The organism is Aeromicrobium sp. 9AM (assembly GCF_902506105.1).
In the GTDB taxonomy this organism is placed as follows: domain Bacteria; phylum Actinomycetota; class Actinomycetes; order Propionibacteriales; family Nocardioidaceae; genus Aeromicrobium.
In genome coordinates this window covers 842584-898673 of sequence record NZ_LR733303.1, presented here as the reverse complement: position 1 = coordinate 898673, position 56090 = coordinate 842584, and the positions used below count along the sequence as shown (strand labels likewise).

The 56090-nt window shown below is 68.4% G+C and carries 54 protein-coding genes and 1 pseudogene (2 of these 55 only partly in view); 14 read left to right on the top strand and 41 right to left on the bottom strand.

The window, feature by feature from the left end; all coding sequences use genetic code 11:
• The 3 genes from kynU to rpsO form a co-directional block, all read right to left on the bottom strand.
• Positions 1–266: the beginning of a kynureninase gene (kynU, locus tag BOSE46_RS04485; protein ID WP_159538634.1), read on the bottom strand. The gene continues 931 nt to the left of window position 1, outside the view; only the first 266 of its 1197 coding nucleotides appear in the window; it begins with the start codon at positions 264–266; its stop codon lies beyond the left edge, outside the window.
• A gap of 72 nt (positions 267–338) precedes the next feature.
• Positions 339–2567: a polyribonucleotide nucleotidyltransferase gene (locus BOSE46_RS04480; protein WP_159538632.1), complete on the bottom strand. Its 2229-nt coding sequence runs from the start codon at positions 2565–2567 to the stop codon at positions 339–341.
• A gap of 226 nt (positions 2568–2793) precedes the next feature.
• Complete coding sequence (gene rpsO / locus BOSE46_RS21410) at positions 2794–3048, bottom strand: 30S ribosomal protein S15 (RefSeq protein ID WP_056215938.1); 255 nt, start codon at positions 3046–3048, stop codon at positions 2794–2796.
• A 221-nt stretch (positions 3049–3269) separates the two neighbouring features.
• Between rpsO and BOSE46_RS04470 the strand changes: the two genes are divergently transcribed.
• Positions 3270–4172: an SGNH/GDSL hydrolase family protein gene (locus BOSE46_RS04470; protein ID WP_159538628.1), complete on the top strand. Its 903-nt coding sequence runs from the start codon at positions 3270–3272 to the stop codon at positions 4170–4172.
• 13 nt (positions 4173–4185) lie between these two features.
• Here BOSE46_RS04470 and BOSE46_RS04465 read toward each other — a convergent pair whose 3' ends face one another.
• Positions 4186–5112 carry a bifunctional riboflavin kinase/FAD synthetase gene (locus tag BOSE46_RS04465; protein ID WP_159539371.1) on the bottom strand — a complete coding sequence of 309 codons (927 nt, stop codon included), beginning with the start codon at positions 5110–5112 and terminating at the stop codon, positions 4186–4188.
• 111 nt (positions 5113–5223) lie between these two features.
• Between BOSE46_RS04465 and BOSE46_RS04460 the strand changes: the two genes are divergently transcribed.
• Genes BOSE46_RS04460 through BOSE46_RS04450 form a run of 3 tightly spaced genes read left to right on the top strand, consistent with a single transcriptional unit; the run spans position 5224 to position 7604 of the window.
• A complete protein-coding gene (locus BOSE46_RS04460) occupies positions 5224–5538 on the top strand; it encodes a hypothetical protein (protein ID WP_159538626.1) in 315 nt (104 codons plus the stop codon).
• 6 nt (positions 5539–5544) lie between these two features.
• Positions 5545–6948, top strand: a complete 1404-nt coding sequence (locus BOSE46_RS04455) for an ATP-binding protein (protein WP_159538624.1) — start codon at positions 5545–5547, stop codon at positions 6946–6948.
• Positions 6945–7604: a response regulator transcription factor gene (locus BOSE46_RS04450; RefSeq protein ID WP_159538622.1), complete on the top strand. Its 660-nt coding sequence runs from the start codon at positions 6945–6947 to the stop codon at positions 7602–7604. Before BOSE46_RS04455 ends, BOSE46_RS04450 begins: the two co-directional genes overlap by 4 nt.
• Positions 7605–7660: 56 nt before the next feature.
• On the opposite strand, the gene BOSE46_RS04445 is transcribed toward BOSE46_RS04450, so the two are convergent.
• Positions 7661–8155 (bottom strand): hypothetical protein, encoded by a 495-nt coding sequence (locus BOSE46_RS04445; protein WP_159538620.1) that lies wholly within the window; start codon positions 8153–8155, stop codon positions 7661–7663.
• A gap of 126 nt (positions 8156–8281) precedes the next feature.
• On the opposite strand from BOSE46_RS04445, the gene BOSE46_RS04440 reads away from it, so the two are divergent.
• The gene (locus BOSE46_RS04440) at positions 8282–9034 is read left to right on the top strand and encodes an SDR family NAD(P)-dependent oxidoreductase (RefSeq protein ID WP_159538618.1); all 753 of its coding nucleotides are present in this window, start codon (positions 8282–8284) and stop codon (positions 9032–9034) included.
• Here the strand turns inward: BOSE46_RS04440 and BOSE46_RS04435 are convergent.
• The 7 genes from BOSE46_RS04435 to rimP all read right to left on the bottom strand — a co-directional run bounded on the left by BOSE46_RS04435 (position 9031) and on the right by rimP (position 16515).
• A complete protein-coding gene (locus tag BOSE46_RS04435; RefSeq protein WP_159538616.1) occupies positions 9031–10281 on the bottom strand; it encodes a phosphatidylserine/phosphatidylglycerophosphate/cardiolipin synthase family protein in 1251 nt (416 codons plus the stop codon). The two genes, BOSE46_RS04440 and BOSE46_RS04435, sit on opposite strands and share 4 nt — an antisense overlap.
• A 105-nt stretch (positions 10282–10386) precedes the next feature.
• A complete protein-coding gene (gene truB / locus BOSE46_RS04430) occupies positions 10387–11268 on the bottom strand; it encodes a tRNA pseudouridine(55) synthase TruB (RefSeq protein ID WP_159538614.1) in 882 nt (293 codons plus the stop codon).
• Positions 11261–11701 carry a 30S ribosome-binding factor RbfA gene (rbfA, locus tag BOSE46_RS04425; RefSeq protein ID WP_159538612.1) on the bottom strand — a complete coding sequence of 147 codons (441 nt, stop codon included), beginning with the start codon at positions 11699–11701 and terminating at the stop codon, positions 11261–11263. Before rbfA ends, truB begins: the two co-directional genes overlap by 8 nt.
• 86 nt (positions 11702–11787) lie before the next feature.
• Positions 11788–14550, bottom strand: a complete 2763-nt coding sequence (gene infB / locus BOSE46_RS04420) for a translation initiation factor IF-2 (protein WP_159538610.1) — start codon at positions 14548–14550, stop codon at positions 11788–11790.
• A gap of 159 nt (positions 14551–14709) precedes the next feature.
• The gene (locus BOSE46_RS04415; protein ID WP_159538608.1) at positions 14710–15003 is read right to left on the bottom strand and encodes a YlxR family protein; all 294 of its coding nucleotides are present in this window, start codon (positions 15001–15003) and stop codon (positions 14710–14712) included.
• 4 nt (positions 15004–15007) lie between these two features.
• Complete coding sequence (gene nusA, locus BOSE46_RS04410; RefSeq protein WP_159538606.1) at positions 15008–16063, bottom strand: transcription termination factor NusA; 1056 nt, start codon at positions 16061–16063, stop codon at positions 15008–15010.
• Positions 16063–16515, bottom strand: coding sequence for a ribosome maturation factor RimP (gene rimP / locus BOSE46_RS04405; protein WP_159538604.1), 453 nt, complete (start codon positions 16513–16515; stop codon positions 16063–16065). Before rimP ends, nusA begins: the two co-directional genes overlap by 1 nt.
• Before the next feature lie 121 nt (positions 16516–16636).
• On the opposite strand from rimP, the gene BOSE46_RS04400 reads away from it, so the two are divergent.
• Positions 16637–17122 carry a hypothetical protein gene (locus BOSE46_RS04400; protein WP_159538602.1) on the top strand — a complete coding sequence of 162 codons (486 nt, stop codon included), beginning with the start codon at positions 16637–16639 and terminating at the stop codon, positions 17120–17122.
• Positions 17119–17520, top strand: a complete 402-nt coding sequence (locus tag BOSE46_RS04395; RefSeq protein ID WP_159538600.1) for a DUF4439 domain-containing protein — start codon at positions 17119–17121, stop codon at positions 17518–17520. The genes BOSE46_RS04400 and BOSE46_RS04395 overlap by 4 nt, the downstream gene beginning before the upstream one ends.
• 6 nt (positions 17521–17526) lie before the next feature.
• On the opposite strand, the gene BOSE46_RS04390 is transcribed toward BOSE46_RS04395, so the two are convergent.
• The 8 genes from BOSE46_RS04390 to BOSE46_RS04355 all read right to left on the bottom strand — a co-directional run bounded on the left by BOSE46_RS04390 (position 17527) and on the right by BOSE46_RS04355 (position 26103).
• Positions 17527–19266 carry a proline--tRNA ligase gene (locus BOSE46_RS04390; RefSeq protein ID WP_201299519.1) on the bottom strand — a complete coding sequence of 580 codons (1740 nt, stop codon included), beginning with the start codon at positions 19264–19266 and terminating at the stop codon, positions 17527–17529.
• Between the two features lie 38 nt (positions 19267–19304).
• Positions 19305–19667 carry a hypothetical protein gene (locus tag BOSE46_RS04385; protein WP_159538596.1) on the bottom strand — a complete coding sequence of 121 codons (363 nt, stop codon included), beginning with the start codon at positions 19665–19667 and terminating at the stop codon, positions 19305–19307.
• A gap of 12 nt (positions 19668–19679) precedes the next feature.
• Complete coding sequence (locus BOSE46_RS04380) at positions 19680–20522, bottom strand: GNAT family N-acetyltransferase (RefSeq protein WP_159538594.1); 843 nt, start codon at positions 20520–20522, stop codon at positions 19680–19682.
• A 73-nt stretch (positions 20523–20595) separates the two neighbouring features.
• The gene (gene ispG, locus BOSE46_RS04375; protein ID WP_159538592.1) at positions 20596–21741 is read right to left on the bottom strand and encodes a flavodoxin-dependent (E)-4-hydroxy-3-methylbut-2-enyl-diphosphate synthase; all 1146 of its coding nucleotides are present in this window, start codon (positions 21739–21741) and stop codon (positions 20596–20598) included.
• Between the two features lie 5 nt (positions 21742–21746).
• Positions 21747–23045 carry an RIP metalloprotease gene (locus tag BOSE46_RS04370; RefSeq protein ID WP_159538590.1) on the bottom strand — a complete coding sequence of 433 codons (1299 nt, stop codon included), beginning with the start codon at positions 23043–23045 and terminating at the stop codon, positions 21747–21749.
• Complete coding sequence (gene dxr / locus BOSE46_RS04365) at positions 23042–24244, bottom strand: 1-deoxy-D-xylulose-5-phosphate reductoisomerase (RefSeq protein WP_159538588.1); 1203 nt, start codon at positions 24242–24244, stop codon at positions 23042–23044. Before dxr ends, BOSE46_RS04370 begins: the two co-directional genes overlap by 4 nt.
• Positions 24245–24397: 153 nt before the next feature.
• Positions 24398–25192, bottom strand: a complete 795-nt coding sequence (locus BOSE46_RS04360) for an ABC transporter permease subunit (RefSeq protein ID WP_159538586.1) — start codon at positions 25190–25192, stop codon at positions 24398–24400.
• Positions 25189–26103, bottom strand: a complete 915-nt coding sequence (locus BOSE46_RS04355) for an ABC transporter ATP-binding protein (RefSeq protein WP_159538584.1) — start codon at positions 26101–26103, stop codon at positions 25189–25191. Before BOSE46_RS04355 ends, BOSE46_RS04360 begins: the two co-directional genes overlap by 4 nt.
• Positions 26104–26232: 129 nt before the next feature.
• On the opposite strand from BOSE46_RS04355, the gene BOSE46_RS04350 reads away from it, so the two are divergent.
• The 3 genes from BOSE46_RS04350 (at position 26233) to BOSE46_RS04340 (ending at position 29228) form a co-directional block, all read left to right on the top strand.
• Positions 26233–27390 (top strand): sensor histidine kinase, encoded by a 1158-nt coding sequence (locus tag BOSE46_RS04350; protein WP_159538582.1) that lies wholly within the window; start codon positions 26233–26235, stop codon positions 27388–27390.
• 78 nt (positions 27391–27468) lie between these two features.
• Complete coding sequence (locus BOSE46_RS04345) at positions 27469–28125, top strand: response regulator transcription factor (RefSeq protein WP_159538580.1); 657 nt, start codon at positions 27469–27471, stop codon at positions 28123–28125.
• 113 nt (positions 28126–28238) lie between these two features.
• Positions 28239–29228, top strand: a complete 990-nt coding sequence (locus BOSE46_RS04340) for an IS481 family transposase (protein WP_159538578.1) — start codon at positions 28239–28241, stop codon at positions 29226–29228.
• An 8-nt stretch (positions 29229–29236) separates the two neighbouring features.
• Here BOSE46_RS04340 and BOSE46_RS04335 read toward each other — a convergent pair whose 3' ends face one another.
• The 3 genes from BOSE46_RS04335 to BOSE46_RS04325 are packed head-to-tail and all read right to left on the bottom strand — an operon-like array spanning position 29237 to position 32455.
• Positions 29237–29608: a histone-like nucleoid-structuring protein Lsr2 gene (locus BOSE46_RS04335; RefSeq protein WP_159538576.1), complete on the bottom strand. Its 372-nt coding sequence runs from the start codon at positions 29606–29608 to the stop codon at positions 29237–29239.
• 59 nt (positions 29609–29667) lie between these two features.
• Entirely contained in the window at positions 29668–30999 is a 1332-nt protein-coding gene (locus BOSE46_RS04330) for an NAD(P)/FAD-dependent oxidoreductase (RefSeq protein WP_159538574.1), read from the bottom strand.
• Positions 31000–31018: 19 nt separating this feature from the next.
• Positions 31019–32455: a gamma-aminobutyraldehyde dehydrogenase gene (locus tag BOSE46_RS04325; RefSeq protein ID WP_159538572.1), complete on the bottom strand. Its 1437-nt coding sequence runs from the start codon at positions 32453–32455 to the stop codon at positions 31019–31021.
• Positions 32456–32566: 111 nt separating this feature from the next.
• Between BOSE46_RS04325 and BOSE46_RS04320 the strand changes: the two genes are divergently transcribed.
• Entirely contained in the window at positions 32567–33949 is a 1383-nt protein-coding gene (locus BOSE46_RS04320) for an aspartate aminotransferase family protein (RefSeq protein ID WP_159538570.1), read from the top strand.
• 283 nt (positions 33950–34232) lie between these two features.
• On the opposite strand, the gene BOSE46_RS04315 is transcribed toward BOSE46_RS04320, so the two are convergent.
• Genes BOSE46_RS04315 through BOSE46_RS04300 form a run of 4 tightly spaced genes read right to left on the bottom strand, consistent with a single transcriptional unit; the run spans position 34233 to position 38291 of the window.
• On the bottom strand, positions 34233–35051 hold the full coding sequence (locus BOSE46_RS04315) for an ABC transporter permease (protein WP_159538568.1): 819 nt from the start codon (positions 35049–35051) through the stop codon (positions 34233–34235).
• Entirely contained in the window at positions 35048–35980 is a 933-nt protein-coding gene (locus tag BOSE46_RS04310; protein WP_159538566.1) for an ABC transporter permease, read from the bottom strand. Before BOSE46_RS04310 ends, BOSE46_RS04315 begins: the two co-directional genes overlap by 4 nt.
• A 3-nt stretch (positions 35981–35983) precedes the next feature.
• Positions 35984–37144 (bottom strand): ABC transporter ATP-binding protein, encoded by a 1161-nt coding sequence (locus tag BOSE46_RS04305; RefSeq protein ID WP_159538564.1) that lies wholly within the window; start codon positions 37142–37144, stop codon positions 35984–35986.
• Positions 37128–38291, bottom strand: a complete 1164-nt coding sequence (locus BOSE46_RS04300; RefSeq protein ID WP_159538562.1) for a spermidine/putrescine ABC transporter substrate-binding protein — start codon at positions 38289–38291, stop codon at positions 37128–37130. Before BOSE46_RS04300 ends, BOSE46_RS04305 begins: the two co-directional genes overlap by 17 nt.
• Positions 38292–38449: 158 nt before the next feature.
• On the opposite strand from BOSE46_RS04300, the gene BOSE46_RS04295 reads away from it, so the two are divergent.
• Positions 38450–38929, top strand: coding sequence for an Lrp/AsnC family transcriptional regulator (locus tag BOSE46_RS04295; RefSeq protein ID WP_159538560.1), 480 nt, complete (start codon positions 38450–38452; stop codon positions 38927–38929).
• A 19-nt stretch (positions 38930–38948) separates the two neighbouring features.
• Here the strand turns inward: BOSE46_RS04295 and BOSE46_RS04290 are convergent, their stop codons facing one another.
• Both BOSE46_RS04290 and BOSE46_RS04285 read right to left on the bottom strand, forming a co-directional pair.
• Positions 38949–39407, bottom strand: coding sequence for an AMP-binding protein (locus tag BOSE46_RS04290; protein ID WP_159538558.1), 459 nt, complete (start codon positions 39405–39407; stop codon positions 38949–38951).
• Positions 39407–40126, bottom strand: a complete 720-nt coding sequence (locus BOSE46_RS04285; RefSeq protein WP_159538556.1) for an enoyl-CoA hydratase — start codon at positions 40124–40126, stop codon at positions 39407–39409. Before BOSE46_RS04285 ends, BOSE46_RS04290 begins: the two co-directional genes overlap by 1 nt.
• 117 nt (positions 40127–40243) lie before the next feature.
• Between BOSE46_RS04285 and BOSE46_RS04280 the strand changes: the two genes are divergently transcribed.
• Complete coding sequence (locus tag BOSE46_RS04280) at positions 40244–41968, top strand: TIGR03767 family metallophosphoesterase (RefSeq protein WP_159538554.1); 1725 nt, start codon at positions 40244–40246, stop codon at positions 41966–41968.
• Between the two features lie 126 nt (positions 41969–42094).
• Here BOSE46_RS04280 and rlmN read toward each other — a convergent pair whose 3' ends face one another.
• From rlmN to rpsB, 9 genes and pseudogenes are all read right to left on the bottom strand, one after another.
• Positions 42095–43234: a 23S rRNA (adenine(2503)-C(2))-methyltransferase RlmN gene (gene rlmN / locus BOSE46_RS04275; RefSeq protein WP_159538552.1), complete on the bottom strand. Its 1140-nt coding sequence runs from the start codon at positions 43232–43234 to the stop codon at positions 42095–42097.
• 37 nt (positions 43235–43271) lie between these two features.
• Positions 43272–44255: a putative zinc-binding metallopeptidase gene (locus BOSE46_RS04270; RefSeq protein ID WP_159538550.1), complete on the bottom strand. Its 984-nt coding sequence runs from the start codon at positions 44253–44255 to the stop codon at positions 43272–43274.
• A gap of 131 nt (positions 44256–44386) precedes the next feature.
• Positions 44387–45274 carry a transglutaminase family protein gene (locus tag BOSE46_RS04265; RefSeq protein ID WP_159538548.1) on the bottom strand — a complete coding sequence of 296 codons (888 nt, stop codon included), beginning with the start codon at positions 45272–45274 and terminating at the stop codon, positions 44387–44389.
• Positions 45271–47727 (bottom strand): circularly permuted type 2 ATP-grasp protein, encoded by a 2457-nt coding sequence (locus BOSE46_RS04260; protein ID WP_159538546.1) that lies wholly within the window; start codon positions 47725–47727, stop codon positions 45271–45273. The genes BOSE46_RS04265 and BOSE46_RS04260 overlap by 4 nt, the downstream gene beginning before the upstream one ends.
• Positions 47728–47746: 19 nt before the next feature.
• Positions 47747–48625 (bottom strand): phosphatidate cytidylyltransferase, encoded by an 879-nt coding sequence (locus BOSE46_RS04255; protein ID WP_236551611.1) that lies wholly within the window; start codon positions 48623–48625, stop codon positions 47747–47749.
• Positions 48615–49169 carry a ribosome recycling factor gene (frr, locus tag BOSE46_RS04250; protein ID WP_201299550.1) on the bottom strand — a complete coding sequence of 185 codons (555 nt, stop codon included), beginning with the start codon at positions 49167–49169 and terminating at the stop codon, positions 48615–48617. The genes BOSE46_RS04255 and frr overlap by 11 nt, the downstream gene beginning before the upstream one ends.
• 37 nt (positions 49170–49206) lie before the next feature.
• A complete protein-coding gene (gene pyrH / locus BOSE46_RS04245) occupies positions 49207–49962 on the bottom strand; it encodes a UMP kinase (protein ID WP_159538540.1) in 756 nt (251 codons plus the stop codon).
• 52 nt (positions 49963–50014) lie between these two features.
• Positions 50015–50836, bottom strand: coding sequence for a translation elongation factor Ts (gene tsf, locus BOSE46_RS04240; RefSeq protein WP_159538538.1), 822 nt, complete (start codon positions 50834–50836; stop codon positions 50015–50017).
• Positions 50837–51241: 405 nt separating this feature from the next.
• Positions 51242–52022: pseudogene (gene rpsB, locus BOSE46_RS04235) on the bottom strand (30S ribosomal protein S2); the annotation flags it as partial.
• 302 nt (positions 52023–52324) lie between these two features.
• Between rpsB and BOSE46_RS04230 the strand changes: the two are divergent.
• Positions 52325–53212: a M23 family metallopeptidase gene (locus BOSE46_RS04230; protein ID WP_159538534.1), complete on the top strand. Its 888-nt coding sequence runs from the start codon at positions 52325–52327 to the stop codon at positions 53210–53212.
• Positions 53213–53285: 73 nt separating this feature from the next.
• Here the strand turns inward: BOSE46_RS04230 and BOSE46_RS04225 are convergent, their stop codons facing one another.
• The 3 genes from BOSE46_RS04225 to BOSE46_RS04215 form a co-directional block, all read right to left on the bottom strand.
• A complete protein-coding gene (locus BOSE46_RS04225) occupies positions 53286–54218 on the bottom strand; it encodes a tyrosine recombinase XerC (protein ID WP_159538532.1) in 933 nt (310 codons plus the stop codon).
• A gap of 67 nt (positions 54219–54285) precedes the next feature.
• The gene (locus tag BOSE46_RS04220; RefSeq protein ID WP_159538530.1) at positions 54286–55452 is read right to left on the bottom strand and encodes an epoxide hydrolase family protein; all 1167 of its coding nucleotides are present in this window, start codon (positions 55450–55452) and stop codon (positions 54286–54288) included.
• Positions 55449–56090, bottom strand: partial view of a LacI family DNA-binding transcriptional regulator gene (locus tag BOSE46_RS04215; RefSeq protein WP_159538528.1) — the 3' portion only. 411 nt of this gene lie beyond the right edge of the window; 642 of the gene's 1053 nt are visible here — the last part of the coding sequence; its start codon lies off the right edge, out of view; the stop codon is at positions 55449–55451. Before BOSE46_RS04215 ends, BOSE46_RS04220 begins: the two co-directional genes overlap by 4 nt.

The following is a 56090-nucleotide window of genomic DNA, read 5'->3' as shown; positions in this document are numbered from 1 at the left end:
TGGCCCGGCGCCGCACCCAGGAGGGCTGCGCCCAGCTCGTCACCGACCGTGACCGGCAGGTCGACCCACGAGTCGTCCCAGCCGCGGATCAGCCGGTTGCCCCAATCCTGGCGGACGAACGTCGTGAGGCGCTCGACCGTCGCCTTCGGCACCCGGCCGAGGGAGTTGCCGTCGAGGTAGGCGACGAGGTCGTCGTCGATCACGAAGCGGTCGCGGAACGCGGCCAACGGGTCGGCGGCATCCAGGACGTCATGGGGTGTCGTCACCGGCTGATGCTCTCACGAACATTGCAGAAGGGCCCCGCCGCACTGCGACGGGGCCCTCCTCAAACGTACGGATCAGGCGTCGGAGCTGACCGGCTCCTCGGCCGGAGCAGCCTCGTCACCCTTGTCCTCGAGGACCGGGACCAGCGAGAGCTTGCCACGGTCGCCGAGCTCGGCGATCTCGACCTGGATCTTCTGGCCGACCTTGACGACGTCCTCGACGTTGTTGACGCGCTGGCCACCGTTGAGGTCGCGCAGCTTGCTGATGTGCAGCAGGCCGTCGCGACCGGGAGCCAGCGACACGAACGCGCCGAAGTCGACCGTCTTGACGACGGTGCCGAGGTAGCGCTCGCCGACCTCGGGCATCGTCGGGTTGGCGATGGCGTTGATCGCGTCACGTGCGGCTTCGGCAGCGTCGCCGCTCTCCGCACCGACGTAGACCGTGCCGTCGTCCTCGAGCGAGATGTTGGCGCCCGTCTCGTCCTGGATCTGGTTGATGATCTTGCCCTTGGGGCCGATGACCTCACCGATCTTGTCCACGGGGATCTTGATCGTGATGATCCGCGGAGCGTAGGGGCTCATCTCGTCCGGCTCGTCGATGGCCTCGGCCATGACGTCGAGGATCGCGACGCGAGCACCGTACGCCTGGGTCAGCGCGCCGGCCAGCACGTCGGCGGGGATGCCGTCGAGCTTGGTGTCGAGCTGCAGGGCCGTGACGAACTCGCGCGTTCCGGCGACCTTGAAGTCCATGTCGCCGAAGGCGTCCTCGGCTCCCAGGATGTCGGTCAGCGTGACGAACGTCTGCTTGCCGTCGATCTCACCGGAGATCAGGCCCATCGCGATGCCGGCGACCGGCGCGCGTAGCGGCACACCGGCGTTGAGCAGGCCGAGCGTCGAGGCGCAGACCGAACCCATCGAGGTGGAGCCGTTGGAGCTGAGCGCCTCGGACACCTGACGGATCGCGTAGGGGAACTCCTCGCGCGTCGGCAGGACCGGGAGGAGCGCACGGCCCGCAAGGGCACCGTGACCGATCTCGCGGCGCTTCGGCGAACCGACCCGGCCGGTCTCACCGGTCGAGTAGGGCGGGAAGTTGTAGTTGTGCATGTAGCGGCGCGACGTCTCGGGCGAGAGCGTGTCGAGCTTCTGCTCGAGGCCCAGCATGTTGAGCGTCGTGATGCCCATGATCTGGGTCTCGCCACGCTGGAACAGCGCGGAGCCGTGCACGCGGGGGACGATGCCGACCTCGGCGCTGAGGGCACGGATGTCCTCGAGGCCACGGCCGTCGATGCGGACCTTGTCGCGCAGGACGCGCTCGCGGACGACAGCCTTGGTCACGGCGCGAACGGCAGCGCCGATCTCCTTCTCGCGACCCTCGAACTGCTCACCGAGCTTGTCGATGACGTCGGCCTTGATCTCGGACTCGCGCTCCTCGCGGTCAGCCTTGCTGACGATCGTGAGGGCCTGGGCCAGGTCGGCCTTGGCGGCGGACTCGACGGCTGCGTAGACGTCGTCCTCGTAGTCGAGGAAGATCGGGAAGTCGCGAACCGGCTTGGCGGCCGTCTCGGCGAGGGCGATCTGCGCCTCACACAGCTGCTTGATGAAGACCTTGGCGGCGTCGAGGCCACCGGCGACGATCTCCTCGGTCGGCGCCTGGACACCGCTCTGGACGAGGTCCCAGGTCGACTCGGTCGACTCGGCCTCGACCATCATGATGGCGACGTCGTCACCAGCGATGCGGCCGGCGACGACCATGTCGAACACGGCGTTCTCGAGCTGGCTGTGCGTCGGGAAGCCGACCCACTGGCCGTCGATCAGGGCGACGCGCGTGGCGCCGACCGGACCGGTGAACGGCAGGCCCGAGATCTGGGTCGACGCGGAGGCCGCGTTGATCGCCAGGACGTCGTACGGGGTGTCGGGGTTGAGCGCCAGGACCGTGATGACGACCTGGACCTCGTTGCGCAGACCCTTCTTGAAGGTCGGGCGCAGCGGGCGGTCGATCAGGCGGCACGTGAGGATCGCGTCCTCGCTGGGGCGTCCCTCACGGCGGAAGAACGAGCCCGGGATGCGACCGGCGGCGTACATCCGCTCCTCGACGTCGATCGTCAAGGGGAAGAAGTCGAAGTGGTCCTTGGGGTGCTTGCCGGCCGTGGTGGCCGACAGGAGCATCGTGTCGTCGTCGAGGAAGGCCGCGACGGAGCCGGCGGCCTGCTGGGCGAGGACGCCCGTCTCGAAACGGATCGTGCGGGTGCCGAAGCTGCCATTGTCGATGACTGTCTCAGCGGTGTGAAGTGTGGATTCCGACATGGAAGTCCCTTCCGCAGGCGTATGCCTGCCTGTTGGGACGAGAGGCTGTGCGGCGGTGAAACCGTGTCGGTCTTCGATCGAGGCCTGCGGGCATTCCGTGCGGAACATCCCGAGGGCCACTACCGAGGACCGAGCTCGTCGTGCCTGAGCACTCTCGTCATGGGTGGTGCGATGTGCAGTTGTGAGAAAAGGCGGTCACTCCACGGGGAGTGACCGCCTCAGGGGTCTAGCGGCGCAGACCGAGACGCTCGATGAGCGAGCGGTAGCGCTCGATGTCGTTGTTCTGCAGGTAGTTGAGCAGACGACGACGCTGTCCGACGAGGAGCAGCAGACCACGACGGCTGTGGTGGTCGTGCTTGTGCTCCTGCAGGTGCGCGGTCAGGTGCGAGATGCGACCCGTCAGAAGAGCGATCTGGACCTCAGGGGATCCGGTGTCGCCGTCGCTGAGCGCGTACTGCTTGATGATGTCTTCCTTGGCGATTCCTGCGACCGTGGGCGCAGCAGTCTTCTTTGACACTGTTCTCCTCTGGGGGTTCCGTTGCACGGCGCGCCCGGGCTTGTCCACCGGGGCACTCTGGATCCGTGGCCGATCAGACGGCAACGTCCAGAGTATCAGCGCCACTGCTCCCGGGGCGAATCGCCGGTGGGCCATGCAGCCGTCCACCACCGAGCGGTGACCACCGTACGGCTAGCGTCGTCGGCATGTCGTCGTCGGGTCGCATCGCAGCGGTTGCCGCCGCGATCGTCGTGCTGCTCGCCGGCTGCTCGTCGTCGCCTGATGAGCCGGCGCCGACGCCGACGCGCACAGCCACGACCATGACCCCGGCGCCCAGCAGGACCCCGGACCTTCCGGCCGTACGTTCGTACGTGGCGATCGGCGACTCGTTCACCGCGGGGCCCGGACTCGCCGACATCCGCCCCGACGGCGCGTTCTGCTTCAGGTCGGACCACAACTGGCCGTCGCTGCTCGCCCGCGCGCTCCGTGCGAAGGCGTTCTCCGACGTCAGCTGTGCCGGGGCGACCACGGGCGACGTCCTGCGCGACGGCACCGGACCCGGCGCGGCGCCGCCACAGCTCGATGCCGTGCGGCCCGCCACCGACCTCGTCACGGTCGGCATCGGCGGCAATGACGGCAACCTGTTCGCCTCGCTCATCTCCGCCTGCACGGGCGGTCACGGCGCATGCGGCCAGTTCTCCCGCGACTCGGCGCCGGCGATCCTGCGGCAGACCGTGTCGAGCATCGTGGCGGTGCTCGACGACGTACGCGCCAAGGCACCGAAAGCGACCGTGCTGCTGGTGGGCTACCTGCGGATCATGCCCGAGTCGGGCAGCTGCGCGACGATCGGCATCCCTGCCGCCGATGCGGCCGCCGTGGCCGGCGCCGAGCGGGCACTCGACCAGGCTCTCGCCGATGCCGCGCGAGAGGTCGACGTCCCGTACGTGTCGATGCGCGACGCCTCACGCGGCCACGACGCGTGCGCCGGCGCGAAGGCATGGACCAACGGCGGCACCGTCGAGGACGACGACGGCATCGCGTTCCACCCGCGGCTGGCCGGCATGCAGGCGGTCGCCCGTGCCGTCGAGGCGCAGCTCGCGAAGAACTAGCAGGCGCCGGGCTTCAGTCGGCCAGGATCGCGCGGGCCTCCTCGACGTCCTGGTGCATCTGCGCGATGAGCGGATCGACGCCCTCGTACTTCACCATCCCGCGCAGCCGGTCGACCAGCTCGACACGGATCGCCTCGCCATAGAGCTCGAGGTCGGTGCGGTCCAGCACGTACGACTCGACGCGTCGCTCGACGCCGTCGAACGTGGGGTTGGTCCCAACCGAGATCGCCGCAGGAAGGCGCTCGCCGTCGGCGCGCACGAGCCGGCCGGCGTAGACCCCGTCGGGCGGCACGGCGTACGCCTCGTCGACCGGGACGTTGGCCGTCGGGAAGCCCAGTTCACGGCCTCGCTGGTCACCCTTGGTGACGACGCCGGACACCTCGTGCGGCCGGCCCAGCACCTCGGCGGCGTCGACGAGTCGGCCCTCGGCGACCAACGCGCGTACGAGGGTCGAGGAGTAGGGCACGGCGCCACCGTCGAGCGCGAGCCCGTCGACCGCGAAGCCGCCCCGCTCCCCCGCCTCACGGAGGAACGTCGTGTCGCCGCTGGCCTTGGACCCGAATCGGAAGTTCTCGCCCACCGCGACGAGCCCGGCGTCGAGCTGTTCGACGAGCACCCGGTCGACGAACTCCTGCGGTGACCAGGCCGCCATCTCGGCGGTGAAGTTGAGGATGCGCACCTCGTCGGCACCGGCTGCGCGCAGCAGCTCGACACGGCGCTCGATCGTCGTGAGCCTCGCGGGCGCCTGCTCGGGGCGTACGACCGCGAGTGGGTGCGGAACGAACGTGACGGCGATGACCGGCAGCCCGTCGGCCAGGTCGCGGGTGCGCGCCAGCACGTGCTGGTGACCGCGGTGGACGCCGTCGAAGTTGCCGACCGTGACGGCTGACGGTTCGGACCGCGGATCCGTCGCAGCACCTCGGAAGTCGCGCCAGATCATCACGGGAAAACTGTGCCACACCGCAGTTCACGGCGGCGCGGGAGCCAAACCTAAGAACTCTCTCATCGGCACCTCATCGACCGGCGCACACGCATGCGGCAGGCTGGGCGCATGGACCTGCGCAGACGACTCCCCGCTGCGGCGCTCGCCGTCATCGCGCTGGCGCTCGTCGTCGTCATTGCGATGCGGGTCTCCGCCGGCGCTGACCCCGAGCCGCGGGACATCACGCCGATCGTCATCACCCCGTCTGCCACGCCCACACCCACTCCGACCACCACGACCAAGTCGGACGACGACGATGACGATGACGACGACTACGAGCGCGAAGTGACGCCACCCAAGGACATCGATGATGATGACCACAGCGGCAAGGGCCGTGGCGGGGACGACGACAGTCGTGGTCGCGACCATCCAGAAGATGACTGAGGCCTGATGGCGGTCCTTCCCTCCATGTCGCGCCTCTCGGTGCGACAGCGGCTCACGGTCACGATCGCCCTGCTCACCTCGCTGGCGCTCGTCGCCGTCGGGCTCACGCTGTACGTCCTGGAGTCCCGTCGCATCGATCGCGCCATCGAGACGAGCCTGAGCCAGGAGACGGGTGAGTTCAGGGCACTCCAGAAGGAGCCGGACCCGCAGACCCAGCGCCGCTTCGCGTCCGCCGACCGGCTGCTCGAGGTGTTCCTCGAACGGAACCTGCCGGACGACAACGAGGAGCTCTTCGCGTTCCCGACGAGCGGGACGCCGAAGTACCAGGGCGAGTACGACGCGACGCTCCAGAAGTCAGCGGCATTCCCAGCGCTGGTGGAACAGCTGAAGGAGAAGGGCGGCACGCGCACGCTGGAGATCGACAGCCGTACGTACCGGGTCGCGGTCCAGCCCGTCCGCGCAGGCACCCAGTCGGCCGCGTTCGTGGTGGTGCACGACGTCGGCTCGAGTCGCGACGACCTGCACGAGCTGATGCTGACGTACGCGCTTCTCGCGGCCCTCTCGGTCATCCTGATAGCCGGCCTGGCCTCATGGAGTGCCGGACGCCTGCTGCGGCCCGTACGCCGCCTGCGCGACACCGCCCGCGGCATCAGCGACGGGGATCTCAGCGCCCGCCTCGAGGTCACAGGTCACGACGACCTGTCCGACCTGCAGCAGACGTTCAATGACATGCTCGACCGTCTCGAGTCCGCCTTCGTGACGCAGCGCCAGCTGCTCGACGACGCCGGCCACGAGCTGCGGACTCCCCTGACGGTCCTGCGCGGTCACCTCGAGGTGCTCGACGTCTCGGATCCCGAGGACGTCGCGGCCACGCGAGCGCTGCTCCTCGACGAGACCGACCGCATGTCGCGGCTGGTCAACGATCTCCTGATGCTCGCCAAGGCGAAGCGCCCGGACTTCGTCTCCGCACGTCCGACCGACGTCGAAGCGCTGACCCACGGCGCGATCGACCGGGCCCGCGCTCTGGCAGATCGCCGATGGCTGCTCGACGGCGTCGCCCGGCAGACTGCCCTGCTGGACGGCCAGCGCATCACCCAGGCGCTGCTGCAGCTCTCTGACAACGCGGCGCGCCACACGCAGCCGGGTGACGAGATCGGCATCGGTTCACGGATCCAAGAGGGCAGCCTGGAGCTGTGGGTTCGCGACACCGGTCCCGGGGTGGACCCCGCCCAGAGGACCCACATCTTCGAACGTTTCACGCGAGGCGATCGCGACGACGAGGGCTTCGGCCTCGGGCTGTCGATCGTCGCCGCGATCGCCGAGGCACACGATGGCGAGGTCGTGATCGATGACACCGAGGTCGGTGCCACGTTCAGGCTCCGCCTCCCGACTGGAGGTCAGATCGAGTGAATCGCATCCTCATCGTCGAGGACGAGGAGCGCATCTCCTCGTTCGTGGCCAAGGGCCTGAAGGCCGAAGGCTTCACCCCCACCGTCGTCGCCGACGGCATCACCGGCCTCGACTACGCCCTCACCGGCGAGTTCGACCTCATGGTGCTCGACATCGGGCTGCCCGGCATGGACGGGTTCCGCATCCTCGAACGTGTCACGGCGGAGCGGACGGCCCTGCCGGTCATCGTCCTGACGGCGCGCGACTCGGTCACCGACACGGTGGCGGCGCTCGAAGGCGGTGCCGCCGACTACATGTCCAAGCCGTTCAAGTTCGGCGAGCTGCTCGCCCGCGTACGACTGAGGCTGCGTACGCCTGGCGACCCCGCTCCAGACGACGATCTCTCGGTCGGCGAGGTGCGGCTGGACCTGCGGCGCCGTCGAGCGTACGTCGGTGACCGCGAGGTCGAGCTGTCAGCTCGTGAGCTGACCCTCGCCGAGGTCCTGATGCGCAACCGCGGCCTCGTCCTGTCCCGAGAGCAGCTGCTCTCGCAGGTCTGGGGCTACGACTTCGACCCGGGCTCCAACGTCGTCGATGTCTATGTCGGCTACCTCCGCAAGAAGCTCGGTGCCGACCTCGTCACGACGGTTCGCGGCATCGGCTATCGCGTCGAGTGAGCACGGCACGACGACCGGGAGGGACGTCCTTCCCGGTCGTCGTGCGGCTGGTGCTGTCAGTCGTCGTCAGACCCGTGACCGCTGTGATCGTCCGAGTCGTCGCCACCGTGGTGGCCGCTGTCGTCGTCCGAGTCGTCGTCCGACCCGTGACCGCTGCGGTCGTCCGAGTCGTCGTCATCGTGGTGACCGCGGCGATCGTCATCGTCACGACCGTCGCGATCATCGCGATCGTCGCCCGGCTCGTCGCGGTCGTCCCGATCGCGCAGGCCGCCCTTGTCGTCGTGATCGGCGGGATCGTCCGCTCCGTGGCGACCGTCGCGGTCGTCGCGGTCGTCGCGGTCGTCGCCCGGCTCGTCGCGGTCGTCCCGATCGCGGAGACCGCCCTTGTCGTCATCGACATCGTGGGTGGAGCTGGGCGGCGGCGTGGTGGCCGTCGTGTTGACCGGATCCGGGGTGTCGTCGCCGCCGTTGCGGGCCACGGCGATGCCAGCGGTTCCGACGATGACCGTGGCAACGAGGGCCACGGCTCCTGCACGGATGAACTTGTCCATGATGATCTCCTCATTCGGGGGTTGCTGATGACACCAAGCTGACGGCGGGACGTGAGCCGTGCGTGAGCCGCTCATGAGAGGTCTCTCATGTGGCGGCTGTCCGTGGTCGCACCTAGCGTCGGAGAGGTGATCTCTGACGCTGGCGACCTGCGCGACACCGTGAGCCTCGTGACGGGCGGCGCCTCCGGACTCGGTGAGGCGGTGTCGTCCGAGCTCGCAGCCCGAGGCGCCCACGTCGTGCTGCTCGACCCTGATGCGGCAACTGCTGAGGAGCTCGTCGGCCGCATCGCGGCGACAGGCGGCAGCGCTCAGGCGGTGGTGGCCGACGTACGCGACCCGGACCAACTGGCGTCGGCGGTCGACCTGGCGGCCGCGCGCGGACCGTTATTTGCCGTGATCAGCAACGCAGGCGGGTGGGACGGTCTCGAGTCCCACTACCCCGACGTCGAGCCCGCCGACTGGATGGCCGTCCTCGACCTCAACCTGATGGCGCCGATGCGCCTGCTGCAAGTCGCCCGCCCGGCGATCGCCGAGGGTGGCGCGTTCGTCCACGTCTCCTCGGTCGCCGGGGTCGAGACCACGCCCTACGCGTCGCCGGAGTATGCCGTCGCCAAGGCCGGCATCGTTCGTCTCACCACCGCGCTGGGCGACCTCGATCAGCGCTCCGGCCCGCGGGTCAGCTGCGTCGTGCCGGGGTGGATCGCCCTCCCCCGCGCGCGGCAGCAGCTCGCCGAGCTCGATCCCGAGGACCGCATCTCGGCGCCGCCGCTCGTCCCGGTCGGGCAGGTCGTGGACGAGATCGTGCGTCTCGTCGTCGATCCGTCCTCAGGCGGCGAGGTCGTGGTCCTCGACGGCGACGAACGCCGTCCGATCTCCTAGAGCAGAGGCCGCAGCGGGGCGAGGATCCACTCGCACGCCTTGGCGACCAGCGGCCGCGACGACCACTCGGCCCGGGTCAGCACGCGCGCGTTCGACGCATCCGTCTCGAACACCTTCTCCAGGTGTGCCGCGAGCGCGTCGTCGAGGATCTCGAGGTTGATCTCGTAGTTGCCGGTCAGGCTGAGCCGGTCGATGTTGGCGGTGCCGATCGTCGTCCAGCGACCGTCGATCGTCGCGGTCTTGGCGTGCACCATCCAATCCTGGTAGAGCAGGATCTCGACGCCACCGTCTAGGAGCTGGGAGTAGAACCCGCGGGAGAGCCAGTCGGCGACGACGTGGTTGGAGATCTCCGGCACGAGGATCTTCACGCGTACGCCCCGGGCCGCCGCGTCGAGCAGCCCTTGGAGGATGTCACGGTCGGGGATGAAGTAGGCCGCCGTGATGTAGATGTGGTCGCGGGCGCGGTCGATCGCCTCGATGTACATCCCGCGGATCGGGAACAGCAGCTGGCGCGGCACGTTGCGGTGCGCCCGGATCTGCGGCTCCCAGCTCGCGTCGCCGCGTTCCTTGAGGATCCGCGCGTTCCGGCCCCGACGCAGGTTCCAGAAGTCGACGAACGCGTTGTCGAGGTCCCACACCGACGGTCCCTCGATCTTGAGGTGCGTGTCGCGCCACTCCGAGGCGTACAGCGCGCCCACGTTGTAGCCGCCGACGTAGCCGACCTCGTCGTCGACGACCAGCACCTTGCGGTGGTCACGGCCCATCTGGCGCGGGCTGAAGAACCGCCAGCCCGTGGCGAAGACGGGGTAACGGAGGACGTGGATCGGTGCCGGGAACCGCAGGAAGCTCGGGGTCACGACGAGGTTGGCGAAGCCGTCGTAGATGACGTAGACGTCGACGCCCCGGTTGGCGGCGTCGATCAACGCCTGCTTGAACCGGCGGCCCATCGCGTCGTCCTTGATGATGTAGGTCTCGAACAGGACGCGTTCGCGGGCGTTGCCGATCGCCTCGAGCATGTCCTCGAACAGGTCGGAGCCGTACGTGTAGACGGTCGCGGTGTTGCCGTCACCGACCCCGAGCGGCGACGGCGCGGTCACCGGGAACGTGTCGCTGCCCTTGCCGCCGCGCATCATCTTGCGGACCTTGGTAGTCACCATCAGGGCGACGACGATTAGGAACTGCGCCGACAGCAGCGTGGTCAGGGCCCGCTTGAGGATGCCGCGGGTCGACGGTCGGCGCATGCGCATGATGTCTCTCACCCTAGCGATCAGCCGATCCCCGCTGGGAGTGACGTTGCGGTCGGGGTCGCACGGCGAGTCGCGACCCAAACGTCACTCCCAGCGGGGATCTACTCAGACGAAGACGGCGACGGGCTTGGCGACGCCGCCGCGCTGCTCGTAGAGCGCCAGGAACTCGCCGCTCGGGGCGAACACCGCGACGGCACCGGGAGCGCCGAGGTCGATGCCGGTGAGTGAGCGACCGAAGCGTACGTCGGAGGCCTCGCGCTCCTGCAGGTCGTACGACTGGAAGCTCGCGCGCGCCACGTCGTCGAGCCCGGCCACGACGAGGTCCTGCTCGAGCTCCTCGAGAGTGTGCGCCTGGTCGAGCGCGAACGCACCCACGCGCGTACGCCGCAGCATCGTCAGGTGGCCGCCGACACCGAGGTCGGCGCCGACATCGCGAGCCAGCGCCCGGATGTAGGTGCCGCTGGAGCACACGACGCGTACGTCGAGGTCGACCACGTCGCCGTCGACGCGCAGCTCACCGAGCTCGAACACCGAGACCGTGACCGGCCGCGCTGCGAGCTTGACCTCGTCGCCCCCGCGGACCCGCGCGTACGAGCGCACGCCGTCGACCTTGATCGCTGAGACCGATGACGGGACCTGCTGGATGTCACCGGTGTAGGCCGGCAGCACCGCGCGCACGGCGGCCTCGTCGATGTGCGACGCCGGTGCTGACGAGGTGATCTCGCCCTCGGCATCGTCGGTGACGGTGGCCTGGCCGAGCCGGATCGTCGCGACGTACTCCTTGTCGACGAGCGTCAGGTGGCCGAGCAACCGCGTCGCGCGGTTGATGCCGAGCACGAGGACGCCGGTCGCCATCGGGTCGAGCGTGCCCGAGTGGCCGACCTTCTTGGTGCCGGCGATGCGGCGCATGCGGCCCACGACGTCGTGCGAGGTCCAGCCGGCCGGCTTGTCGACCACGACGAGCCCGGAGACGGGAGCGTCAGTCATCGAGCTCCGCGTCGTCCTCGTCCTTCTTCTTGTACGGATCGGGGTCGCCGGCATACTGCGCACCCGCCGAGCGCGAGGCGACCTCCTCGTCGGACTCCTTGACCTTGGCGAGCAGGTCCTCGATCTCCTTGGCCGTCTCGGGGACGGCGTCGAGGAAGAACTCGATCGACGGGGTGATGCGGGTGCCGAGCTGCTTGCCGACCTCGGAGCGGATCAGGCCGGTGGCGCTGCGCAGTGCAGCGGCGGTCTCGGCTCGCGCAGTCTCGTCGCCCATGACGGTGTAGAACACCGAGGCCTGCTGGCCGTCACCGGTCATGCGTACGTCGGTGATCGTCACGAAGCCGAGGCGCGGATCCTTGACCCGGCGCTCCAGCATCTGCGCGACGATGACCTTGATCCGGTCGGCGACCTTGTGGATCCGAGGTCCAGCCATGATTTCCTCCTGAAAGTCGTGTTGCGTCATAACTTCCGTGGCCCTGAGGCCTCAGAAGCTATGACGCAACACAGGTGACCTGTCGCTTACGCGCGAACCTTCTCGCGCAGCTCGAACGTCTCGACGATGTCGCCGACCTTGATGTCGTTGAAGCCCTTGAGCACGAGACCGCACTCGAAGCCTTCGCGGACCTCGGACACATCGTCCTTCTCGCGGCGCAGGCTGGAGAAGTCGAGGTTGTCCGCGACCACGGAGCCGTCGCGAAGCAGGCGTGCCTTCGCGTTGCGCCGGATCACGCCGCTCGTGACCATGCAACCGGCGATGTTGCCGATCTTGCTGGAGCGGAAGATGTCGCGGATCTCGGCGGTACCGAGCTGAGCCTCCTCGAACTCCGGCTTGAGCAGGCCCTTGAGCGATGCCTCGATCTCCTCGATCGCGTTGTAGATGACCGAGTAGTACTTGATCTCGACACCTTCGCGGTCGGCCAGCTCCGTCGCCTTGCCCTGCGGGCGGACGTTGAAGCCGATGATGACGGCGTTGGACGCGGCGGCCAGCATGACGTTGGTCTCGGTGATCGCACCGACACCGCGGTCGATGACCCGGAGTGCGACCTCCTCGCCGACGTCGATCTGGGCCAGTGCGTCCTCGAGCGCCTCGACCGAACCGGAACCATCACCCTTGAGGATGAGGAGCAGCTCGTCGGTCTCGCCCTTCTCCATCGAGGACATGAAGTCCTCGAGCGTACGACGGCCGGTGCGCTGCGCCAGGAGGGCGTTGCGCTCGCGCGCCTCGCGCTTCTCGGCGATCTGGCGGGCCAACCGGTCGTCGGCGACCACCATGAAGTTGTCACCGGCGCCGGGCACCGCCGTCAGACCCAGCACGAGTGCCGGACGGGACGGGGTGGCCTCCTCGATGTTCTCGCCGTGCTCGTCGAGCATGGCTCGAACGCGACCAAAGGCCGGACCGGCGACGATCGAGTCGCCGACCTTGAGCGTTCCGCGGTGGACCAGCACCGTTGCGACAGGTCCCCGACCACGGTCGAGGTGCGCCTCGATGACGAGACCCTCGGCGTTCTGGTTGGGGTTGGCGCGCAGGTCGAGCGAGGCGTCAGCCGTGAGGATGACGGCCTCGAGCAGGTCGTCCAGACCCGTGCCGGCCTTGGCCGAGACGTCGACGAACATCGTGTCGCCGCCGTACTCCTCGGGCACAAGGCCGTACTCGGTGAGCTGACCACGAGCCTTGGTGGGGTCGGCGTCAGGCTTGTCGACCTTGTTGACCGCGACGACGATCGGGACGCCGGCGGCCTTGGCGTGGTTGAGCGCCTCGACCGTCTGCGGCATGACACCGTCGTCGGCCGCGACCACGAGGATCGCGATGTCGGTCGCCTGGGCACCACGGGCACGCATGGCGGTGAACGCCTCGTGGCCCGGTGTGTCGATCAGGGTGATGCGACGCTCGGTGCCGTCGACCTCGGTCGCGACCTGGTAGGCGCCGATGGTCTGCGTGATGCCACCGGCCTCCTTGTCGACGACGTTGCTGCTGCGCAGCGCGTCGAGGAGCTTGGTCTTTCCGTGGTCGACGTGACCCATGACCGTGACGACGGGGGGACGCGCGGCCAGGTCGGCCTCGTCGCCCTCGTCCTCGCCGAACTCGATGTCGAACGACTCGAGCAGCTCGCGGTCCTCGTCCTCGGGCGAGATGACCTCGACGTTGTAGTTGAGCTCTTCGCCCAGCAACATCAGGGTCTCGTCGTTGGCCGACTGGGTCGCCGTGACGACCTCACCGAGGTGGAACAGCACCTCGACAAGCGATGCGGAGTCGCCGCCGATCTTGTCGGCGAAGTCAGCGAGCGAGGAGCCGCGCGTCAGGCGTACGGTCTCGCCGTTGCCCTTGCGGACGCGGACGCCGCCGATGGCGGGCGCCTGCATCTGGTCGAATTCCTGACGCTTCGCGCGCTTGCTCTTGCGTCCACGACGTACGGGACCGCCGGCGCGACCGAACGCACCCTGCGTGCCGCCACGCGTGTTGCGGCCACCGGGGCCACCCGTGCGCGGAGGACCGCTGAAGCCGCCTCCACCACCGGGAGCACCGCGACCGGGAGCACCGCCGCCGCCGGGACGACCGGCGTAACCGCCGCCGCCTCCGCCGCCGGGAGCGCCGCGACCCGGTGCACCACCGGGACCGCCGCGACCGGGAGCTCCACCAGGTCCACCACGGCCGGGCGCACCGCGACCGGTCGAGGGACCGGCGAGGCCGGACTGGCGCGGCATCATGGCCGGGTTGGGCCGTGGCATGCCAGGTGCACCAGTGGGCGCCGGGCCACCGGCACGTGCGGCCGGCGGACGCGGGGCGCTCTGCATGCCCTGCGTCGACGAGAACGGGTTGTTGCCGGGCCGGGCCTTGGGTCCGGGACGCGGTCCCGGGGTGGCCGAGGCAGGTGCCGAGGCGGCTGCCGCGGGAGCCTCGGGCTCGGCGGCCGGGGCGGGTGCCTCGGCGACGGGCTCGGGCTCAGGCTCGGGCGTCGGGGCCACGCGGGGACCAGGCGTCGGGCCGGGCGTACGCGTGGGGGCAGGGGCGGCCGGCGCAGCAGCCTCGACCGGAGCCGGTGCGGCTTCGGGCTCGGCGGCGGGTGCCGGTGCTGCCTTCTTGGCGGCGGGCTTGCCGCCGGACTTCTTGGCGCCCTGCGCGCGCAGGGCTTCGCCGTGCTCCTCGTTGAGGCGCCGGACGACGGGGGCTTCTACGGTCGAGGAGGCCGACTTCACGTACTCACCCATGTCTTTCAGGGTGGACAGGACGACTTTGCTCTCGACACCGAACTCGCGTGCGAGCTCGTGGACTCTTACAGCCACTCTTCTCCTTCAGGGGGGTCCGACCCCGAAGGAGGATCAGACCACTAGTTGACGAACGTGCTCATTGCGCAGTACTCATCGCGCAGTACTCACAGCTTCTTCATGAGCGGATGCTCCGATTTCGTGTCATGAACGCCGCAGGTGCGGCGTTCCTGGTGGTCATGCTGTTTCGACGATCCCCGCCAGCTCGCTCAGGTCGAGCGGCCCCTCGACTCGAAGGGCCCGACCGAACGCCTTGCGGCGAATTGCCAGCTCCAGGCACCGGGTCGTGGGGTGCAGATGCGCCCCCCGCCCCGGCAGCGTGCCGCGCGAATCAGGTCTCACGACCGTGGTCGTGGGCTCCCGAACTGCGACGACTCGCACCAGAGTGGTCTTGTCCGCACGTTGCCTGCAACCGATGCACGTCCGAACGACCTCGTCCAGTCTACCCGTTTCGCGAAGCCCACGCGCCATTGACTCAGGCGCCCTCGGTCCTGGGCGCCTCGGTGTCCGAGCGGATGTCGATGCGCCAGCCGGTGAGCTTGGCGGCGAGGCGGGCGTTCTGGCCCTCCTTGCCGATCGCGAGGGAGAGCTGGAAGTCCGGCACGACGACTCGCGCCGAGCGCGTCGTGGGGTCGACGAGGGTCACGCCCTTCACCTGCGACGGCGACAGCGCGTGCGCGATGAACTCCGCAGGGTCGTCGCTGTAGTCGACGATGTCGATCTTCTCGCCGTGCAGCTCGTGCATGACGTTGCGGACCCGCTGACCCATCGGCCCGATGCAGGCACCCTTGGCGTTGACGCCGGGCACGTTGGCGCGCACCGCGATCTTGCTGCGGTGGCCGGCCTCGCGGGCGATCGCGATGATCTCGACGGAGCCGTCGGCGATCTCCGGCGCCTCGAGGGCGAACAGCAGCTTGACCAGGTTGGGGTGGGTGCGAGAGACCTTGACGCGCGGCCCGCGCAGGCCCTTCTCGACCTCGTAGACGTACGCCTTGAGGCGCTCGCCGTGCGCGTACTTCTCCTCCGGCACCCGCTCGGACGCCACGAGGATCGCCTCGATGCGGCCGAGGTCGAGCGCGACGTCGCCGGGGCGGCTCTGCTGGATCACGCCGGAGACGATGTCGCCGACCTTGCCGGCGAACTCGCCGTACTTGGACTCGTCCTCGGCGTCGCGGATCCGCTGCATGATGAGCTGGCGGGCGATCGTCGCGGCGAACCGGCCGAAGTCGTCAGGCGTGTCGTCGAACTCCTCCGTGAATGTGAAAGTCGGTCGCTGCTCGGGTTCCTCCGAGACTTCCGAGGAGTCGCTTGCGTCCCGTGGCTCGGGCGGCGGCTCGACCTCGAGGCGCTCCTTGGCCCACACCGTCACGTGACCGCTCTTGCGGTCGAGCTCGACGCGCGCGTGCGGGTGGGATCCTCCGGTCTTGTGGTACGCGGACAGCAGCGCTGTCTCGATCGCTTCGACGACGACGTCGAAGGAGATGTCCTTCTCGTGCTCGAGGGCGCGCAATGCGGCCATGTCGATGTCCATCAGGCGTCCTTCCTGTTCAGCTCGGTTTGCACGAGCGCGGTGTTGATCTGGTCATATGACAGCCGTTGCGTGGTGGTGCGCCCCTCGATCACGACGCCCTCGTCGTCGCTCTCGCCGATGCGGCCGTCGATCGACGAGTCGTCGGCCAGCCTCAGGCGTACGAGGCGGCCCGCGTTGCGCCGCCAGTGACGGGGCGCGGTCAGGGGACGGTCGACGCCACGTGAGGTGACCTCGAGCGTGTAGGGCTGGGAGCCCATCACGTCGGAGGCGTCGAGCTCCTCGGACAGCGCGCGCGTGGCGTCGGTGATGTGGTCGATGCCGACACCGCCGTCACGGTCGAGAGCGATGCGGAGGACGCGCTTGTTGCCGGCCGGTGTCAGCTCGATCGCCTCGACGTCGAAGCCGAGAGCCGACACACAATCACCCACGAGGGCTGCCAGTTGTTCGTCCATGGCTCGTCCTCCGGTGTTCTTTTGTGATCAGCTCGTTGTGGGCACCGGCTTCGGTGTCGGGAACCACCCTACCGAACCGGCAGGCCTCCGGTGAACGCCGTGAGTCGGCTAGCCTGCCGTGGTGATCAGCCGACGTGCGCTCCTGGGGACGGGCGCTGCCACCGCAGTCGCCGCGGCCGGGCTCGGCGGCGCCGCCCTCATGCATCGGCTCGACGACGTGGCCCGCGGCGTCGGCATCGAGCCCCACTCCGAGCCAGATCCTGCCGACGACCGGCTCATCGCCCGCGTCGCTGCCGACCAGAACGCCCTGCTCGCGCGCGTCGAGGCCACGGCGAGCAAGCACAAAGGTCTGCGCCTCGACCCCTTCGTCGCGATCAGCACCGCGCACGCCAAGGCGGTCGGCGTCGCCGCGACGGTGCCGGACATCGCCGCGCCTCCCGCCGGCCGCGACGTAGCGGTTCGTGCGCTGGCCACCGCGTACGCAGCCGCCTCGAGGGCGCGGGCAGCGGACTCCGGCAAGGCGACCTCCCCCGCACTCGCCCGAGTACTCGCGTCGATGTCGGCCGGGCTCGCCCAGTGCGCTCACGCGGTGGGTGACCTGCGATGACGTCGACCGAGGCGATGCAGGACTGGCTCGCGCTGGAGCACGAAGCGGTGTGGCTCTACCCCGTCATCGGCGCGCGGTTCGACGCCCTCACCGAACGCGCGCGGACGTCCTACGGCCAGCATCGCGCCGTACGCGACCGGCTGCTGTTCCGGCTGCACCGCATGGACATCGAGCCCGTGCCGACCGCGCTGACGTACGACGTGGGGCGGCTGGTCACCAAGGCTCAGGCCTTGGCTGCCGTACGACAGGTCGAGCGCGACATCGCCGCAGCGTGCCTGACCCTCGCCGGCGAGAGCGTCGGCGAGCTCCGGACGTATGCAACGGCAGGGCTGCGCCGTGCCGCCCTTGCGGAGCTCACCTGGGCCGGGCGTCCCACGGCGTTCCCCGGCCTCCCCTGATCCCGATCAGTCGCGGAGGTGGGCCAGCAGGTCGCCGAGCGGTACGTCGGTGCGCTCGCCGGTGGCCCGTTCCTGGACCTCGACCACGCCGTCGATGAAGCCCTTGCCGACCGTGACCCTCGTCGGTACGCCGATCAGCTCTGCGTCCTTGAACTTCACGCCCGGCGAGACCTTCCCGAGACGGTCGTCGTAGAGCACCTCGAGGCCCTCGCCGATGAGGTCCTGGTAGACCTGCTCGGCTCCCTCGACCACGGCCTCGTCCTTGCCCGCGACGATCAGGTGCACGTCGAACGGTGAGAGCTCCTTGGGCCACACGAGCCCGAGGTCGTCGTGCGCGTACTCGGCGACCGCGGCCACCGCGCGGGAGACCCCGACGCCGTACGAGCCCATCGTGACCGTGACGAGCTTGCCGTTCTCGTCGAGCACCTTGAGGTCGAGCGCCTCGGCGTACTTGCGGCCGAGCTGGAAGATGTGGCCCATCTCGATGCCCCGTGCGAGCTCGAGCGGACCCGAACCGTCAGGCGCCGGGTCGCCGGCGCGGATCTCGGCTGCCTCGATCGTTCCGTCGGCCGTGAAGTCGCGCCCGGCGACGAGGTCGATGACGTGCGAGCCGTCGACGTTGGCGCCGGTGACCCAGCGGGTCCCGTCGACGACACGGGGATCGACGAGGTAGCGGATGCCGGACTCGCTGTCGGCTCCCAGCACTCCAGGACCGATGTAGCCCTTGACGAGCGCGGGGTGCTGGGCGAAGTTCTTGGCCTCGAACGGCTCGACCTCGGCCGGCGAGACGACCGCCTCGAGCCGCTTGGCGTCGACCTCGCGGTCACCGGGCAGGCCGATCGCCAGCGGTTCACGCGTGCCGTCGGGGTGGCGCAGGATCACGAGCACGTTCTTGAGCGTGTCGGAGCCCGCCCAAGGACGGTCGTCACGGGGGAACCGCTCGTTGAGATGCGCCACGAGCGTGTCGATCGTGGGCGTGTCCGGAGTCTGCTCGGCATGGGCGGCCGGGGCGTCGTCGTACGGGATCGCGTCGGGCACGACAGTCGTGACGGCCTCGACGTTGGCGGCATAGCCACCGGGCGAGCGTACGAACGTGTCCTCCCCCGTCTCGGACACCGCAAGGAACTCCTCGCTGGCCGAGCCGCCCATCGCACCGGACTGCGCGTGCACGATGACGTACTCGAAGCCGAGCCGGTCGAAGATCCGGACGTACGCCTCGCGGTGCGCCTGGTAGGACTTCTCGAGCCCTGCGTCGTCGACGTCGAACGAGTAGGAGTCCTTCATGATGAACTCGCGGCCGCGCAGGATGCCGGCACGCGGGCGCGCCTCATCGCGATACTTCGTCTGGATCTGGTAGATGCACAGCGGCAGGTCCTTGTAGGACGAGTAGAGGTCCTTGACCAGCAGCGTGAAGAACTCCTCGTGCGTCGGGCCCAGCATCATGTCGTTGCCCTTGCGATCCTTGAGCCGGAACACGTTGGGGCCGTAGTCGGTCCAGCGCCCGGACGCCTCATAGGGCTCGCGCGGCAGCAGGGCGGGGAACCGCACCTCCTGCGAGCCGATCGACTCCATCTCCTCGCGGATGATCTTCTCGACCTTGGCGAGCACCTTGAGGCCGAGCGGCAGCCACGAGTAGATGCCGGGGGCGACGCGACGGATGTAGCCGGCGCGCACCAGGAGCGTGTGGCTCGGCACCTCGGCGTCGGCCGGATCGTCGCGGAGAGTTCGCAGGAAGAGCCGGGACATACGCATACCGACGACCTTATTCGGTCGGTGTCGCCGGATCAGCCTCGGGCGGCCTTGAGGGCGATGCGAATCATGGGCAGCTGCAGCGGGAGGCGCAGCACGGTGCCGAGCGTGAACCACCAGGGCTTGCGCGAGTCACGAGCGCTGTCGACCGACATCTGCACATTCGCCGGGAACACCGCGACGAGCAACGCGGCCGAACCCAGCCCACCCAGGCGTCGCCCGCTGGGATGCAGCAACATCCCGGCCAACGCGATCTCGGCAACACCCGAGACCTGCACGAGCTCGCGCTTGCGGGGCAGCGCCTTGGGCACGATCGCCTCGTACGTCCGCGGCGTCACGAAGTGCAGCACACCGGACACCGCGAAGATGCCGGCCAGGACCTTGATGTCACGACTCATGCAGCGAGCATGTCAGAGCAGGATCGATGCGAACGTCGCGGTCTGCTCGAAGCCGACCCGCTCGTACGCCCTGCGAGCCGCGATGTTGTGGTCGTTGACGTAGAGCGTGACGATCGGCGCGACGCTCGCGCGCGCCTGTTGCACGACTGCTGCGAGGGCCGGCGCGGCGATGCCCCGGCCCCTCTGGTCCGGGCGGACGTAGACGCCCTGGATCTGGCAGGCGTAGGGCGTCGCGGCGCCGACCTCGGCCTTGAACAGCACGTCGCCGTCCTCGATGATCGCAAAGGCCCAGCCCTGCGAGATGAGCTGGGCGACGCGTGCGCGGTAGCCGCTGCGGTTGCCGGCCTCGGGGTCGACTCCGACCTCCTCGGTGAACATCGCGACGCACGCCGGATAGACCGTGTCGAACTCGTCGAGCACCACGGGGCGAACGCGCGGGTCGGGCCGCAGGCGGCTGTCACGCTCCAGCACCATGAACGGCTGGTCGAGCCGGGGCGAGCGGGCCGGGCCCCAGTGCGGCTCGAGCCGCTTCCACATGGGCAGCACGGCGTCGCGCGGCCCGACGATCGACGACGGTCGTACGTTGTCGGCGATGGCCTGGTCGGCGAACGCCTCGACGGCTGCGGGCGTGGCCTGGACGGGTACGACGTTGGCGCCGGCGTGACAGGCCGAGACGAGGGCACCGTCCTCGAAGTAGCCCCACACCTGCCCACCGAGCCAGCGCGTCTGCAGCTTGGTCGCGTCGACGCGGTTGCGCACGAACAGGTTGACCAGCGGATCGCGATCGAGAAGCGCGAACAGCTCAGGGAGGTCAGGCGTCGTCAACGCACGGACGTGCGTCGTCGTCTTGAGCACAGCGCCTCCCTGGATGGTGCCCCCAGCCTACGACGCGCGCGGGCCGCTCGCCCATGGCAGGCCCGCAACAGGATCAGCTGACGGTGACGGCGGGCGAGCCGCCTTCGACCGGCTCCATGCCCTCGGCGATGCGCATGGCCTCCTCGATCAGCGTCTCGACGATCTTGGACTCCGGCACGGTCTTGATGACCTCGCCCTTGACGAAGATCTGGCCCTTGCCGTTGCCGGACGCCACGCCGAGATCGGCCTCGCGGGCCTCTCCCGGGCCGTTGACGACGCAGCCCATGACGGCGACGCGGAGCGGCACCTCCATGCCCTCGAGGCCGGCGGTGACCTCCTCGGCGAGCGTGTAGACGTCGACCTGGGCGCGACCGCACGACGGGCACGAGACGATCTCGAGCTTGCGCTCACGGAGGTTGAGCGACTGCAGGATCTGCAGGCCGACCTTGACCTCCTCGACGGGCGGTGCCGACAGGGATACCCGGATCGTGTCGCCGATGCCCTGGCTCAGCAGCGCGCCGAACGCCGTGGCGCTCTTGATCGTGCCCTGGAACGCCGGGCCGGCCTCGGTGACGCCGAGGTGCAACGGCCAGTCGCCGCGCCGGGACAGCTGCTCGTATGCCTGCACCATCACGACGGGGTCGTTGTGCTTGACCGAGATCTTGAAGTCGTGGAAGTCGTGCTCCTCGAACAGGGACGCCTCCCACACGGCGGACTCGACGAGCGCCTCGGCAGTCGCCTTGCCGTACTTGTCGTAGATGCGCTTGTCGAGCGAGCCGGCGTTGACGCCGATGCGGATCGAGACGCCGGCGTCCTTGGCCGCGCGGGCGATCGCACCGACCTGGTCGTCGAACTTGCGGATGTTGCCGGGGTTGACGCGGACGGCCGCGCAACCGGCGTCGATCGCCGCGAAGACGTACTTGGGCTGGAAGTGGATGTCGGCGATGACCGGGATGTTGGAGTGCTGGGCGATCTCCGGCAGCGCGTCGGCATCGTCCTGGCTCGGGCAGGCGACGCGGACGATGTCGCAGCCGGCTGCGGTGAGCTCGGCGATCTGCTGCAGCGTCGTGTTGACGTCGGAGGTCAGCGTCGTGGTCATCGACTGCACCGAGATGGGTGCGTCGCCGCCGACGTCGACCGTACCGACCTTGATCTTGCGGGTCTTGCGGCGCGGCGCGAGCACCGGCGGGGGCATCGCGGGAAGTCCGAGATCAGTCATGGTTTTCAGCTCAATTTCACGGGGTTGACGATGTCGGCGTAGATCAGGATCACACTCATCAGCATAAGGAGGGCACCCACGGCGTACGCGACGGGCAACATCTTGGCGACGTCGACGTATCCGGGGTCGGGCAGACCGCACAGCTTGGCGAATCCGCGGCGAACGGCTTCGTAGAGCGCACCGGCGATGTGGCCGCCGTCGAGGGGCAGCAGGGGAATGAAGTTGAACAGCGCGAGGAACAGGTTGAGCCCGGCGAGCAGCACGAGGACCCGCTGGATGCGCTCGGACCAGGTGGGGTCGTCGACGGTGACCATCTCGCCCGCGACCCGGCTCGCACCGACCACGCTGATGGGGCCCTCGGGGTCACGGTCCGCACCGAACGCGGCCTTGGTGACGTCGACCATGCGCTGCGGCAGGTGGGCGATCGCCTCGGCCGTGCCCTTGACGTACGTGCCCATAGTCGACGCGATGTAGCCCGGACCCTGGCGTTGCATCTCCTCGGTCGCGATCACGCCCAGGAAGCCCACGTTGACGGTCTTGGTGGGGTCGTTGACGTCGGCGCGCGCCAGCACCGACGTGGCGACGCTGGCCTCGCGGGCCTTGCCGTCACGCTCGAAGCCGATCGTCGCCTCGCGCGACCCGTTGGCCCGGATCAGCTTGGTCAGCTCGTCCCACGACGAGATCTTCGTGCCGTTGAACGAGGTGATGCGGTCGCCCGCGACGATGCCGGCCTTCTTGGCCGGTGTGACGGGGTCGTCGGCCTTGCACGTGCGTCCGGCCTCGGCGTCGCTGATGGCGCAGTCCGACACGGCTTGCACCGTCGTCGTCGGCTTCAACGCACCGAATCCCATGAACACGATCGTGAACAGGACGATCGCGATCAGGATGTTGACCATCGGCCCGCCGGCCATGACGATCAGCTTCTGCCACCACGGCTTGCGGTAGAACAACCGGTCGAGGTCCTTGTCCTCCACGTGCTCGTACTCGGCGTTGCGGGCATCCGAGATGAGCTGCGTGAACAGTCCGGTGTTGGTCTTGCGCACCTCGTGCGGGTCGGCGTCCTTGGCCGGCGGCAGCATGCCGACGAGCTTGACGTAGCCGCCGAGCGGGATCGACTTGATGCCGTACTCGGTCTCGCCGCGCTTGACCGACCACACGGTGTTGCCGAAGCCGACGAAGAACTGCGTGACCTTGATGCCGAACTTCTTGGCCGGATACATGTGGCCGAGCTCGTGGAGGCCGATCGAGACCGCGACGCCGATGATGAAAGCGATGACACCGAGGGTGTAGATCAGGGCATTCATCGCTTCTCCACCAGCTCCGCGGCCCTGGTGCGGGCCCATGCATCGGCGCCGAGCACGCCGTCGAGGGTCAGGTCCTGGTGGGCGACGTCCGGATCGCCGAGATGCTCGTCGAGGACCACACCCACCGTGTCCACTATGCCGAGGAAGTCCAAGTCACCCGCGACGAACGCGTCGACGCAGACCTCGTTGGCGGCGTTGAACACCGCAGGTCCCGTACGCCCGAACGTGCCGGCCTTGCGCGCCAGGCTGACCGCGGGGAACGCCTCGTCGTCGAGCGGGAAGAACTCCCACGTCGCGGGCTGGGTCCAGTCGCAGCCGGCAGCCGCATCGGGCACGCGGTCGGGCCAGGCGAGGCCCAGCGCGATCGGCAGCTTCATGTCGGGCGGCGACGCCTGGACCATCGTGGCGCCGTCGGTGAACTCGACCATCGAGTGGACGATCGACGGCGGGTGCACGACGACCTCGATGCGATCGAAACCGATGTCGAACAACAGGTTGGCCTCGATGACCTCGAGACCCTTGTTGACGAGCGTGGCGGAGTTGATCGTGATGACCGGCCCCATGTCCCAGGTCGGGTGTGCCATGGCCTGCTCGGGCGTGACGTCGGCGAGCTCGGCGCGCGTACGTCCGCGGAACGGCCCACCGCTGGCGGTGACGATCAGGCGGCGTACGTCGTCCCTGCGCTCGCCGCGCATCGCCTGCGCGAGGGCCGAGTGCTCGGAGTCGACCGGCACGAGCTGGCCGGGCTTGGCTGCGCCGATCACGAGCTCGCCGCCGATGATCAGGGACTCCTTGTTGGCGAGGGCCAAGGTCGTACCGGCCTCGAGGGCGGCGAGCGTCGGGAGCAGGCCGACGGCACCGGTCATGCCGTTGAGCACGACGTCGCACTCGATGCGGGCCACGTCGACCGCCGCGTCGGGTCCTGCCAGCAACCGGGGCACCCGGTGGTCTCCCTGCGCATAACCTTGGCGCTGCGCCTCGGCATACAGCGCGAGCTGAACGTCCTCGGCCGCGCTCGCCTTGGCAACGGCGACGAGTGGCACGTTGAACGCGATGGCCTGCTCGGCCAGCAGCCGCGGGTTGCTGCCGCCTGCGGCCAGCGCGACGATCTCGAAGCGTTCGGGGTTGGCGGCGATGACCTCGAGGGCCTGGGTCCCGATGGATCCCGTAGAGCCGAGAACGGCGACACGCTTGCGCATGCCGCCATTGTCCCTGATGGGCTCCGGGTCACCTACTCCCGGACATGCCGATGGCGGCACTCCCGCAAGGAGTGCCGCCATCGGGTTCAGCCCCGGAGCGGCGGCAGACGAGGGATGTCCTGTCGCCGCGCCCCCTCCGCCCCGGGAGTTCGGTTACTTGACCTCGGACCTCAGGACCGCCCAGATTCCGAAGACCATCGGGATGATGAACCAGATGATGCTCGAGGTGGCGAGCTGCGCCCATTCCTCACCGCTCACGGGCGGATCGAAGAGCTTGCTCTGCGAGAAGTTGAAGTCGATCCACGGCTGCAGATCCTTGAACCATCCCACGAGCTCAGCGAGGATGCCGAACATCGTCGGGAACAGGAACGAGTAGACGAAGTACGCCACGATCGCCCCGGCGGAGTTGCGGATCAGGACGCCCAGCATGAACCCGATCAGGAGCCCCAGGACGTTGCCGAGCATGATCAGGAAGAAGTCACCCACGCCGACGTCCCAGACCATGTCGCCGCCGGTGATGGTCGATCCGATGACGTTGCCCAGCGCGCCGATCGCCATCGCGAGGATCATGGATCCGACTCCGACGGCGACCGCCGCCAGGGCCTTGGCCGCGATGACCTGACTGCGGTGAGGTGTCAACGTGAACGTGATGAGCCCGGTGCGCTGGCTCCACTCGCCCGTCACCGCCAGGATCGCGATGATGGGCAGGATCACGGCCATCGGGAACCCGATCGCCCCCGCGAACGTGCCGTAGGTGACTCCCGGGTCGTCGGCAAGACCCTGCACGAGGATCACGATGATCGTGGCAATGGTCGACACGATGGCGATGCTCATCATGAGCCAGAAGCCCGACCTCGTGTCGAACATCTTGCGAAGCTCGACCTTGAAGAGTCGGCTCAGGGGTACGCCCGGCCGGTTGGTGTCGATGGCGATTGCGGTGGCACTCATGCCGTTGCTCCTTCGGTGGTGACTTCTTCACGCTGGGTGCCGGCGGTCAGCTCGAGGAACATCTCCTCGAGGCCGGCGCCCTCGGCGGGCCGCAGCTCGATCAGCGCGACGCCTGCGGACGCCGCGGCCTTGCCGACCTGCTCCGGGGTGGCCTCGGTACGCAGTCCTCCGTCTCCTGAGGGCGACGCCGCCATGCCGGCGGTGGTCAGTGCGTTGGCAAGTGCCGACATGTCGCCGGCCTTCACGAACGTGCCTGCAGTCTGCAGGAGCTCCGCCTTGGTGCCCTGGGCGACGATCCGGCCGTTGCCGATGACGATGATCTCGTCGGCGATGACCTCGATCTCGTGCAGCAGGTGCGATGACAGCAGGACAGTGCCGCCGCGGTTGGCGTACTCACGCAGCAGGCTGCGCATCCAGTGGATGCCCGCGGGGTCGAGGCCGTTGGCCGGCTCGTCGAGGATCAGGATCTTGGGGTCGCCCAGCAACGCGTTGGCGATGCCAAGGCGCTGCCGCATGCCGAGCGAGTAGTTCTTGACGCGGCGCTTCGACTCGTCCGGGGTCAGGCTGACGAGCTTGAGCATCTCGTCGACGCGTGACATCGGCAGACCCATTGTCAGCGCACTGAGCGTGAGGATCTCGCGTCCCGTTCGTCCTGCGTGCTGCGCGGAGGCGTCAAGCAGGACGCCCACCTGGGTTCCGGGGTTGGGGATGTCCTGGTACTGGACGCCGCTCACGAGAGCCGCACCCGAGCTGGCGATGGTCAGCCCGGCCATGATGCGCATCGTGGTCGTCTTTCCGGCACCGTTCGGGCCGAGGAAGCCGGTGACGGCTCCTGGCTTGCACTCGAAAGAGACATTGTCGACGGCCTTGAAGCCGCCATACGTCTTGGTAAGACCTTCAACTGTGATCATGACACCCAGTCTGCACCGGGAAGGGGGCAGAAACATCGGTCGAGCGACCATTGCTCGATAGCCGAAAGTATGAGAGTGGCCAGCCGATCGGCCGTCGTGCGCGGCTGCCCCGACCCCTAGCCTTGGGACGTGCAGGCCGTCGACTACCAACCCCAGCTCCGCTGGTGGAGTCACGTCTGGCGCTATGCCGTCGTGCTGCTGATCTCCGGCTTGTCGTGGTTCGAGCTGTCCGGCTGGCAGTGGGACCACAAGCGGTGGTGGTTCTGGACCGACCTTGCTCTCGGACTCCTCGGCCTGGTCCTCGTCCACTGGCGACGCGCGTTCCCGGTGCAGGTCGCGGTCATCACCAACGCCTTGTCGTTCGTGTCGTGGTCGGCGTCCGGTCCGGCGACCCTCGCCCTCGTGTCGATGTCGACGCGACGGCGCTGGCGCGAGATCATCCCGGTCGGCAGCCTTGCCCTGGCCGCGAGCATCACGGCAGAGAGTGTCAACCCGGTCAGCGACGACGTTCTCGCGTTCACGATCCCGTTCATCATGGCGGTCATCGCCGTTTCGGTCGGCTGGGGCATGTACATCGGCTCGCGTCGTGAGCTGCTTGCGACACTTCGCGAACGCGCGATCACGGCCGAGGCCGAGCAGGCCGCCCGCGTGGCCCAGGCCCGTACGGCTGAGCGGGGCCGCATCGCCCGCGAGATGCACGACGTGCTCGCGCATCGCATCTCGCTCGTCACGATGCACGCCGGCGCGTTGACGTTTCGCGAGGACCTGACCGCCGAGGAGATGCGGGCCACCGCGGCAGTGATCCAGGAGAGCTCGCACCAAGCACTCGTCGAGCTGCGGGACGTCCTCGGCATCCTCCGAGACGATCCGGGCGACTCCAGTCCTGAGCGGCCGCAACCGTCGGCCGTCGACGTGCCCGCCCTCCTCGACGAGGCACGCGCGTCGGGCATGCGGATCGAGACCGAAGAGCTCGTCGCGCTCGAGGGAATCCCCGAGACCATCGGCCGTACGCTCTACCGCGTCGTGCAGGAAAGCCTCACGAACGCCCGCAAGCACGCACCCAACACGCTGGTGACCGTCTCCGTGACGGGCAGTCCGTACGCCGGGCTCTTGATCGTCGTGACCAACCTGCTGGAGGTCGGCACGAACGGTGCCGCGGCGCCCGAGTCGGGCCTGGGGCTGATCGGGCTGGCCGAGCGTACGGCCCTGGTGGGTGGACGGCTGGAGCATCGCATCACCCCGGGACGCGAGTTCGTCGTCAAGGCATGGCTACCGTGGCCCGCATGAGTGAGCGCAGCGAGCGAATCATGAGGCAGGGATCATGCCGTCGCCTCCGTATCGTTGGCTTCTCATGGAGGTGACGGCATGACGACGCGGGTGCTGCTGGCCGACGACGACCCGCTGGTGCGCGCGGGACTCGCCCTGATCCTCGGCGGGTCGGACACCATCACGGTCGTCGGAGAGGCGGTCAACGGCAGGCATGCGGTCGACGCCGTGCTGGCGGGCGGCATCGACGTCGTCCTGATGGACATCCGCATGCCGGTGCTCGACGGCATCGCCGCCACCGCCGAGATCCTGGAGCTGGCCGACCCGCCGAAGGTCATCGTGCTCACGACGTTCGATGCCGATGAGTACGTCGTCCGGGCGCTCGCGGCCGGCGCCAACGGATTCCTGCTCAAGGACACGCCACCTGCAGAGATCGTCGCGGCGATCGGCAAGGTCGTCGACGGCGAGCCCATGCTGTCGCCGACGATCACCCAACAGCTGATCCGCCAGGTCACCGACGCGGCACCCGGTCAGCGGGACGACGCGGCGGCGCTCTCACGGGTGTCCTGCCTGACGGAGCGGGAGCGCGAGGTGGCGATCGCCGTCGGCGGGGGCTCGTCGAACGCCGAGATCGCCGCCGACCTCCACATGAGCGTCGCCACGGTCAAGGCGCACATCTCGCACATCTTCACCAAGCTCGACGTGACGAACCGCGTGCAGGTCGCCATCGCGATGCACGACGCCGGCCTGCTCTAGCTGTGATGCCCAGGGACGTTGTTGCGTGACACGGTCCTGATCTGCTGGACGGCGAAGGCCTCCGGTTGTGGAGTGGAGATGTCTAGTAACCGCTCCGCACACAGGAGGCCTTCGTGTCCCACGCTAACGCTGCTTTGACCCCTCGTGCCCGTTTGAGGCTCGCGAAACTGATCGTTGAGGATCACTGGCCGCCGTCGCAGGCGGCAAGAATGTTCCTGGTCTCCACAGTCACAGCCCGCAAATGGGCCGCCCGGTTCCGAGATGAGGGGCCAGCCGGGATGGCCGACCGGTCGTCCCGGCCGCGGTCGTGCCGGCATCAGACGCCACCTGAAGTGGTGCGGCAGATTGTGCGCCTGCGGTGGCGGCACCGCTTCGGGCCGGTCCAGATCGGCGGCCAGCTGGGGATCCCCGCCTCGACGGTTCACGCGGTCTTGGTGCGCTGTCGGCTCAACCGACTCAGCCACATCGACCGGGTCACCGGCGAACCGATCCGCCGCTACGAACACCCACACCCCGGATCGATGATCCACGTCGACGTCACCAAGTTCGGCAACATCCCCGACGGCGGCGGACACCGCTTCGTCGGCCGCCAGCAGGGCGCAGCGAACAAGTGGGCGACAACAGGACTGCCCCGCGGGAAGGACTACAAGCCCAGAACTGGCACGGCCTTTCTGCACACCGTGATCGATGACCACTCCCGCGTCGCCTACGTCGAGATCTGCGCCGATGAGAAGGCCGACACCGCTGTCGGCGTGCTCCGACGCGCTGTTGCCTGGTTCGCCGACCACGGCGTCACCGTCGAACGCGTCCTGTCCGACAACGGCAGCTGCTACCGCTCCTTCGCCTGGCGAGACGCCTGCGACGAGCTGAGCATCAAGCACAAGCGAACCCGGCCCTACCGGCCCCAGACCAACGGCAAGATCGAACGGTTCCACCGCACCCTCGCCGACGGCTGGGCCTACGCCCGCTTCTACGACACAGACACCCAGCGGCGAGCAGCACTACCGGGCTGGATCCACTTCTACAATCACCACAGGATCCACTCCGCGATCAGCGGCACGCCTATCAGCAGACTCAACAACCTGCCTGGACATCACATCTAGCGCGTACGTCAGGAGTGCGCGGCGTTGAACGCCTCGATGACCTTCGACGGTGCGCGCCGGTTGTCGCTGACCTGGTGCCCGTTGGCGCGGGCCCACTCGCGGAGGTCGTGGATCGTGTAGCCGTCGCGGATCGCGACACCTGAGCCACCGCGACCACGGCCGCCGCGCGGCGTGTACGTGTCGCGGACCTCCTCCGCTCCGTCGAGGAGGTGGCGCAGGAAGTCGTCGACAGCCTTCTTGGACTCGTCCGACAGGTAGAGCTCGTACGTCCGCCCGTTGATCCGGTAGCGCTCCGGCGGGGTGTCGGGGTGCAGCTCCTTGCCGTCGTAGTCGTCGATCACGGTGACGATCGGCTCGGGGACGATCTCGCGCTTGGGCATGCGGACTCCTTCGGCTGGACGCGGTCAGGATAGTCCAGCCCGGTCAGGCGGTGGGCCCGTCAGTGCGTCTCCCAGGCCTGCTCGATCGGGATGTCGTGCTGCAGGACGTTGACCGCGGCCCGGTGGCCGGAGGCCATGGCCGCCGTCACGGTCGCCGGGTCGTCCGTCCAGGTCGCCTCACCCGCGACGTGCAGGACCCCGCCGACCGGGGTGGCCAGATCGTCGTGGTCAGCGGTCGTCGAGCCCACCGTCATGTACGCATACGAGCCGCGCGCGAACCGGTCGTCCTGCCAGTTGGTGGTCTGGACCTCGACCGGCTCCTCCACCCGGTCGCCATACAGCCGCCGGAGCTGCACGAGCACCGACTCCACGATCCGCGACGCCTCCCACCCGCGCGTGGCTCTAGCCGCCGGTCCGGCCGCGAACGTCAGGAGCGTCGGAGTGCCGTCGAGCGAGGTGAGGTCGTACCAGGAATGCCACCACGCACCCTCGGGACCCTGCTGACGTACGACGTAGACGTCCTGGTCCCAGAACCGGGTCCGGAACCGCAGGAAGACCTTCTCGAAGGCGTTCATCTCGAGCCGGCTGAGGGCACCAGCCACCGGCTCGGGCAGCGGAGGCTCGATGATGAGGTCGGTGCTGCGCAGGACCCCGACCGGCACCGTGAGGATCACGGCCTCTGCCGACATCTCACTCCCACCACCTGTGACGACCACACTGTCCGATCCCCAGCGCACGTGCGACACGACGTGCCCGAGGCGGATGTCGAGGCCTGCGGCAAGTCCCTCGGCGAGACGTCCGTAGCCGTCCGGGAACACCACCTCGTCGCCGTCGATCACGTCATCGTCGAGCCCGTGGGCGGCGAGGTCCTCGCTCGCGACTCCGTACTGCTCCTCCGAACGATGCCGGAGGTACTCGCGCACCCGCTCCACGCGAGCCTCGTCCCACCCCAGCGACGCGAGGACGCGCTCGGTGACGTCTGCGTACGACGCGTCCGCCTCCGAGGCGGCAATGACGTCAGGCAGCAGGGCGTCAACCGTGTGGATGTCGTCGGCGAAGCGCCGAGCCGCGGCGTCCGACAAGCGCTTGCCGTCCGGGCCGTAGTAGGCGATCGGTCGGCCGTCCGGTTGGTAGCCACCCACCGTGAACTCGTGCATCCGCATCCCGAATGCCTTGGCGGCCGCCGCCACCGGGCTGTCCATCGTCCCGTGGATCCAGGAGGCTCCGAGGTCCGTGGCGAGTCCGTCGCGCCGGTCGGTCCACACGCGGCCGCCGACCCGATCGCGCGCCTCGAGCACGACGACCCGTCTGCCTGCGCGCGACAGGAGCCGGGCGGCGGTCAGGCCCGCCACGCCGGCACCGACCACGATCGTGTCGTGGTGCTCCACCATGGCCCCTTCCTCCGCCCGGCTAGGCGTCCAGGTTGGTCATGACGTGCTTGATCCGGGTGTAGTCCTCGAGACCGTACATCGACAGGTCCTTGCCGTAGCCGGAGTGCTTGAAGCCGCCGTGCGGCATCTCGGCGACGATGGGGATGTGGGTGTTGATCCACACGCAACCGAAGTCGAGGCGGCGGGCCATCCGCATCGCGCGACCGTGGTCCTTGGTCCACACCGACGACGACAGGCCGTAGTCGACGCCGTTGGCCCAGCGGACCGCCTCGTCCTCGTCACTGAACTGCTGGACCGTGATGACCGGCCCGAAGATCTCGTCCTGGCTCGCGTGGTCGTCCTGCAGCAAGCCGGAGAGGACGGTCGGCTCGAAGAAGTAGCCGTCGCCCAGCGCCGTCATCCGCGAGCCGCCGGTCTCGACCGTCGCGTGGTCCGGCAGCGAGTCGATGAACTCCTTGACGTAGGCCAGCTGGTTGGCGTTGTTGACCGGACCCAGGTCGACGTCGTCGTCGGGCATGCCGACCCTGGTGCCGCGGGCGGCCTCGGTCAGCGCAGCGGTGAAGTCCGCTGCCACCCTGGGGTGCACGAGCACGCGCGTCGCCGCGGTGCAGTCCTGGCCCGCGTTGAAGTAGCCGGCGCCGGCGATGCCCTCGGCGGCGGCCGCGAGGTCGGCGTCGTCGAACACCACGACGGGCGCCTTGCCGCCGAGCTCGAGGTGCGGCTTCTTGAGACCCGCCGCCGCAGAGGCGGCCACCTCCATGCCGGCACGAACGGAACCGGTGATGGCGACCATCTGCGGCGTCGGATGCGTGACCAGCGCGCGACCGGTGTCGCGGTCGCCGCACACGACGTTGAAGACACCGGGTGGGAAGAACTCCTGCGCGATCTCGGCCAGCAGGGTCGTCGAGGCCGGGGTCGTGTCGCTGGGCTTGAGCACGATCGTGTTGCCCGCGGCCAGCGCCGGCGCGATTTTCCAGATCGCCATGACGAACGGGTAGTTCCACGGCGTCACCTGGGCCACGACGCCGATCGGCTCGCGGCGGATCATCGACGTGTGGCCGCGGAGGTACTCCCCCGCCGACTTGCCCTCGAGCACGCGTGCGGCGCCGGCATAGAACGTCATGGCGTCGAGCGCCTGGCCGAGGATCTCCTCGCTCATCGTGAGCGCCTTGGGCTTGCCCGTGTCGCGCGACTCGACGTCGACGATGTCCTGGGCCCGGTCCTCGATGGCCCGGGCGAACTGGTGCAGCATCTTGGAGCGCTCGTACGGGGTGGTGTCCCGCCAGGTCTCGAACGCCGTCGACGCTGCGCCGAACGCGCGGTCGACGTCCTCCGCACCGGACAGCGGCGCCGAGGCGTACACCTGACCGGTCGACGGGTCGATGACCTCGTACGTCGCTCCGCTGGCTGCGGCGACGTGCTCGCCGTTGATCACGTTGGTGATGGTTCGATCCATGGCTCCATCCAACCGCACCCTCAGGCGGGAAGCAACGGAATCCGAAGCAAACACCAGATCACACGACTGATTCCCTTGTGCTCCGCCGACCGATCTTGCGAAGATGGCAGCATGAACTACTCCGACGAGGACTACGACCGGCTGCAGAAGGCGGGCAAGCGCCACCTGTGGATGCATTTCTCCCGGCACGGGAGCTACGACGACGCCCACGACATCCCGATCATCACCAAGGGTGACGGCATGTACGTCTGGGATGCCAAGGGGCGGCGATACCTCGACGGACTCGCCGGGCTCTTCGTCGTGCAGGTCGGACACGGTCGTGAGGAACTGGCCGAAGCCGCCGCCAAGCAGGCCGCGGAGCTCTCGTTCTTCCCGGTCTGGACGTTCGCGCACCCCAACGCGATCGAGCTCGCGGAGCGGATCGCGTCGTACGCTCCCGGCGACCTCAACCGGGTCTTCTTCACGACGGGCGGCGGCGAGGCCGTCGAGACGGCATGGAAGGCGGCGAAGCAGTACTTCAAGCTGACCGGCAAGCCCCTCAAGACCAAGGTCATCAGCCGTCAGGTGGCCTATCACGGCACCCCGCACGGCGCCCTGTCGATCACCGGCATCCCGGCGCTGAAGCAGATGTTCGAGCCGCTCGTGCCGTCGACCGTTCACGTGCCCAACACGAACTTCTACCGTGCGCCCGAGCACGGCGACAACATCGACGACTTCAGCATCTGGGCGGCCGACCAGATCGAGCACGCGATCCTCGCCGAGGGCCCCGACACCGTCGCCGCGGTGTTCCTCGAGCCGGTGCAGAACGCCGGCGGCTGCTTCCCTCCCCCGCCCGGCTACTTCCAGCGGGTTCGCGAGATCTGCGACCGGCACGACGTCCTGCTGGTCTCCGACGAGGTCATCTGCGCGTTCGGCCGGCTGGGTGAGATGTTCGGCGCGACCAGGTACGACTACCTGCCAGACATGATCACCTGTGCCAAGGGTCTGACCTCCGGCTACTCCCCCCTCGGCGCCATGATCGCGACCGACCGGGTCATGGAGCCGTTCCTCCAGGGCGACAACAGCTTCGCCCACGGCTACACGTTCGGCGGCCACCCCGTGTCGACCGCCGTCGCGATGGCCAACCTCGACATCTTCGAGCGGGAGAAGCTCAACGACAACGTCCGCAACAACGAGGGCGCGTTCCGCTCGACGCTCGAGAAGCTGCTCGACCTCGACATCGTCGGCGACGTACGCGGTGACGGCTTCTTCTACGGCATCGAGCTGGTCAAGGACAAGGCGACCAAGGAGACGTTCGACGACGACGAGTCGGAGCGGCTGCTGCGCGGATTCTTGTCGAAGGCGCTGTTCGAGAACGGCCTCTACTGCCGCGCCGACGACCGGGGCGACCCGGTCATCCAGCTCTCGCCGCCGATCATCGCCGACCAGAGCCACTTCGACGAGATGGAGTCAATCTTGCGAGCGGTGTTGACTGAGGCTCAGGGTCACCTCTGAGCTGGCCAGGTGGTTGAGGTGCGTAGGCCGCCCGCGGCCGAAGCCTCGAAACCACCTGGGGTAGGGCTAGCGCGTTCGCGTCGCCCGCTGGTGGTCTGCGTCCTTGTCACCAGCGCTCACGGGTCAGTTGTCGCCCATCGACAAGCGTCGTTGCGACGCCGGCTCGTCACGGGCCATGACGGACCCTGAGCTCGTCGCCCTACCGCAGCGGACCGTCAACCTCACGGCGCCCTACCGCAGCGGCCCTTCAACCTCACGGGGCCCTCCCGCAGCGGACCTCCACCTAAGCCGCGAGGGCCTTCTCCTGGCGCCGGCGGACGACCTCGTTGCCCACGACGATGACGATCGAGATGACGAACATCGCCGTGCCGATCACGTTGACCTCCATCGGCACGCCACGCTGGTTGGCGCCGTAGACGTACATCGGGAACGTCACCCGCTGGCCCGCATTGAGGTTCGTGATGATGAAGTCGTCGAACGACAGCGAGAAGCTCAGCAAGGCGGCGCCGACGATGCCGGGCAGCACCAGCGGGAACGTGATGCGCCTGAACGTCTGCGACTCCGTGGCATAGAGGTCCATCGCCGCCTGCTCGAGGTTGTCGTTGAGCCCGGCGAGACGCGCCTTGACCGTCACGATGACGAACGACAGGCAGAACATGATGTGCGCGATGAGGATCGTGATGAAGCCCAGGTGCCCGCCGTAGCCCGCCGAGACGAACAGGGCCAACAGCGACGAGCCCATCACGATCTCGGGTGACGCCATCGGCAGGAAGATGATGACATTGGCCGCCGAGCGACCCGCGAACCGGTGACGCACCAGCGCGAACGCCGCCAGCGTGCCGAGCACCGTCGCGATCACCGTCGCGCACGCCGCGATGCTGATGCTCAGGAGCACCGAGTCCCAGATGCCGTTGGCCCACCCGTGCGGGTGAAGCCAGTGGTCCGTCGTGAACTTCTGGAACTTGTACACGTTGCGCGACTTGCTGCTGTCGTTGAAGCTCATCAGCACGACGATGGCAATCGGCACGAACGTGTAGGCGAGGATCAGGAGGCCGAGTCCCAGGATCAAGTGATTGCCGACCCACCGGCGTGCGGCCCTCATACCAGCTCCTCCGTGCCGGCGGTGCGAACGTAGAGCATCACGGCCGCCACGATGATGACCATCAGGATGACCGAGAGCGCACCGGCCGCGGCGTAGTCACCTTGGCTGGTGAACAGGTTCTGGATCGAGTTGCCGACCATTCTCGTGTTCGGACTGCCGAGCAGCTGCGCGTTGACGTAGTCACCGGCGGCTGGGATGAAGGTCAGCAGCGTGCCCGCCACCACGCCGGGTAGCGACAGCGGGAACGTGACCTTGAAGAAGCCGCGGATCGGTGACGCGTAGAGGTCGCCGGACGCCTCGATCAGCCGGATGTCGACCTTCTCGAGGCTCGCATAGAGCGGCAGCACCATGAACGGCAGGAAGTTGTAGGTCAGCCCGGCGATCACGGCGAACGGTGTCGCCAGCAACCTGTCGTCGGTGCTCGTCAGGCCGATCAGGTTGAGGAGGTTCGTCAGGTGGAGGGTCTGGGCGGCGCTCACGACCCAGCCGTCGTCGGCGAGGATCAGCTTCCACGACAGCGTGCGCAGCAGGAAGCTCGTGAAGAACGGCGCGATGACCAGCACGAGCATGAGGTTCTTCCAACGCCCGGCCTTGAACGCGATGGCGTACGCCAGGACGTAGCCGACCACGAGGCAGGTCAGCGTCGCGATGCCGGCATAGAGGATCGAACGACCGATCTGGCCCTTGTACTGGTCGAACGCATCGACGAAGTTGCCGAAGTGCCACGTCATGTCGTAGCCGGTCAGTGGCGAACCCTTGGGGTCGAACAGGCTGGCCGCAAGCAGCGAGTAGAACGGGATGACGAAGAAGACCAGGAGCCAGAGCGCGCCCGGCAGGATCAGCCAGTAGCCCGTGAGCTTGCGGCCGCGGGGCGCTTTGGTGGCGGTCTCGTGGGGGTTGGCCGGCGCGACGCCAGCAGTCGAGGTCATGACTCAGTCCTCCTCGATGCCGGCTTTGGCGTCCTGGCTGGCGTCGAGCAGGAACGCGAACTCCGGTCGCCAGGAGATGTCGACCTTGGTGCCGACCGGCAGCATGCGGCGCGCTCCGGTGTTCTGCTCGAACACCATGAGCTCCTGACCCCACGGCATCTTGACCATGTACTGGGTGCTCACCCCGACGAAGCTCACGTCGGTGACGTACCCGCCGGTGATGACGTCTCCCGGAGCATCGATCGGCTGCCCTGCTTCGGCGATCAGGACCTTCTCGGGACGGATGCCGAGCCAGCCCTTGCCGGACTCCGAATGCGCACGGTCAGCAGGGATCGACGCCACGGCTCCTTGGACCCGAACCTTGACGAGGTCGCCGTCGCGGCCCTCGATCTCTCCCGCGATCAGGTTGGACTGGCCGAGGAAGTTGGCGACGAAGGTGGTGCGCGGGTTCTCGTAGAGCTCGTTGGGTGCACCCATCTGCTCGATGACGCCCTGGTTCATGACCGCGATGGTGTCGGCCATCGTCATGGCCTCCTCCTGGTCGTGCGTGACGTGCACGAACGTCAGCCCGACCTCGGTCTGGATGCGCTTGAGCTCGAGCTGCATGCCGCGGCGGAGCTTGAGATCCAGAGCACCGAGCGGCTCGTCGAGCAGCAGCACCTCAGGCTGGTTGATCAGGGCACGGGCGAGGGCTACGCGCTGCTGCTGACCGCCTGACATCTGGGTCGGCTTCTTGTGTGCCTGCGACGTCAGCTCGACGAGCTCGAGCATGTCCGCGACCTGCTTCTTGTGGTCCTTGATCCCGCGACGCTCGAGCCCGAAGGCGACGTTCTTGGCAATGTTGAGGTGCGGGAACAGCGCGTAGTTCTGGAACACGGTGTTGACCGGGCGCTTGTACGGCTTGTCGTACGTGATCTCGGTGTCGCCCAGATGGATCGTGCCGGAGGTCGGCGTCTCCAGGCCGGCGACCATCCGCAACGTCGTGGTCTTGCCACAGCCGGACGGGCCGAGCAGGGCGAAGAACTTGCCCTGGGGAACGACCAGGTCGAGCGCCTTCACGGCGGTGAACGTCGCGTACTCCTTGGTCAGCTGCGCGAGCTTCAGGTCGCGCGAGGGCCCGCTCGGCGCTCGCGTCGCTGTGCCCGTCTCATGAACCTGTGACATCGCTGAAGTCCTTCTCGTAGGTGCGGATCTGAGCTTCGTCGAGGGCCATGAATCGGTGAGTCTTGGCCAGCGTCTTCTCGGTCGGGAAGATCAGCTCGTTGTGGACGTTGTCGGGATTGACCTTCTCCATCGCCTCTTGCGCGCCCTTCACGGGGCAGATGTAGCTGTTGTAGTTGGCGAGCTTGGCGGCGACCTCGGGCTCGTAGTAGTAGTTGATCCACTTCTCGGCGTTGTCCTGGTGGGTCGCCATGTTGGGGATGAGCATGTTGTCCGCCCAGATGATGATCCCCTCCTCGGGCGGGATCCACACCAGGTTCTCGTCGCCCGCGTTCGCGATGTCACCCGACCAGGCCTCACAGGCCAGGACGTTGCCCGAGGCGAGGTCCTGGACGTAGTCGTTGCCGGTGAACGACCGGAACTGCCCGTCACCCTTCGCCTTGGCCAGCCGATCGGTCGCCTTCTGCCACTGGGCGTCGGTGAAGTTCTCCGGATCGGCGCCCTCGATGAGCAGCATGAATCCCATCGTGTCGCGCATCTCAGTCAACAACGAGACCCGGCCCTTGAGGTCCTTGCGACTGATGAGCTCGGAGAACGACTTGATCTCTCCGGCCTTGCTCTTGTTGTACGCAATGCCGGTCAGGCCGCTCTGCCACGGGGCGGAGTAGTCACGCTTGGGATCCCACTCGGGCTTGGCCAGCGAGTCGATGATGTTGGCGTGCAGGTTGGGCACCTTGGAGGCGTCGAGCTTCTGGATCCAGCCGACCTGGATCATGCGGGCGGCCATCCAGTCGGTCAGCGCAAACAGGTCGCGCTTGGTCGACGTGCCGGAGCCCAGCTGGTTCTTGACCTTGGCGAAGAACTCGTTGTTGTCGTTGACGTCGGCGGTGTACTGCACCTTGATGCCGGTGTCCTTCTCGAACTGGCTCAGCGTCGAGACGTACTTGCCGTCGTCCTCATCGATGTACTCAGGCCAGTTGGAGAAGACCAGCCTCTTGTCGGTGGCCGAGACGTCCTTGGCCATGCGATCGGCAGGATTCTGTTTCTGGTCCGGAGTGTTGAACCCGTACTTGAGCGCCGCTGCGCTCACACCGACGAATGCGGCACCCCCGACCCCCTTGAGCACTGTCCGTCGATCGAGCTCCGCCATGCGCCACCCTCACTTTTAGCCGGTCAACGAATACTCGCAAGATATTAGGCCCACGACAAGGGATTCCGGCGTAAACATCGTGTTTCGCTCAGGAAAGCGTCACAATTGCGCCGAAATGGGGGCGACGGAATCCGTCGTCGTGGGGCATGATGTCGATCATGAGCGAGCGTAAACCGGTGGAGGGTCGGGGTCAGCACCTCGACGAGACCGCGAAGCAGATCATCGAGCTGCTGCAGGATGATGGCCGCCTGTCCTACTCGGCGATCGCCAAGGAGGTCGGCCTGTCAGAGGCCGCGGTGCGACATCGCGTGCAGAAGCTCATCGAGAGCGGCGTCATGCAGGTTGTCGCCGTGACCGATCCGATGCAGATGGGCTTCGCCCGCCAGGCGATGATCGGGGTCAAGGTCAGCGGCAACGTCAGGCAGGTCGCCGCCGAGCTCTCCGCGATCGACAAGCTCGATTACATCGTCATCACGACGGGGCGCTTCGACATCCTCGCGGAGCTCGTGGCCGAGAGTGACGACGAGCTCCTCGAGATCGTGTCGGAGCAGATCAGCGCGCTCGAGCGGGTCGTGACGACCGAGACGTTCGTCTACCTGCGCCTGGAGAAGCAGACGTACTCCTGGGGTGTGCGCTGAGCGCTCGCTCGGCCCACTGTCACCCAACAGTGACGATCGTCTCTCCGGCTTCGAGCGCGTTGAAGATGTCCGGGTATGCCTCGCGCATCCGGGACTCGTAGCCCTCGGGATCGTCAGGCGGCGCCGGCTCCGGATCGGTGCGTCCGGCCTGGATCAGCAGGTGCCACGGCACCTCGGTGTCCGGCAGGTGCAGCACCGGCGGCACACCGGCGAGCCGGATGTCTGCGGCCGGCGACGGCAGCACGCCGATGCGTGCGCACGCCAGCACCGCGACGACCAGCTCGCGACCGGGTGCGACATCGATGTGGAAGCCTGTGCCGGGGGTGATGCCGACGCTCGTGAACGCCCCGGCGATCGAGGCGGACTCGTGGAGCAGCTCGGCGTACGACATCGTGCCGCGCTGATCCTCGATCGCGAGGTTGTCGGCGAGGCCGTGGATCACCTGCGCGTCGAGGACCCGGTAGATCACGCTCGTCATCAGCGCCCCTCGAACTTCGGCGTACGCTTCTCGGCCCGCGCAGCGGCCCCTTCGCGTACGTCGGCGCTCGCCCACACCGCGTCGAAGCTCTCGGCGATCGCCGCGTCGTCATCGACGGACCCATTGAGGATCAGCTTGTTGTGCGCCAGCGTCAGCGGCGCGAACTCGGCGATCTCGTGAGCCCACGCCACGGCGTCGTCGAGCGTGCCGGGGCGATCCGCGAGGCCCATGCCGAGCGCTGTGTCACGGTCGAAGGTCTCGGCCGCCAGCATGAGGCGACGTGCCGGCCCGGCACCGGCGATGTCGGACAGCGTGCGGATGGTCCACGCATCGACGGCCAGGCCGTTGCGGGCCGTGGGCACGCCGAACGTGGCCTTCTCGTCGGCAACCCTCAGGTCGCACGCGATGGCGAGCTGCGTCCCGGCACCGATCGCCGCCCCGTTGACCGCCGCGATGAGCGGCACCGGCAGCTTGGCGAGGTGGTGCAGCATGCCGTAGAGCGCGTCGAGGAATTCCGGCCCGTACACCCCACCGAGGTCGGCGCCCGAGCAGAACGCCGTGCCCTGGCCCGTGACGACGATGACACGGGCACCGCCGGCGACCGCCTCGTCGACCGCCGCATGGATGGCGCGGCAGAGCTCGAGGTTGAGCGCGTTGCGCCGGTCCTCGCGCTGCAGTTCGAGGACGACGACAGGTCCGTCCGTGGTCACACCGAGCATGGGTCTCCTTCGGGTCGCCACCACGCTATCCGCCCTGATCAGGGGCCGCCCGCCGTGCCCGCACGACGGCTATATGACTTGTGAGTAACGTCACAGCAGCCGAGTCGTTGTTGGTGCATGGTCCTGTCTCGTCGCGCCCTCATCCAGTCCAGTGTCGTGATCGGCGGCGCGACGGCGCTGACCGACATGGCGCTGTCCTCCGCGGCCTGGGCCGTCACCGGGCAGCTCACCCCTGAGCACACGACGCTTGCGAAGACGCTCGTGCGCGGCACTCCTGGCGCCGGCGGCTACGCCCCCGTGGTCGTGCAGGCCGGCGAGCCGCACACGGTGCGTACCGACCTGGGCGGCACCGCCAACCCCGCACGTACGACGACCCGCACACCGGTGCTCGCCTTCGCCCACATGACCGACGTGCACCTGGTCGACGCGCAATCGCCGATGCGCCTCGAGTACGTCGACCGGCTCGAGGACCAGTACTCCCCCGGCGACCCCGTCATCGGCCTGCTCTCGTCGAGCTACCGCGCCCACGAGATGCTCACGCTCCAGGTCGCCGAGTCGATGGTCCGGGCGATCAACGACGTGCAGGCCGCCCCGGTCAGCGGCACCCCGTTGGCGTTCGCGATCCAGACCGGCGACAACTCCGACAACTGCCAGCAGAACGAGTTCCGCTGGAACATCGACATCCTCGACGGCGGGAAGCAGATCACCCCCGACTCCGGCAACCTGTCCCAGTACGAGGGCGTCTCCGACAACGTCACGTACGACCGCCACTACTGGCACCCCGACACCCCGCCGGCCGGGCAGCAGGCAGACATCTACAAGTCGCGGTTCGGCTTCCCGCAGGTGCCCGGCCTGCTCGCCGCCGCTCGCAAGCCGTTCACCGCCAAGGGCCTGCAGATGCCCTGGTACACCGCGTTCGGCAACCACGACGGCCTCGTCCAGGGCAACTTCCCGCACTCGCTGCCGCTGAGCCTGGTGTCGACCGGGCTGCTCAAGGTCATGGCGGTCCCGCCCGGCGCCTCCCAGACCGACCTGCTCACGAGCCTCACGACCGCTGATCCCAACGTGCTGCTCGGGGCGATCGGGCTGTCGTCCATACGGCTCGTCTCCCCCGACCTCAAGCGCCGCCACATCACGCGCGCCGAGGTCGTCGCCGAACACTTCAAGACCACCGGCACACCGGTCGGGCACGGCTTCACGGCGGACAACAAGAAGAACGGCACGGCCTACTACACGTTCGACAAGGGCGACGTCCGCTGCATCGTGCTCGACACGGTCAACCCCAACGGCTACGACACCGGGTCGCTCGACCAGAAGCAGATGACGTGGCTGACCAACCTGCTTGCGGCGTCGGCCGGCAAGTACGTCCTGGTGTTCAGCCACCACACCTCGGGCACCATGGACAACCCGCTCATCGCGACCGGTCTGGATCTGCAGCCCCGCGTCCTCGGCGACGCGGTGCTGAAGCTCCTGCTGTCGCATCCCAACGTCGTCGCGTGGGTCAACGGCCACACGCATCAGAACCAGGTGTGGTCGCACGCCCGGCCCGACGGTTCCGGTGGCTTCTGGGAGATCAACACGGCGTCGCACATCGACTTCCCGCAGCAGTCGCGGCTCATCGAGCTCGTCGACAACAACGACGGCACGCTCTCGATCTTCACGACGATGGTCGACCACGCAGGCCCTGCGGCGTACGGCGGCGTGCTCAATGATCCCGTCGCGCTGGCCGGCCTGGCCCGCGAGCTGGCGATGAACGATCCTCAGCAGCGCCGGTCGGCCCAGGAAGGCACGAAGGCCGACCGCAACCTCGAGCTGCTGACCCCGAAGCCCGCCCTCGCCTAGCCCCCGCTGACGGGCCACTTTTCGCCCCCTGACGGGTCACTTTTGGTCCCCCGACGGGTCAGTTGTCGCCTGGGCCAGCGCCACAAGTGACCCGTCACGGAGCCAAAAGTGACCCGTCAGCGGACGTTAGCCTTCGACGGCAGCGAGCTGGCCGCAGGCTCCGTCGATGTCGCTGCCGCGGGTATCGCGGACGGTCGTCGGGATGCCCTTGGCGATCAGGCGGCGGACGAACTCGCGCTCGTCCTCAGGACGCGACGCGGTCCACATGGACCCCGGTGTCGGGTTGAGCGGGATCAGGTTGACGTGCACCCAGCCCCAGTCGCCGTACGACTGCAGGACGTCGCCCAGCAGGTCGGCACGCCAGGCCTGGTCGTTGATGTCCTTGATCATGGCGTACTCGATCGACACCCGGCGCTTGGTCTTCTGGGCGTACTCCCACGCCGCCTCGACCGCCTCGTGCACGGACCAGCGGGTGTTGATCGGGACGAGCTCGTTGCGCAGCTCGTCGTCGGGCGCGTGCAGTGACAGTGCGAGGGTGACGGGGATGCCCTCGTCGGCGAGCTGCTTCATGCGGGGCACCAGTCCGACGGTGCTGACCGTGATGTTGCGCGCCGACATGCCGAGGCCGTCGGGAGCGGGCGCGACCATGCGGCGTACGGCACCGATGACGGCCTTGTAGTTGGCCATGGGCTCGCCCATGCCCATGAACACGACGTTGGAGAGGCGACCGGGTCCCCCGGCGATCTCGCCGCGGGTCATCTTGCCTGCGGCGTCCTGCACCTGGTCGACGATCTCGGCGCAGCTCATGTTGCGCTCCAGGCCGCCCTGTCCGGTGGCGCAGAACGGGCACGCCATGCCGCAGCCGGCCTGGCTGGAGACGCAGATCGTGGCGCGGTCGGTGTAGCGCATCAGCACCGACTCGACGAGCGCTCCGTCGAACAGCTTCCAGAGCGACTTGACCGTGGCGCCCTTGTCGGCCTCCATGGTGCGCACCGGGTTGAGCAGCGTCGGCAACAGCTCGGCGACGATCCGGTCGCGGCTCGCGGCCGGCAGGTCGGTCATGTTGGCCGGATCGCGCTCGAGGCGCGAGTAGTAGTGGTTGGCGACCTGCTTGACCCGGAACGCAGGCTCGCCCAGCGCCTCGGCGACAGCCGTACGCTCGTCAGCACTCAGGTCGGCCAGGTGCCGCGGAGGCTTGACGCGGCCGCGCTTCTGCTCGAAGACGAGCGGCAGCGGGTTCGGGTTGACGGAGGACACGTTCTCCATTCTCTCATTCGGGGCCCGACTTCCCCGAATCGCAGAGCTACGACCGTGCGAGCCGGGCGACGAAGTCGAGCTTGTCGAGGACCGGCGGCGGGATCACGAACGGGTAGAGCGGATCCTTGCCCATGCTGCGGTTGATCTGGTTGAGCGCGATGCTGAGCGGGACCCACACACCGGTGACGAGGTCACGGAACGACGTGAACTGACGCGGCGCCGCGACCGTGGCCAGCCCGTATGCCGACGCGGTCTCGACCGTGTCGCAGATGTGCAGGTAGTGCGCGAACGTCTCGGCGAAGTCCTCCCACGGATGCATCGTCGCGTACTGGCTGATGAAGTTGTCCTGCCAGCCGTCCGGCGCGCCCTCGCTGTAGTGCCGGTCGATCGCCTCGGCATAGCTCTGGCGCTCGTCACCGAACAGGTCGCGAAACTCCTCGAGCAGGTCGCCGGTGACCAGCTGCTGCCAGTAGAAGTGCCCGATCTCGTGCCGGAAGTGGCCCAGCATCGTCCGGTACGGCTCGTCCATCGACACGCGCAGCTGCTCACGGTGCACGTCGTTGCCCTCGGCGAGGTCGAGGGTGATGACGCCGTCGGCGTGGCCGATCGTGACCTTCTCATTGACGCTCGAGAGCAGGTCGAACGCCAACCCGTGCTCGGGATCCTCCTTCCGCGTGGGGATCGCGAACCCGAGGTCGTCGAGCTCGACGATCAGGCGACGCTTGGCGCTCTCGGCGATCGGATACTCCGACAGTCCCTTGACGTCGTCGTCTGACGGTCGGGTCCTGGTGAGCTCACAGCTGAAGCACCGGCCCCCGGGCGCATCGGCCAGCCACGTGCAGCCGGACAGGGCCGAGTTCGCGCACACGTGCCACACCCGCCCCGACGCGTCGACGTACTGGCCGTGCTGGTCGACCGGCACGATCGCCTTCTCCTCGCGGGAGAACCCGAGGCGGGTTCCGCACTTCACGCAGCTCGAGTTGCCGAAGTAGAGCGGGTTGCCGCAGTTCCTGCACGAGAAGGCCTTCACAGACCAATCCTGTCAGGGTTCACCGGTTCCGCCTCTTCCGGTGGTTGAGGAGCGAAGGCCGCCCGCGGCCGAAGCCTCGAAACCACTGACCACTGGTTTGGAGGCTTCGCTCGCAGAGCTCGCTCCGCACCTCAACCAGCGAGGTCGAGCGGGGCGACGTCGACCTCGACCTTGAGGTTCGAGGACTTGGCCTCGGTGAAGATCACGCCCTTGACCGGCGGTACGTCGGCATAGTCGCGGCCCCACGCCACCGTCACATAGCGTTCGTCGACCCACTGGTCGTTCGTCGGATCGACCGCCAGCCAGCCGCCGTCCGGGATCCACACGGCGGCCCAGGCATGGGTCGCGTCGGCGCCGACCATGCGCTCCTTGCCGGGTGGCGGCGTCGTCGCGAGGTAGCCGCTGACGTATCGCACCGCCAGCCCGTACGTCCGCAGGCAGGCGAGCGTCAGGTGCGCGAAGTCCTGGCACACCCCGGCCCGCTTGGCGAAGATGTCGTCGACCGTCGAGCTCACGGTCGTCGCGGTCTTGTCGTAGGTGAAGTCGGCGTGGATCCGGTGCATCAGGTCGGTGACCGCTTCGCCCACGGGCCGTCCTGGGGTCAGCGACTCGGCGGCGTACGCACGCGCCGCGGCGGTCTGGTCGGCGAGCGAGGAGGCGAGGACGAAGTCCTGAGCCTGCCAGGCGTCGGCCACATCGTCTCGATGCATCGGCCGGGCCGACTCCCACGGCAACGCCAAGGTCGCAGCGTCGTGGGCCGGCGCCTCGACCTCGACCTCGCTCGTCGCGAGGATGTCGAGCACCTGGTGCGCGGAGGTCACCTGGAAGTAGGTCGCGGTGTTGCCGTAGTAGTCGAGGTCGGTGGTCGCGTCTTCGGTCACCGGGTCGAGCGTCAGCTCGTGCGACACGACGCGCTGCCAGGGCAGCTCGCGCGGCACGAGGTAGGCGATGCCGAGGCTGTCGCTGACGTCGTCGTCGTACGAGTACGTCGTCCGGTGCGTCACCCGATAGCGGATCATTCGCTCACCGCCGCGAATCCGAACGAGCGCGGCGCCGGACCGGCCGCGAAGTGCAGCTCGCCGACCGCATCGGCAAAGCGGGTGAGCTGTGCGACGTACGCGTCGAGGAAACGCTCGAGGTTGGGCCGGTTCTCGCCCGAGATCGCGGTCAACGCCGCGATGTCGGCGCGATCGAGCTCCTCGGCGAGGTCGTCGAGCAGGCGCTCAGGCCGTGTCGAGCCGGTAGAGCCCGGCATCGGCGCGAGGTGCTCACGCAGCTCGGCGATGCCGAAGGCCAGCGACCGTGGGTTGTCGCCATCGGTCAGCAGCAGCTCGAGCACACCGGCGAGGCGTACGTAGCCCCGATAGCGCATGCGGTGCGTGACGGCGCTCTCCGCGGCGGACAGCACGGCGGTGTGCAGGTCGCGGTCGACGTCGAGCCCGCGTCTGACCGTGGTGGTCGAGCGCAGCAGGTGGCACAGCTGGAGGCCCCGCTCGACCGCGCGTCCGGTGCCGATCATGCGCCAGCCGGGGTCGCGGATCATGTTGGCCGTCACGCCCTGGAGCGACAGGATGCCGGTCAGCATGCGGCCGGCGCTCTCGGCGACCTGGTGGCTGTAGTGGTAGCTCTTGAGCGCCGCCGAGGCGCGGTCGGTCGAGCTGAAAGCTTGCCACGTGTCGGGCGAGAGCTGGTCGCGCACGCTCTGGGCCGAGTCGCGCAGCGCGCTGATCGACTGGGCCACCGACCCCGGACGGTGGGCGTCGAGCAGCAGCGACCGGAAGTCCTCGTCGAGCTGGTCCGGCCCGTACGGTGAGCCGCTGAGCCTCGCGATCGCGCGCATCAGCACCGCGAGGCTCGCCCCGCCGGCGGTGTGCGGGCGTGACCGGAAGTCCTCGGCGCTGGCGTGCGCCGTGAGCACGAGCCGCAGCATGTCCTCGGCCCGCTCGGCGTAGCGGCCGAACCAGAACATGTCCTCCAGCACCCGCGGCACCATCGCCGCCGGAGCGCGTACATTCGTCAGCGGCAGCACGTCCGTGAGGCCCTGGTCCGGGTCCTCCGGCTTGTCCTTGAGCACCCACACGTCCTTGCTGGACGCCGGCCGGCCGGACTCGAACACGTTGGCCAGGCCGCCGATGAGCGGCCGGTACGTCGAGCCGTACCGCAGCGTGAACGTCCGAAGCGTCAGGACCTGCGGGCTCACTCCGCGGGCGTCGAGGGTCGGCGACTGCGACAGCACCAGCGGCTCCTGACCGACATAGCGGTGCGGCTCGGCCAGGATCGCGGACCGGAGCTCGTCACGGGGCCGGTCCGAGAGGTCGGCGGGGTCGTCGATCGACCGCACGACGAGGTCGTCAAGGTGGTCCAGCACGTACGCCTGCGAGCGCGGATCGCCGGTCCACCACGTCTGCACCGACGGCAGGCGCAGGGGCTCGTCGAGCAACATCTCGCACATCGCGGACAGGAACGGCAGCAGGCCGGGGTTCTCCAGCACGCCGGAGCCGAGACCGTTGACGACCCGCACATTGCCGCGGCGCACGGCCTCGGACAGGCCCGCGACGCCGAGCTGAGAGTTCTTGCGGAGCTCAAGCGCGTCGCTCCACGCGGCGTCGACGCGGCGCAGGATCACGTCGACACGCTCGAGGCGGCCGAAGACCCGCATCCACACCGCGCCACCCCGCATCACGAGGTCGCTGCCCTCGACGAGCGGGAAGCCGAGGCTGGAGGCGACGAACGCCTGGTCGTACGCGGTCTCGGAGTGCGTGCCGGGCGACAGCACCACGACGCGGGGGTTGGGGCTGGTGTCGGGCGCCGAGTCGATCAGGGTCGAGCGCAGCGCCTGGAAGAACGGTGCCATGCGGTGCAGCCCGGCCTGGCGGTACATCTCCGGCATGACGCGCGAGATGACGCGACGGTTCTCCATCGCGAAGCCGATGCCCGACGGCGCCTGGGCCCGGTCGGCGAGGACCTGCCACTCCCCTGCCCCGTTGCGTCCGAGGTCGGCGGCGGCCAGCAGCAGGGGCTGCGTGTCGGCGGCCGACGCGCGGGCGACGACCCGGAGGAAGCCTTCGTGGCCGAACACGACGGACGGCGGGAGGACGCCCGACGAGAGCAGCCGTTGCGGACCGTAGAGGTCGACCAGGATCGCGTTGAGGAGCTCCGTACGCTGCGCCAGCCCGGTCTCGAGGTGCGCCCACTCGGCCGCGTCGATGATGAGCGGTATGGGGTCGAGCCGCCACGGTCCGGGCACGTCCTCCGGCGGCGTGTAGGTCACGCCGTCGTTGGCGAGGAACCGCTCGATGTCCCCGCTGACGCGTCGCAGGTCCGCATCAGTCAGCTGGACCGCGGTCTCGGCGAGCAGCTTCCAGCCGGCCCGGAGGCTGCCGTCGGGGCCGACGACCTCGTCGTAGCGCGCCGGCCCGGCCGTCAGCGTGGGTTGGGTGACCGCCGCCGAGTAGTCCCGGAGCGCAGTCATCGGCGGGCCGCCGACATGATCAGCTGACCGGGACCAGCGTGTGCAGGATCAACCAGGCGACCGGCGCCACGGCAATCAGCGAGTCGAGGCGGTCCATCAGGCCACCGTGCCCGGGCAGCAGGTCACCCATGTCCTTGATGCCGAGGTCACGCTTGATGAGCGACTCGGACAGGTCGCCCAGCGTGGCGAACACGACGCCGGCGATGCCGAGGATGATGCCGACCCACCAGTCGCCGTCGAGGGCGTACGTGATGGTCACGATGCCCGCCGCGACGCCGAAGATCAGGGAGCCGGCGAAGCCCTCCCAGGACTTCTTGGGGCTGATCGTGGGCGCCATGGGGTGCTTGCCGAACAGGACGCCGGCGACATACCCGCCGATGTCCGACGACGCTGTGGCGACGATGAACGCGACGATGCGCCACGGCCCGTCGTCCTCGACGAGCATCAGGATGACGAACGACCCCATGAGGTAGAGGTAGCCCAGCACGAAGACACCGGCGCTGCTGTCGCGGACGAAGCCCTCGGCGCCGTCTGACAGCCGCCAGACCAAGGTGCCGATGATCGTCAGGGCCAGGGCGACGGATGCTGTCTCCATGCCGCCCCAATAGCTGCCGACAAGCATGATCGAGCCGCCCGTCAGGACCGGCAGCACCGGAATCTTGATGCGCGCTGTCGAGAAGGCGCGGGTCAGCTCGAACAGGCCGATCGCCAGGGCGACCACCACGACCGGGATGAACGCTTCCTTCTGGATGAACAGTGTCGCCACGACGAGCCCGATGAGGCCGACCGCGACCGCGATCGAGGCCGGCAGGTTGCGACCGGCGCGGCTCGTCTTCTTCTCCGGAGCGACAGGTGTCTCCGCCGACTGTGGGGTCTCGGCAGGAGACTCAGATGTCAAGGAGCTCTGCCTCTTTGTTCTTGAGCAGCTCATCGACCGTGTCGACGTGCTTCTTGGTCATCGCGTCGAGCCGCTTCTCCGCGCCGACGTTCTCGTCCTTGCTGATCTCGGAGTCCTTCTCGGCCTTGTCGAGCGCCTGCTTGGCGGTCCGGCGCAGGTTGCGTACGGAGACCCGGCCTTCCTCGGCCTTGGTCTTCGCCAGCTTGATGTACTCCTTGCGGCGGTCCTCGGTCAGCTCGGGCAGCGTCACGCGCAGCACCTTGCCGTCGTCGCTCGGGTTGACGCCGAGGTCGGACTCGCGGATGGCCTTCTCGATCGCGGGCTTGGCGCCGGCGTCGTACGGCTGGATGATGACGGTCCGCGGCTCGGGGACCTGGAAGCCGGCCAGCTGGTTGAGCGGGGTCTGCTGGCCGTAGTACTCGGCCGTGATCTGCGCGAACATCGCGGGGTGGGCGCGGCCCGTGCGGATCGCGGCGAACTCCTCGCGGGTGTGCTCGACGGCTCGTGCCATCTTGCTGTCGGCGTCACGCAGGGTCTGGTCAATCACGATGTCTCCATCCGGTTCTGGTCGGTCCGTACGCCTAGGCGGCGTGGACCAGCGTTCCGATCTTCTCACCACGGAGCACGCGGGCGATGTTGCCCTCGCCTTCCATGCCGAACACGATCATGGGGAGCTTGTTCTCCATGCACAACGCGAATGCTGCCGCGTCGACGACCTTGAGCCCGAGACGCAGGGCGTCGTCGAACGTGATCTCGTCGAACTTGCGGGCCGTCGGGTCCGTGCGGGGGTCGGCGGAGTAGACGCCGTCGACGCCACTCTTGGACATCAGCACCGCGTCGGCGCCGATCTCGAGTGCACGCTGCGCCGAGACGGTGTCGGTCGAGAAGTACGGCATGCCGGCTCCGGCGCCGAAGATCACGACGCGCCCCTTCTCGAGGTGGCGGATCGCGCGACGCGGGATGTAGGGCTCGGCGACCTGGCCCATGGTGATGGCCGACTGGACGCGGGTCTCGATGCCCTGCTTCTCGCAGAAGTCCTGCAGCGCCAGGCAGTTCATGACGGTGCCGAGCATGCCGATGTAGTCGGCCCGCGAACGGTCCATGCCACGCTGGCTGAGCTCGGCACCGCGGAAGAAGTTGCCGCCACCGACGACGATCGCGACCTCGACGCCCTCCGCCACGGCTTCGGCGACCTGCTTGGCGATGCCGTTGACGACGTCGGGGTCGATGCCGATCTTGCCTCCGCCGAACACCTCGCCCGACAGCTTCAGCAGGACGCGCTTGAGTGCATGACCAGAGGCCGGAGCGTCGACTTCCTGAGCGGTGTCAGTGTCCACGTTCCGGCCTCCGATGTTGTCGTGCGGGTGCTTGCCTAAGTCAGCCTGCCAGTCAGGCGCCGACCTCGATGTGTGCGAAACGCTTGAGCGTCACGCCGGCCTCGTCAACGAGAGCCTTGACGGTCTTCTTGTTGTCCTGGACCGACGCCTGCTCGAGCAGCACGTTCTCCTTGAAGAACCCGTTGAGGCGTCCCTCGGTGATCTTGGCGATCGCCTGCTCGGGCTTGCCCTCTTCGCGTGCCGTCGCCTCGGCGATCTCGCGCTCCTTGGCGACGAGGTCCGCGGGGACCTCCTCACGCGTGAGGTAGCGAGGACGCATCGCAGCGATCTGCATCGCGACGCCGCGAGCGACGTCGTGACCGGCGTCGTCACCCTCGAACTCCACCAGCACGCCGACGGCGTGCGGCAGGTCGCTGGCGCGACGGTGCATGTAGGTCGCGACGTTGCCGTCGAAGCTGGCGACGCGGCCGAGCTCGATCTTCTCGCCGATGACGACCGCGAGGTCCGCGACGGCCTCGGCAACGGTCTTGCCGTTGTCGAGCGTCTCGGTCGCGAACGCGGCAGCGTCGGCGGGCTTGACCTTGTCGGCCAGCACGGCGAGCTCCTCGGCCAGAGCGATGAACTGCTCGTTCTTGGCGACGAAGTCGGTCTCGGAGTTGAGCTCGACGATCGCGCTGCCGTAGTTGGCGACGAGCCCGGCCGAGGCCTCACGCTCGGCGCCGCGCTTGGCAGCCTTGGCGGCGCCCGAGATGCGGAGCACCTCGATCGCCTTGTCGAAGTCCCCGTCAGCCTCCGTGAGCGCCTTCTTGGCGTCCATCATGCCGGCGCCGGTGGCGTCGCGGAGCTTCTTGACCTCTGTGGCGGTGATAGCCATGTTTCTCTTCTCGCTTCTCAGGTAGTCGTGTGTGCCGAGATCACTCGGCGGCGTCGGCGTCGACCTTCTCGGCAGCCTTCTTCGCAGCCGGCGCCTTCTTGGCCGGAGCCTCGTCGGACGCGGCAGCCTTCTTGGCAGCCGGCGCCTTCTTGGCCGGAGCCTCGTCGGACGCGGCAGCCTTCTTTGCAGCCGGCGCCTTCTTGGCCGGAGCCTCGTCGGACGCAGCGGCCTTCTTGGCAGCCGGCGCCTTCTTGGCGGCGGGCGCCTTCTTGGCCGGAGCCTCATCGGCGACGGCCTCGGCGACAGGCGTTTCGGTCTCGGCAGCGGCGTCCTCGACCGTCACGGCGGTCTCATCAGCAGCAGCGTCGGCCTTGACCGGCGAGACGGCGCCGGTCTGGGCGGCGTCCTTCTGCTCCAGGAGCTCGCGCTCCCAGTCCGCCAGGGGCTCCTCGGCGCCGAGCTCGGCTCCGGGCTCCTCTTCGCCGGTCTTGTTGCCACCGCGGGCGATGAGGCCCTCGGCTACGGCGTCGGCGATGACGCGGGTCAGCAGGCCGACCGAGCGGATGGCGTCGTCGTTGCCCGGGATCGGGAAGTCGACGTCATCGGGGTCGCAGTTGGTGTCGAGGATCGCGATGATCGGGATGCCGAGCTTCTTGGCCTCGTCGACCGCGAGGTGCTCCTTCTTGGTGTCGACGATCCAGACGGCGGACGGCGTACGGCCCATGTCACGGATGCCGCCGAGGGTGCGCGAGAGCTTCGCGTACTCGCGGCTCATGCCGAGGAGCTCCTTCTTCGTGCGGTTGGATCCCGCGACGTCGTCGAAGTCGATCTCCTCGAGCTCCTTCATACGCTGAAGGCGCTGGTGCATCGTCTGGAAGTTGGTGAGCATGCCGCCGAGCCAACGCTGGTTGACGAAGGGCATGCCGACGCGCTTGGCCTGCTCCTCGATCGGCTCCTGCGCCTGGCGCTTGGTGCCGACGAACAGGATCGTGCCGCCGCGGGCCACGGTGTTCTTGACGAACTCGTAGCCGGCATCGATGTAGGCGAGCGACTGCTGCAGGTCGATGATGTAGATGCCGTTGCGCTCGGTGAAGATGAATCGCTTCATCTTGGGGTTCCAGCGACGGGTCTGGTGCCCGAAGTGGACGCCGCTCTCGAGCAGCTGGCGCATGGTGACGACGGCCATGGTCGTATCTCCTTGTGGCACACGTGTGCCGTTCCTGGTTTGTCTCACCGCCGGTTGACGGTGACCTGGCGCCTGCCGTGGCGACCCACTCCCTGCCGGGAGACCAGGACCGCAGCCGTATTCAGCTTTCGCGTCATACGGAAACAGGCGCGCGAATTCCACTTCCGAAAAAGTGGTTGCTCCCAGTCTAGGGCACCGCACCGCTCGGGAGGAAATCCACAATCCATGGCCTCTCGCGCGGTTGTCCCCAGCTCGTACGCCGACCGGTGCGTGGCCCGGCCACCCGGGTCTTGGCTGGTCACATGCTGCGCCGAACCTGGATGGTCGCCCTCCTGCTGCTCGTCGTCGCGTCGCCACCGGCGCACGCGGCGCAAGACCCATGGACCTGGCCGCTCGACGATCATGCGATCGGTGAGCGGTTCGATCCGCCGGCCACCCGATACGGACCTGGGCATCGCGGCGTCGACCTCAGCGCGACTGCCGGCGACCCGGTGCGCGCCGTCGCCGCCGGACACGTGGTGTTTGCCGGTCAGGTGGGTGGCACCGGCGTCGTGACGATCGACCACGGGCGTGAGCGATCGACCTACGAACCCGTCAAGGCGCGGGTGAAGGCCGGCGATGCGGTGCGTGCCGGCCAGGTGATCGGCACGCTGCTGGGTTCGCCGAGCCATTGCTCAGGCGCGTGCCTCCACCTCGGCCGCCTGGCGGGCGAGGACTACCTCGATCCGCTCGAGCTGCTCGGCGGTGGCCGGTTCCGCCTGATCGATCCTGCAGGGGAGCCACCAGCCCCTCCAGCCGGTGTGGGCGGTCAGGGTCTGCAGCGTCCGGTCGGCGGTCCCATCACCTCGCCGTACGGCATGCGTGTCCATCCCGTCACCGGCGTGCGCAAGCTCCACGACGGCACGGACTTCGGCGTTCCGTGCGGCACGCCCGTGCACGCCGCAGCGGCCGGCACCGTGGTCGGGAGGTCCTACAGCAGCGCGTACGGCAAGCGGATCGTGATCCGTCACCAACCAGGTTTCGAGACGACCTACAACCACCTGACCTCGCAGTCGGTGTCCGTCGGCGACCGGGTCAGGGCCGGTCAGGTGGTGGGTCGCTCCGGCAACACCGGGCTGTCGACCGGCTGCCACCTGCACTTCATGGTTCTCAAGTCCGGCCACCCCGTGAACCCCCAGGAGTTCCTGTAGCAAATCTCCGCGACCGGCGCAGTGTGGTGACGTCTGACCCTCGTGGAGCAGCCACACGGCGCCGCTCGCGGGGCTAGGCCCTGGGGTGGGCGAGCTTGTAGGCGGCTCTCAGACGTTCGTTGCTGACGTGGGTGTAGATCTGCGTCGTGCCGAGCGAGGCATGACCGAGGATCTCCTGCACGCTGCGCAGGTCCGCGCCCCCTTCGAGCAGATGGGTCGCCGCGGTGTGGCGCAGCCCGTGGGGCCCGAGGTCAGGCGCACCGTCAACCGCGGCGAGGCGTTCGTGGACGATCCGCCGCACGGCACGTTGATCGATACGGCTCCCCCGCGTCCCGAGGAAAACCGCCGCACCGCTGGAGTCCGTGGCGAACGCCGGCCGCCCACGCTCGAGCCACAGCTCGATCGCCTCGGATGCCGGCAACCCGTACGGCACCGAGCGCTCCTTGCGCCCCTTGCCGAACACGCGGACGACTCGTCGCCCTCGGTCGAGGTCGTCGATGTCGAGCCCGACCAGCTCACCGACCCGGATGCCAGTGGCATACAGGACTTCGAGGATCGCGAGATCGCGGAGGCCGCGGGGTCCGTCGTCGGCAAGCGACTGCACCGTGGCGTCGAGCAGCGCCCGCACCTCGACCTCGCTGAGTGCCACCGGTAGCTCCCGGTGCGCCTTCGGGCTGGCGAGCAGGGCGCCCGCGTCTGCTGGCGCGCGTCCGGTCCTGGCCAGCCAGAGCGTGAAGACGCGGGCGGAGGTGGCCCTGCGGGCGATCGTCGTGCGCGCGCGGCCGAGCGTCTGCAGGTTGGCGAGCCAGCTGCGGAGCGTACGGATCGACAGTCCGGCGGGGTCGTGGACGCCGAGCCGCTCCGCGTGCGTGGCCAGGCTCTCGAGATCGGTCAGGTAGGCGCGCACCGAGTGGGCCGAGAGATCGCGCTCGGCCCGCAGGTGCTGCTCATAGGCGGCCAGGACCGCCGACCAGGCCTCGCCCGGTCCTTCTGACTCTGCTGTCATCGACACCAGTGTGCGTCGGGTCCCCGCTCAGCCCACGTCGGCGCGCCGTGTGACGACTACCGGGGCGTCACTGGGCGGGGATGGTGGCGGCGAAGGCGCGGATGTCGGCCACGAGCAGGTCCGGCTCCTCGGCGGCCACGAAGTGCCCGCCGCGCGGCAGGACGGTCCATCGCGGCTGGTGGAACTGTCGCTCCGCCAGCGATCGGGGCGGCAGTCCCGCGATGTCGAACTCATTCGCGTAGAACGCGATCGGCGCAGCATCCTCGTGGGCGCCGGGCCGAGCGCCGGGCGCCACGTCATGCGCGTGATAGTGCACGACCGAGGAACCGAACGAGCCGGTGGTCCAGTAGAGGGTCAGCAGCGACAGCAACATGGTCCGCCCGGGATCGGCGGTGAGGTCGAGGCTGCTCCAGTCGTGCCATTTCTCGGCGACCCACCCGGCGAGCGCCACCGGAGAGTCGGAGACCGCGAGCGCCACCGTCAGCGGCTTCGTCGCCTGGAGCAGGTGATATCCGCCGTCCCGGTCCGACCACGCCTCCATACCGGCGAACCAGGCCTCCTCCTCCGGACTCAGGTCATCGTGGACACCCGCGATGCGCTCGGGGAACAGCGCATTCGTGTCCATGTGCGCACCCAGCACCGCGTGGGGATGCCGGACCGCCAACCACGCCGTCACTCGTGCCCCGATGTCGGCGCCGGACGCGAAGAACGATCCGTAGCCGAGCCGGGTCATCAGGGTGTGCCAGCGGTCGGCAATCGATGCGGCCGTCAGCTGACCGAGATCAGGGACCGTCTCGGAGTACGCGAAGCCGGGCATGGACGGCACGACGACATGGAACGCATCCTCGACGCGTCCGCCGTGCTGCTCGGGCCTGGTGAGGCGGTCGAGCAGAGGGACCATCTCCAGGAATGAGCTCGGCCAGCCATGCGTGACGATGAGCGGCTTGGCGCCGGGGTGCGGGCTGCGGGCGTGCAGGAAGTGCGTCCAGATCCCGTCAATCTGGATGCGGAAGTGCGGAAGGTCCGCGAGCCGGGTGGCGAAGGCGTCGAAGTCGAATGTCGTGGCCCACGCGTTCACGAGGTCGCGGGCGAACGAGACCGGGGTGCCGGCGGGCCAGTCGTCGACCGGCTGCGGGGCCGGGAACCTCGCGTTGGCAAGACGGCTCACCAGGTCGTGCACCATGTCGGCGTCGACCGTGGGCTCGAAGACGTCGGGACCGTGATCTCCGCTCACGGCACGACCCCTTCGCCAGTCGCATCGACCTTGGCGATCGCTCCGGCGAATTCGTCCGAGCACCCACAGGAACCGCGGCGAACCAGCTCGGTCGGCAACACCCGTGTGCCGGGCGGGATCGAGCCACCGCCCAGCGCGTCGATCAGCAGCTGTGTGGCGACCTCGGCCATCTGGGTGATCGGCTGGCTCACGGTGGTGAGGCCCGGTCGCGTGTAGGCGGCGTACTCGATGCCGTCGAACGACACGACTGCCAGGTCCCGCGGCACGTCAAGGCCGAGGTCGAAGGCGGCACGGAGCAGGCCCATCGCCGCCAGGTCACTCGTGACGAACAAGGCGGTGGGCGGTTCGGGTCCCTCCAGCAGGGCCGGCAGCGCGTCGTATCCGGCGCTTCCGCCGAACGGCCGGGACAGCACCCGGCCCGGCTCCAGCCCGGCATCTGCCAGTGCCTGCTGGAACCCGGCGACTCGCTCCTCCGACACCGACACTGCCGGTCCGCTGAGGCAGGCGATCTTGGTGTGACCGTGCTCGATCAGGTGCCGGACAGCGTCACGGGAGCCGTCGACCGACGCCGCGACGACATTGGCGAACGCAGCGTCGTCGAGCGATCGGTCGAGCACGACGAGGGGTACGCCGACCTT

What these genes read in the sequence shown, in the direction of transcription:
- BOSE46_RS04480 (WP_159538632.1), bottom strand. Translation starts at nt 2,567, where the DNA reads ATGTCGGAATCCACACTTCACACCGCTGAGACAGTCATCGACAATGGC.
- BOSE46_RS04470 (WP_159538628.1), top strand. Translation starts at nt 3,270, where the DNA reads ATGTCGTCGTCGGGTCGCATCGCAGCGGTTGCCGCCGCGATCGTCGTG.
- BOSE46_RS04465 (WP_159539371.1), bottom strand. Translation starts at nt 5,112, where the DNA reads ATGATCTGGCGCGACTTCCGAGGTGCTGCGACGGATCCGCGGTCCGAA.
- BOSE46_RS04460 (WP_159538626.1), top strand. Translation starts at nt 5,224, where the DNA reads ATGGACCTGCGCAGACGACTCCCCGCTGCGGCGCTCGCCGTCATCGCG.
- BOSE46_RS04455 (WP_159538624.1), top strand. Translation starts at nt 5,545, where the DNA reads ATGGCGGTCCTTCCCTCCATGTCGCGCCTCTCGGTGCGACAGCGGCTC.
- BOSE46_RS04445 (WP_159538620.1), bottom strand. Translation starts at nt 8,155, where the DNA reads ATGGACAAGTTCATCCGTGCAGGAGCCGTGGCCCTCGTTGCCACGGTC.
- BOSE46_RS04435 (WP_159538616.1), bottom strand. Translation starts at nt 10,281, where the DNA reads ATGCGCATGCGCCGACCGTCGACCCGCGGCATCCTCAAGCGGGCCCTG.
- truB (WP_159538614.1), bottom strand. Translation starts at nt 11,268, where the DNA reads ATGACTGACGCTCCCGTCTCCGGGCTCGTCGTGGTCGACAAGCCGGCC.
- rbfA (WP_159538612.1), bottom strand. Translation starts at nt 11,701, where the DNA reads ATGGCTGGACCTCGGATCCACAAGGTCGCCGACCGGATCAAGGTCATC.
- BOSE46_RS04415 (WP_159538608.1), bottom strand. Translation starts at nt 15,003, where the DNA reads ATGGCGCGTGGGCTTCGCGAAACGGGTAGACTGGACGAGGTCGTTCGG.
- nusA (WP_159538606.1), bottom strand. Translation starts at nt 16,063, where the DNA reads ATGGACATCGACATGGCCGCATTGCGCGCCCTCGAGCACGAGAAGGAC.
- rimP (WP_159538604.1), bottom strand. Translation starts at nt 16,515, where the DNA reads ATGGACGAACAACTGGCAGCCCTCGTGGGTGATTGTGTGTCGGCTCTC.
- BOSE46_RS04395 (WP_159538600.1), top strand. Translation starts at nt 17,119, where the DNA reads ATGACGTCGACCGAGGCGATGCAGGACTGGCTCGCGCTGGAGCACGAA.
- BOSE46_RS04390 (WP_201299519.1), bottom strand. Translation starts at nt 19,266, where the DNA reads ATGTCCCGGCTCTTCCTGCGAACTCTCCGCGACGATCCGGCCGACGCC.
- BOSE46_RS04385 (WP_159538596.1), bottom strand. Translation starts at nt 19,667, where the DNA reads ATGAGTCGTGACATCAAGGTCCTGGCCGGCATCTTCGCGGTGTCCGGT.
- ispG (WP_159538592.1), bottom strand. Translation starts at nt 21,741, where the DNA reads ATGACTGATCTCGGACTTCCCGCGATGCCCCCGCCGGTGCTCGCGCCG.
- BOSE46_RS04370 (WP_159538590.1), bottom strand. Translation starts at nt 23,045, where the DNA reads ATGAATGCCCTGATCTACACCCTCGGTGTCATCGCTTTCATCATCGGC.
- dxr (WP_159538588.1), bottom strand. Translation starts at nt 24,244, where the DNA reads ATGCGCAAGCGTGTCGCCGTTCTCGGCTCTACGGGATCCATCGGGACC.
- BOSE46_RS04360 (WP_159538586.1), bottom strand. Translation starts at nt 25,192, where the DNA reads ATGAGTGCCACCGCAATCGCCATCGACACCAACCGGCCGGGCGTACCC.
- BOSE46_RS04355 (WP_159538584.1), bottom strand. Translation starts at nt 26,103, where the DNA reads ATGATCACAGTTGAAGGTCTTACCAAGACGTATGGCGGCTTCAAGGCC.
- BOSE46_RS04345 (WP_159538580.1), top strand. Translation starts at nt 27,469, where the DNA reads ATGACGACGCGGGTGCTGCTGGCCGACGACGACCCGCTGGTGCGCGCG.
- BOSE46_RS04335 (WP_159538576.1), bottom strand. Translation starts at nt 29,608, where the DNA reads ATGCCCAAGCGCGAGATCGTCCCCGAGCCGATCGTCACCGTGATCGAC.
- BOSE46_RS04330 (WP_159538574.1), bottom strand. Translation starts at nt 30,999, where the DNA reads ATGGTGGAGCACCACGACACGATCGTGGTCGGTGCCGGCGTGGCGGGC.
- BOSE46_RS04325 (WP_159538572.1), bottom strand. Translation starts at nt 32,455, where the DNA reads ATGGATCGAACCATCACCAACGTGATCAACGGCGAGCACGTCGCCGCA.
- BOSE46_RS04320 (WP_159538570.1), top strand. Translation starts at nt 32,567, where the DNA reads ATGAACTACTCCGACGAGGACTACGACCGGCTGCAGAAGGCGGGCAAG.
- BOSE46_RS04315 (WP_159538568.1), bottom strand. Translation starts at nt 35,051, where the DNA reads ATGAGGGCCGCACGCCGGTGGGTCGGCAATCACTTGATCCTGGGACTC.
- BOSE46_RS04310 (WP_159538566.1), bottom strand. Translation starts at nt 35,980, where the DNA reads ATGACCTCGACTGCTGGCGTCGCGCCGGCCAACCCCCACGAGACCGCC.
- BOSE46_RS04305 (WP_159538564.1), bottom strand. Translation starts at nt 37,144, where the DNA reads ATGTCACAGGTTCATGAGACGGGCACAGCGACGCGAGCGCCGAGCGGG.
- BOSE46_RS04300 (WP_159538562.1), bottom strand. Translation starts at nt 38,291, where the DNA reads ATGGCGGAGCTCGATCGACGGACAGTGCTCAAGGGGGTCGGGGGTGCC.
- BOSE46_RS04295 (WP_159538560.1), top strand. Translation starts at nt 38,450, where the DNA reads ATGAGCGAGCGTAAACCGGTGGAGGGTCGGGGTCAGCACCTCGACGAG.
- BOSE46_RS04290 (WP_159538558.1), bottom strand. Translation starts at nt 39,407, where the DNA reads ATGACGAGCGTGATCTACCGGGTCCTCGACGCGCAGGTGATCCACGGC.
- BOSE46_RS04285 (WP_159538556.1), bottom strand. Translation starts at nt 40,126, where the DNA reads ATGCTCGGTGTGACCACGGACGGACCTGTCGTCGTCCTCGAACTGCAG.
- BOSE46_RS04280 (WP_159538554.1), top strand. Translation starts at nt 40,244, where the DNA reads ATGGTCCTGTCTCGTCGCGCCCTCATCCAGTCCAGTGTCGTGATCGGC.
- rlmN (WP_159538552.1), bottom strand. Translation starts at nt 43,234, where the DNA reads ATGGAGAACGTGTCCTCCGTCAACCCGAACCCGCTGCCGCTCGTCTTC.
- BOSE46_RS04265 (WP_159538548.1), bottom strand. Translation starts at nt 45,274, where the DNA reads ATGATCCGCTATCGGGTGACGCACCGGACGACGTACTCGTACGACGAC.
- BOSE46_RS04260 (WP_159538546.1), bottom strand. Translation starts at nt 47,727, where the DNA reads ATGACTGCGCTCCGGGACTACTCGGCGGCGGTCACCCAACCCACGCTG.
- tsf (WP_159538538.1), bottom strand. Translation starts at nt 50,836, where the DNA reads ATGGCTATCACCGCCACAGAGGTCAAGAAGCTCCGCGACGCCACCGGC.
- BOSE46_RS04230 (WP_159538534.1), top strand. Translation starts at nt 52,325, where the DNA reads ATGCTGCGCCGAACCTGGATGGTCGCCCTCCTGCTGCTCGTCGTCGCG.
- BOSE46_RS04225 (WP_159538532.1), bottom strand. Translation starts at nt 54,218, where the DNA reads ATGACAGCAGAGTCAGAAGGACCGGGCGAGGCCTGGTCGGCGGTCCTG.